Consider the following 57,671-nt stretch of genomic DNA (forward strand, 5'->3'; position numbering starts at 1 on the left):
TGGACGGCACACGGTGGACGGCACACGGTGGACGGCACACGGTGGACGGCACACGGTGGACGGCACACGGTGGACGGCACACGGTGGACGGTGGACGGGTGTGGCACGCATCCGACCGAGCCGGCCAGCCGCCCGCGCGGTGACCTACCCTGAGTGTCGACGGCGCGGACGAACGCGGGAGGCGGGCTGCAGGCGGATGTTGACCACTCCACGCTTCCTGCAGGGGATCGTCCCGTTCGAGGGGCGTGGGCTGGGCGCGCCGTTCTCGCTGGGCGCGAGCTTCGCCTACGTGGTGCCGGAAGGGATCACGGCGCAGCCGCTGTACTTCCGCGGCGGCAACTCCACCAACGAACTCATCTGCGCGATCCTGCACCGGGACGGCCAGCCGATGCGCTACTTCCCGATCGGCGCCCGCGCCTCGGTGCACGTCCCCCTGCGCGTCATCGAGGATCTGGCCCCGGCCACCCGGGTCGAGCTGCTACTCGCCGCGCCGGAGGGCCTCCGCGGCACCCTGGTCGCCGACGTCGGCATCGTCGAACTCTGAGGCTGCGAACTCTGCCGCCGCAGATGGGCGACCCATCCACTGGACCGCTACTTTCGGCGATGGGCGACGGAGCAAGATCCCGCTTCACAGGTCGCCGTGGGGGACAAATCAGACACGAATACCCCCACAACGACCTGTTTGAATCTTGAGGCTTTCTGGCCCGGGAATTTTCGCCACGGAATGTGACAGGGCCGTCCGGTGAGAGCGTGCCAGCCCGACCAGGTCAGCAGGGCCGGGCGGACAGAGGGCCGGGCGGTCAGGAGGGCCGGGCGGTCAGTCGTGGGGTGGGACCACGCGGCGGTCCCGTTTGGTGGCGGAGCGCTGCTTCTTCGCCTGCAGTCGCCGCTCGACGGCGCCCCGGGACGGCTTGGTGGAGCGACGCGCGCGGGGTGGCGGTGCCGTCGCCGTCCGCAGGACGTCCACCAGACGGTCGAGCGCGGCCTCGCGGTTGCGCAGCTGTGAACGGTGTTCGCTCGCCACGAGGGTGAGGACGCCGTCGTGCAGCCGGCCGGCGAGGCGGGCCAGGGCACGCGCGCGAACCGCCGGGCGCAGACTCGGCGAGGTGGCCACGTCGAAGGAGAGCTCGACCCGCGAGTCGGAGGTGTTCACCGACTGCCCGCCGGGGCCGGAGGAGCGGGAGTACCGCCAGCGCAACTCGTCTGCGGGCAGTGCGAAACCCGGGCGAACCTGAACCTCCCGGGGCAGCATGCCCTCCATGGTGCCCGACCCCGGGCCATCCGTCAGCCGCGTTTACCCGACGGGCGTGGCGGGAGCGCCGGTCGTCGCGGTGGCCTCGCGCCACAGGTCGATGTCCTCACCGCTGCGGGCTCGCCGCCGCACGGCGGTGAGCGCGGCCCCGGCGCCCGCCAGCAACGCCAGCACCGTCACCTTGCGCGCCATGTCGACTCCTCTCGTCCGGCCCGGCCCGGCGCCGTCGGCGTCTGGCGACGGTCGCGCAAGCGTCGCTGTTCGCGACCCGACCTCCACGGTATCCCGGTGACCGACACCACGACCGCGTCAGTCCGAGAGGCCGATCCCGACAGGTGCGGCATCGCGCTCCCGAGGCCACGGCGCACTGATCAATGGCCACGGCCTACCGATCCGAGGCCACGGCACACCGAATGGCCACGGCACACCGATCCATGGCCGCGGCACCAACCCGAGCCCACCCAACCGCACAGGTCGTCAACCACACGGCAGCGACCAGCACGGGTCAGCGGCGCAGCAGGCCGCGTAGGCGGGAGCGGGCCGGCCAGGACCGGGGGGGCGCACTCACCTCGTAGGCGGGGAACGCCCGCTCGGCGACGTCCACCAGCATCGCGACGTCGATCGGCCGCAGGACCACCCCGGCGGAGAGCACATAGTCGGCCACGCCGGACGCGGGCAGCAGCAGCACGCCCTCGACCAGGGCGAGTCCGGCGGGCACCTCGGCCCGGGCGAACGCGACGACCGGCTGGGCCTCGAGCTGCCATCCCGCCGGCAGCTCGCCGAGCAGCTGGGCGGTGGTCTCCTCGCCCATCCAGGCGACCAGGCCGAGCATCGCGCGCAGCGGGACCTTGCCGGCCCAGACGCCGGCCGAGTTCTGCCGGACCGGGCCCTCGTGCGCGTCAGTCTCGATCACCCAGGCGCCGGACGGACCGATGACGAGATGATCGATGTTGCTCGCCGAGTCGGCCAGAGCCCGGTCGTGCAGGACCGTGTAGCCGGCGCGGACCAGGCGGTCGAGCGCCCGGGCGGTGCTGCGCTCGGCCTCGGCGTCCTCGCGCCAGGCCTCGATCTCCGGTGGGGTCCGGAAGAACCGGACCGCGGCGACGACGCCCACGACCAGCGCCGCGACGACGCCGAGCTGGGCCGCGACCCCCGCCGGCAGCCCGGCGAGGACGCAGAGCGCCACCACGGCGAGGACCGCCCCCGCGGCGATGCCGCCCGCGACGGCGAACGAGCGTTGTTTGTGGTCGGCGCGTTCGGCGGAGTAAAGCTCCCTGCGCCGCAGGTATTCGGCCATGGCCGAACGCCCCGCTGACTGCCGGTCGGACACGTCCGTGGTCACCACCTCCCGGCGCCGGCACGACGCCGCTGGGCTAGGCGATTGCCCCCGGTCCGGAACCGGGCCAGGACACGGTCAGTTACTCCGCGTTACCGGCTTGCTGGTCCATACCGGTCACCATTCCATTGAATTCACAACAGCGACAGGGTCAGGGGCGTGGAATATGCAAGCGAGAACCACGTTGAACCCACATCTATACCACCCTTCGGCGAAGTCGCCGAGACGACACCGGGCGGTCTGGTCGGATAGTCGACGCCGAGGCTGGGGAGGAATCTCCCAGGCAGCCGCCGCCGAGCGCGGCGCGATGGTGCCAGTGCCACGAAGGAGCCGCAGGATGCCAGGTCACGCGCCAGCTCGGGCCGCTGGGAACGACGACAACCCGCCGTACCGCAGCCCGCTCGACCGTGACGCCGTACTCGCCTTCGCAGTCGCCTGCGTGACACCTCCCGCCACCCCGACGGCCACCTCGGCCACCTCGGCCACCTCGGCCACCTCGGCCACCTCGGCTCCGACAACAGCCGACGCCCCGAGGGCAGGGGCATCTTCACCGATAGTCGCGGTGCCGTCGGCAATCCACTTGTCACCAGCTGTGACGGTGGGTGTTGAGACCGAATGGTTCGTGGTGGACCGACATGACGTACACCGTCCCGTCACGCCCGCGCGCAGCAGCCGAGCCCTCGCCTGTCTCGCCGACGGCGCCAGCCCGGCCGCCTGGGCGACCGCCATCAGGCCGGCCGGCGACCCGCCCTTGGGGGCAGCCGCCCATGCGGTCGTCGATGGGCCGGCTGACACCGACGCTTCCGGCATGATGCTGCCGGGCGGTAGCCGGATCACCTTCGAGCCCGGCGGACAGCTCGAGCTGTCCGGCCCGCCGGCGACGCTGGCGGCGGCCATCGCGGCGACCGCCGCGGATCTGCGCCTCGTCCGTGCCGCACTGGCCGAGCACGATCTCGCGCTGGTCGGCATGGGCACCGATCCGCTGCGCACCGCGGGACGCCAGACCACGGCGTCCCGCTACGCGGCGATGGAGAAGCACTTCCTGGCCGGCGGTGGCGCCTCCGGGACGTCGATGATGTTCTCGACGGCGTCCGTCCAGGTCAACCTGGACCTCGGGGCAACTCCGGCGGAGGCGGACGAACGGTTCCGGCTCGCCCACACCGTCGGTCCGGTGCTGACCGCCATGTTCGCCGCCTCGCCCGCGCTCGCCGGGCGACGTACCCGCTGGCGCTCCACCCGGCAGGCCATCTGGTCCGGCATCGATGCGAGTCGGACCCGTTCCGTCCTTGACGTCCGCCTCGGACCCGACGCCGGCCCCACCGCCACGCTGATACCCGGAACGCCCGACACACCCGGAACGCCCGCTGTCGGCTCCGGTTGGAAAAACGGAGGCACAGGCAGGGAACTCGGCGTTGGGGCGGGCATCGGCGCCGGTCCGCTTCCCTGCGCCGAGCTTGCCGCCCGCTGGGCCCGCTATCTACTGGACGCTCGCCTGATGATGATCGCTGCCCCCGAGCACGCCGGCACGGACGATTCGGGCGAGCACGACGACCATTTCATCGCCGCCACCGCGGGCCACACCTTCGCCGACTGGCTCGCCGGACGCGGCCCCGTCGCGCGTCCACCGACCATCGACGATCTTCGCTACCACGCGACTACCCTGTTCCCACCGGTCCGCCCCCGAGGGTGGTGGGAGTTGCGTTATCTGGACGCGCAGCCGGGGGATGGCTGGATGGTGGCCGTCGCGGTGACCACGGCGCTGCTCACCGATCCCGTCGCCGCCGCCGGTGCCGGAATCGCCTGCGAGCAGGTGGCCGGGCGCTGGTCGAGCGCGTCCACGCTCGCGATGGCCGACGAGTCGTTGCACCAGGCGGGCCTGGCCTGCCTTGACCTCGCCACGGCCGCGCTGCGTCGTGCGGGCGCCCCGGGTGATCTCGTCCATGCCGTCGAGGAGTTCACCGAGCGCTACCCGGGCCGCGGTCGCTGCCCGGCCGACGAACTGTCCGAGCGGTTCACCCGGATCGGCCCGGCCGGTCTGCTGCGCGAGGAGGCCCGGTCGTGCATCTCGGTCGCCTGACCCCGCAGCCGTCATCGTCCCCCGAGCCGTCCCCCGAACCGTCCCCCGAACCGTCCAGCGGCGACGGCCCGGTGAGCCTGCGCGAGCAGGTGGTGGCCGGGCTCGAGGAGGTCCGGCGACGGTCGCTTCTTTACACCGACATCGACGACGACGAGCTTGTCCGCCAGCACTCCCCGTTGATGTCGCCGCTGGTCTGGGATCTCGCCCATGTCGGCAACTTCGAGGATCTCTGGCTGGTGCGCGCCCTCGGTGCGCAGGATGCGACCCGGTCTGGCCTGGACGACATCTACGACGCCTTCCGGCACGGCCGGGCCAGCAGAGCGGCCCTGGCCCTGCTCGGCCCGGCCGGCGCCCGCGCCTACCTGCGCGAGGTTCGCGGACGCGCACTCGACCTGCTCGACCGGTTCGGCCCGCTGCCCGACGACCCGGCCCATTCCCTGACCATCCCGCACGCACTGCCGGTGGGCATCGGCATCGCCACCGAGCCCGGCGCGGCGCCCCCGGTGCCCGCCGGCACCTCCCCGACGGGCACCGGCACGCCCTCGGGCGCCGCGGCCCGTGCGACCGAGGGCTCCCCCCTGGACGCCGACGCCGACGCCCACGACCGGCTGCTGACCCGCGGATTCGTCTACGGCATGGTCATCCAGCACGAGCACCAGCACGCCGAGACGATGCTGGCCACCCATCAGCTGCGGGCCGGTCCCCCGCTGCTTGATGTCGGCGCCACACCCGCGCCGGGCCGGGTCGTGCCGCGCAGGGAGGTGCTGGTGCCGGCCGGCCCCTTCACCCTCGGTACGAGTCACGACCCGTGGGCGTACGACAACGAGCGCCCCGCGCACCGGGTGGAGCTGCCGGCGTTCTGGATCGACACGCTGCCGGTGAGCAACCGGGCGCAGATGGCCTTCATCGACGCCGGCGGCTATGACGACCCGCGGCTGTGGTCCCCGGCCGGCTGGGAATGGCGGCAGCAGGAAGGGGCCCACGCGCCCGCGTTCTGGTGGCGCGACGGCGGGATCTGGCTACGCCGACGGTTCGGCCGGATCGAGCCGGTGCCGCCGGACGAGCCCGTCCAGCATGTCTGCTGGTACGAGGCCGAGGCACACGCCCGGTGGGCCGGCCGGCGGTTGCCCACCGAGGCGGAATGGGAGAAGGCCGCTACCCACGACCCGGTCACCCGACGTTCACGCCGGTATCCGTGGGGTGACACCGCGCCGACCCCAGACCATGCCAATCTGGGAAATCGCACGAGCGGTCCCGCTCCATTGGGGGCCTACCCCACGGGCGCGAGTCCGTGCGGAGCCGAGCACATGATCGGGGACGTATGGGAATGGACCGCGAGCGGATTCACGCCCTACCCGGGCTTCCGTTCCCATCCCTACCGGGAGTACAGCGAGGTCTTCTTCCCGAAGTCGGGGGAGACGTCGGCCTTCCGCGTCCTGCGCGGCGGGAGCTGGGCGACCGGCGTCCCGGCCATCCGGGCCACGTTCCGCAACTGGGACTACCCGATCCGACGCCAGATCTTCGCGGGCTTCCGGCTGGCTCGCGACGCCGAATGACCACCACGCGCCGCGTGACCACCCCCAAGAGCCATCTGACGGTCTGGGGGCGCTGACCATGTGCCGTCACCTCGCCTGGATAGGCGCTCCCCGCACGCTCGCCGAGCTCACGATGGCACGTCCGTTCGGCCTGCTGCGGCAGTCCTGGGCACCGCGGCGGATGCGGCACGGCACGATCAACGCCGACGGCTACGGCGTCGGCTGGTACGCCCCGCGGCAGCGCGCCGAGCCAGCCCGGTACCGCCGGGCAGTGCCGATGTGGACCGACGCGTCCTATGCCTCGATCGCCGGTGTGATCGCCTCGGGCTGTGTGCTGGCGGCCGTGCGCAACGCGAGCGTCGGCATGCCGGTCGAGGAGTCCGCGACCGCCCCGTTCACCGACGGCATCCGCCTGCTCAGCCACAACGGGCGAGTGGACCCGAGCGCCGTGCGTGCCCTGCTGGCGAAGCACCCCGATGCACCGCCACCCGACTCGGCCTGCGACTCGGCGCTGGTAGCCGCCCTGCTCTGGGAGCACGCCGCACAGCTCCCCCTCGCCGACGCGGTCGCCACGGTCGTCACGGCCCTCGGGGACGCCGACCTCGCCGACTCCGGCCCCGGTGCCCCGCGCCCCTGGGCCGGAGACTGGACGGCTGTCCCCGAACACCCCCCCGTACCGACCCGTCCACCTGTGCCCGACCGGACGTCCGGGTCCAATCGGTTGTCCGGGTCCAATCGGACGTCCATTCCCGACCTGACAGCCGCGTCCGAACAGCAGTTTGGGCCCGATCGGACGTCCGCGTCCGAACAGCGGTCCGGGTTCGAACCGGCGCGGGCATCCGGACGAACGGAGACATCCACCCAGCCGCCGACGCCGGGCCGGGCGCAGGCCGCGCGTCTGAATCTCCTTGTCACTGATGGCACCCAGCTGGTCGCCACCGCCTGGGGCGAGACGCTGGTCTACCGGGTCGAGGCGGACGGTGTCCTGGTCGCGAGCGAGCCCGACGACGACGCACCTGGCTGGATCCATGTTCCGGACCGCCATCTCCTGGTGGCCGACACGCGCAAGGTCACCCTTCGTAGCTTGAAAACCGAGGGTGGCTACTGTGGGTTGCACACCGTCGATGGAGGAAACCACGATGACAGCGAGGACTCCGACGACCTCCCCCACCGGGACGGCTGACCCCGCGGATTCGATCACCGTTGTTCCACGTGAATCCGAGCTGATCTCCGCACCCGACGGTGGGCCCGCTCTGACAGTGCAGCGGCACGTTCGCGAGGCCGATCGGGCGGTCGCCCTGGCGCGCGACGTCCTCACCGGCCTGACAGCGCCGCCGCGGTCACTGCCGCCCAAGTGGTTCTACGACGCCCGGGGCGGAATCCTCTTCGAGGAGATCACCCGGCTGCCCGAGTACTACCCGACTCGACGCGAACGCACCATCCTCGAACTGCACGCCGCTGACATTGCTGCCGTCCACCCGGTCGACACCCTCATTGAGCTTGGCTCCGGTAGCTCCAGCAAGACCCGGCTGCTCCTGGACGCGCTGCGCGACACGGGCTGTCTGCGACGCTTCGCGCCCTTCGATGTGGACGAGACCTCTCTGATCCAGTCGGGGCAGGCCATCCTCGCCGACTACCCGGGCCTGGCGGTGCATGCGGTCGTCGGCGATTTCGAACGGCACCTGTCCTTTCTGCCCACCGGTGGACACCGCATGATCGCCTTCCTGGGCGGCACCATCGGCAACATGCGTCCGGAGTCGCGCCAGAAGTTCCTGACAACGCTTCGCGGTCAGGCTGGGCCCGGCGACACGCTCCTGATCGGTACGGACCTGCTCAAGGATCCGGACCGGCTGGTCGCCGCCTACGACGACGGTGCCGGAGTCACCGCCGCGTTCAACCGCAACATCCTCACCGTCCTCAACCGGGAGCTCGGCGCCAACTTCGACGTCCGCGGCTTCGCGCATATCGCCCAGTGGAACGCGGCCGACTCCTGGATCGAGATGCGGTTGCGCGCCGTGCGCGACCAGCAGGTCACTATCGACGCGCTGGCCCTCAGCCTTGACTTCGTCCGGGGCGAGGACCTGCTCACCGAGATCAGCGCCAAGTTCGTCCCGGAGGGGATCGACGCGGAGCTGGCGCAGGCCGGCTGGGCGTGCGCGGCGCGGTGGACCGACCCCGACGGGGACTTCGCCCTCACCCTTGCCGCCCCCACCACCCCACCACCCCCGTCTGACCCGGCCAGCCGGGCCGGCGAGCGTCCGGACAGCCGGGGCCCGGGATAGTCCGGACAGCCGGGCGGGTGCCCACGTCTACGTCTACCCATCCCGCCCGGCCATGTCAGCCCGTCCCGGCCATGTCAGCCCGTCCCGGCAGTGTCCACCAGGCCGGGACGGGTCCCGCTCAGCCCGGAAGACGACGCTCAGCCGAGCAGCGTGACGTCGCGCGCGGCGCCGGTCGACGCGGAGGTTGCCATCGCCGCGTAGGCGCGCAGCGCCGCCGAGACCGGACGCTGGCGGTCCGTCGGCCGGTAGCCACCAGCCGCTTCCTGTTCGGCTCGCCGCCGGTCAAGCTCCTCGTCCGGCACGACCAGTTCCAGGCGCCGGGCCGGGATGTCGATCTCGATGATGTCCCCGTCGCGGACCAGGGCGATCGTGCCTCCGTGCGCCGCCTCGGGCGAGACGTGCCCGATCGACAGGCCCGAGCTGCCGCCGGAGAACCGTCCATCGGTGATCAGCGCGCACTTGGGGCCGAGGCCACGCCCCTTGAGAAAAGCCGTCGGGTAGAGCATCTCCTGCATGCCCGGACCGCCACGGGGCCCCTCGTACCGGACGATGATGACGTCGCCGGCCTGGACCCGCTTGTTCAGGATGGCGTCGACCGCCTCCTCCTGGCTCTCGACGACCAGCGCCGGGCCGCGGAACGTCCACTGGCTCTCGTCCACCCCGGCCGTCTTCACGACCGCGCCATCGGCGGCGAGGTTGCCGAACAGCACCGCAAGGCCGCCTTCGACCGAGTAGGCGTGCTCGACCGAGCGGATGCAGCCGTTCTCGGCGTCGGTGTCCAGGGACTCCCAGCGGTTCGTCGAGCTGAACGGCTCGATCGTGCGCACCCCGCCCGGCGCGGCATGGAACAGCTCGACCGCGTCCGGCGACGGGTTCGTGCCACGCACGTCCCACCGCTCGAGAAATTCGCGCAGGCTGGCCGCGTGCACCGAGTGCGTGGTCGCATCGAGCAGGCCAGCCCGGTCGAGCTCGCCGAGGATCGCCGGGATGCCGCCGGCGCGGTGCACGTCCTCCATGTGGTAGCGGGTGGAGCTGGGCGCCACCTTGCACAGGCACGGCACGGTGCGGGAGATCTCGTCGATGTCGGCGAGGGTGACCTCGACACCGCCCTCGACCGCGGCGGCCAGCAGGTGCAGGACGGTGTTCGTCGAGCCGCCCATCGCCACGTCCACGGCGAACGCGTTGCGGAACGCGGCGACGGACGCGATCGACCGGGGCAGGACGGCGTCGTCGTCCTTCTCGTAGTAACGCCGGGCCAGATCGACGATGACCCGCCCGGCCTCGACGAACAGTTCGCGGCGCGCGGCTGAGGTGGCGAGAGTCGACCCGTTGCCCGGCAGCGAGAGCCCGATCGCCTCGGTCAGGCAGTTCATCGAGTTCGCGGTGAACATGCCCGAGCATGACCCGCAGGTCGGGCAGGCCGAGCGTTCGATCGAGGACAGATCGTCGTCGGAGACATCCGGGTTCACCGCCGCCGACATCGCCGTGATCAGATCGAGCTTCGACCGCGCCGTTCCGCCGGAGATCACCGCGTTGCCGGACTCCATCGCCCCGCCGGAGACGAACACCGTCGGGATGTTCAGCCGCAGCGCCGCGAGCAGCATCCCCGGCGTGATCTTGTCGCAGTTGGAGATGCAGACCAGCGCGTCCGCGCAGTGCGCGTTGACCATGTACTCGACGCTGTCGGCGATGAGCTCCCGGGACGGCAACGAGTACAGCATCCCGCCGTGCCCCATCGCGATCCCGTCGTCGACGGCGATCGTGTTGAACTCGCGCGCCACCCCGCCGGATTCGGCCACGGCACCGGCCACCAGTTCGCCGAGGTGGCGCAGATGCACATGTCCCGGAACGAACTCGGTGAAGCTGTTCGCGACGGCGATGATCGGCTTACCGAAGTCGTCGTCAGTCATGCCGGTGGCCCGCCACAGGGCGCGGGCACCGGCCATGTTCCGGCCGTGCGTGGTCGTTCGGGAACGCAGTGCGGGCATCTCGACCTCGGGGCTCACATCGGCAACGGGCGTCACCCTGGCGCCGCCTACCACGGTTGGCGGCCGCGTTCGGCGAACCACAGTCGAGCCACCGAGGGCGGCCGCTGGCGGCGGTCATGGGTGCTGAGACGACGGTACGCCACATGGCGGACGCGACACCGCAGCCCGATACCGTACGCCAGCGTGCCAGCCGAACAGCGTGACAGCCGAGCAGCGTCGTAAGCCGGGTCAGGTTTCCGGGCTGCCCGGGTCCTGGGAGGGTGGGTCGCCGGCGGCGTCCGGCGGGGGTGCGGCGAAGGGATAGCCCGCGATCCGCCGCCCGGCGCCCCTGCCACCGGCCGGCGGCTCAGGCCATGCGCCGGAATCGTCCTGACCGGGCCGAGCGCCCTCGTCGTTCGGCTCGCTGCCGGCCCACGATCCGGGAGTGGCGTCTGCTCCACGGCCAGCTACCGGTCGGGCTCCGGGGCCGGGCCGGGGCCCGGACCTGCCGCCGGACGCACCGCCGTGCTGCCCGGGACGTTCTCCGGGCCCGGCCGTGCCCCTCCGATCCGGGTCGGGTGGGGCGGGCAACGAGTCGAAGTCCGGCAGGAAGTCCGGGATGTAGGGGACCTCGTCCAGCGGTGGGAGGTCCGCAGCCAGGTCCTCGCCCGCCGGCTGGCGGCCCGCGGGCGACGTCGGCCCGCCACCGAGGGCCGGCGGATCCCAAGCCTGGTCCGGCGACGGCCCAGACTGGGACGGCTGCGCGGGTGCTGGGGATTGGCCGGACTCGGCCAGCCAATCCGTCCCATCGGGCTGCTGGCCGGGGATACCTGAGGGGCCGGGCCGGCCGGAATGCCCAGCAGATCCCGGCCAGCCAGACTGGCCGGCATAACCGGGTGCCCCGCCCTGGCCCAGATAGCCACCGTGACCCGACTGGCCGAATCGCCCCGGCTGACCGGGCTGACCGAACCGGCCGGGCTGGCCGAACTGCCCCGGGTAGCCCGGCTGGCCCGAAAAGCCGGGGGCGCCCGGCTGGCCGGGGCCTGGATAGCCGGACTGCCCCGCCGAACCTGGCCCGGCCGGGTAACCCGGAGCACCCGGATAACCCTGCGCCCCGGGGGGAAACGCCTGGCCTGGCGTTTGACCGGGCTGCTGCGGGCCGGCGGGCTGTCTCCTGGACGGTGGACGGCGGCGGCGCCACTGGTCGCGGATCACCCAGACCAGGCCGAGCGAGGCGACGGTCCCGGCGAATGGCGCGACCGAGTGCTCGGAGAAGATCAGAGAGATGGTCAGGACGAGCGTGAAGAGGTAGCCGGAGACGAAGAAGACGAACGGCCGGATCCGGAACTCGCTGATCCGGTTCCGCAGCACGATCGCCGGGAGAAGCCAGATCAGGAAGCCGAAGAAGGCCGCCGCCAGCGGGGCGACAAACAGGAAGCCGAAGAAGTTCGCCATGGTCAGGAGTCCAGCCGGCCGGCAGGTTCAGACCAACGCAGGCCCGATGTCGGCGCTGTGCGCGACATCGGGCGGCGCGGCGAAGTACGGCCCCAGCGCCGCGCGCCAGTGGACGAACCGCTCGGACTCGCGGAAGTCCACGAGGTGACGCTCGAGCGCATCCCATTCGACGAGCAGCACGTAGCTGGATGGCGACTCGACACCGCGGGTCATCCGTGCGAATCGGCACCCGGGTGTGCCGACCAGTTCGGGGCGCACCTGGTGGTAAGCGTCCTCGAAGGCCCGCTCGGTTCCGGGCCGGACCTCGAACCGGGCGATCTCGAGCACGGCCGTCACGGCGGCGCCATCGACCGCTGCGCCCGGCCGCGGGGTGTCCACCGCGGCGGTGCCACTCGTGTCGTCACTCACCTGGCGTCTCCTCGCGTCCTGCGCTCGGGCCGCGACCTCGACGGCCGCCCGGAGTCATGGTGCGTCCAGTGTGTCACCGCTGGGGCAGCCGATGGGCGGAGCATCCCACTTCGGACCGTATCCGGCACCGAGGACAAGGACCCGGGCCGGGCGCGCAGCGCCGGAACATCAGTTGGCCATGTCGACGAAGCGGGAGTAGTGGCCCTGGAAGGCGACGGTGACGGTGCCGGTCGGACCGTTGCGGTGCTTGGCGATGATGAGATCCGCCTCGCCGGCGCGAGCGGACTCCTTTTCCACCGCATCCTCCCGGTAGAGCAGGATGACCGCGTCCGCGTCCTGTTCGAGGCTGCCGGACTCGCGCAGGTCGGAGACCTGGGGGCGCTTGTCGGCACGCTGCTCGGAGGCGCGGTTGAGCTGGGAGATGGCAACCACCGGCACCTCGAGCTCCTTGGCCAGCAGCTTCAGGGACCGAGAGATCTCGCTGACCTCCTGCTGGCGGCTCTCGACCTTCTTCGGCGAGGACATGAGCTGCAGGTAGTCGAGGATGACCAGGCGCAGCTCGTTGCGCTGCTTGAGCCGCCGTGCCTTGGCCCGGATCTCCATCATGGTCAGGTGCGGGCTGTCGTCGATGAACAGCGGCGCCTCGGCCACCTCCCCCATCCGGCGGGCCAGGCGCCCCCAGTCCTCCTCGGTGAGCCGACCGGTGCGGATGTTCTGCAGCGACACGCGCGCCTCGGCGGACAGCAGCCGCATGGTGATCTCCATGCGGCTCATCTCCAACGAGAAGATGACCGACGTCATCCCGTTCTTGATCGACGCCGCACGTGCGAAGTCCAGCCCCAGAGTCGAGTTGTGCGTCGGAATGCAGGCTTCGCCTGCCAGGTAGAGATGATCCGAGTTGTCGACCTCGACGCATCGGACCGGCACAGGCTGGATCGGCCGGACAGCTGTGATGTAGCGCAGCCCTACCCCCGGATAGCCGGTCGGCCGCAGCCGCTGCGCCTTGCCAGTAAGCCGGAACACCTGATCCTGCGGAGCGAAATCGATCGTGAAACGGGTAGAGGCCGCCTCCGACCTCCCCCGCACCCGCTTCGTCGTGACGGTCGCCCGGTATCCCAGCGAAAGGACAAGCTCGCGAACGTCACGGACAAGTCGCGCGTCGGTGGACGTGAACTCCACGGTCGACCCGTTGCTCGCCACAGTGCCGCCGGTGTCGAACAAACCCGCCAACAAGTCACGTCGTTGCTGCTCGGCAGCCCGCAGGTAGGAGGCGGGGATGTGCTTGATCTCGGGATCCGTGGACGTCAGGCTGGCCGTGGCCGAAGTGCCATCTCCGAGGCACGCGCCAAGCAGATAGGGGTCGAGAGGAAGGTCGACGACCGGCAGCTGGAAGGGCCGGGCGACGTGCACCGCGTGGTTGGCTCGGTTGTCCCCCGTCGGGCAACGTAGGGTGCGCGCGATCTCCTCCGTTGTGACTGGCCTGGTGAGCACCCCGACACGGGCCTCAGACCGATCCGTGGCAGCACGGCGATCCGCTCTCGTCTCGGTGACCCACTGATGCTGGGCATCGGCGACGATCACGGATCCGTCTGAGAACTCGACCTCGTAACACGGCCGCCCGTGCATCACTTCGGTGGCGGCGACCACTCGCGTCGGGCGCCCATCGGCGCCGATCAGCTCATCGCCAACGGCCACGCGCCCCATCGTCGTCCAGCCACCCGGTGTGGGAAGCGGCGTATCGAGCGCGAGGGCCTTTCCGACGGCCGGCCGGGCGGCGATGATCCAGAGCTGGCCGCCGTGCAGGCCGTTGGTGAGCTCGTCGAGATCGGTGAAACCGGTCGGCACGCCGGTGAGCGAGCCCTCGTGACCCGCGATCGACTCGATCTCCTCCAACGCGGGATTGAGAAGCTCACCCAGCGGAAGATAGTCGTCGTTGGTGCGCCGCTCGGTGACCTCGTAGACGGCGGCCTGGGCCCGGTCGACCACGTCGCTGACGTCGGGCGCGGCGCCGAAGGCGAGCTGCACGATGCGGGTACCGGCCTCAGCCAGGCGGCGCAGGGTGGCCTTCTCGCCGACGATCCGGGCGTAGTAGCCGGCGTTCGCCGCGGTGGGCACGCTCGAGATCAGCGTGTGCAGATAGCCGGGGCCACCGACGCGCTCGAGCATGTCGCGCCGGCCGAGCTCGGCGGCCACGCTGATCACATCGGCCGGCTCCCCGCGGCCGTAGAGATCACCGATGACCTCGTAGACGGTGCCGTGGGCCGGGCGGTAGAAGTCCGTCATCCGCAGGACCTCGACGACGTCGGCGATGGCGTCCTTCGACAGCAGCATGCCGCCAAGCACGCTCTGCTCGGCCGGGAGGTCGTGTGGCGGCGTCCGGTCGAACTCCGGCGAACCGCCGGCACCACGCGAGATCTCGGTGACGCTCACGAGGCCCCCTCCCGACTCGGCCGGCCCGTCTCGACCCAGTCCCGGCCGGCCCGCCTCGGCCGACCCGCTTCGGCCGGACCCGGCGGCGCCAGTCTGACCGCAGCCATCTTTCGAACATATGTTCGCATCGACTCGGGTGGAGGTCAACCAGGCGCGCCGTGGCCCGAGCCAGGGCCGTGCCGCGTCGCCGACGCTCCGGCGTCCTCCCGGATCCCAGCCGGATGCCGGATACGCATCCCGCGCAGATCCTGAAAATCCCTGCACATCTGAAAATCCCTGTGCAGACCCTGGGCCTGCTTCTCCCTGGCAGGCCCCCGTCCCGGGCCCCGAAGTGCATCCCGACGTGCATCCAGACAGGTGTCCGGCGGACCGGAGGCTCCAGCCTGACCGGCCCGACCCTACGGACCGGCAGGCCCTGTCGCCAAGAAGTTATCCACAGGCATCTGTGGATAGAGTGTGGATAACTGGCCGGATCCTGGGGAGAAGCTCGGGACAGTCGGCGCCCATCTGTGGACAACAGATGACCCCAGGGCCGAGGAAATCCAGGTGCGCCGCACACCCTCAGCCGGCCCCCTGTGGAAAACGAACAGGCGAAAAAACTTTCCGGCTGGGACTCATCCCCGTGGAGTCCCCCGAACGCGGAACTCCCCCGAAACCGCCACCTGTGTAGTGGGGCGATACCGGGGGAGTTCTTTCCCAACGGGACGGATGCGGGATCGGAGAAACCCGCACCCGATCCCGCCGGGGCGTTTCCGGACCAGGCCTCGTGGCCGGGCGCCTGGAGACTATGCCTTGCGGACCTGGACCTTCAGCGAGGCGGTCACCTCGGGGTGCAGGTGCACCGCGACGGTGTGCGCGCCAAGCGTCTTGATCGGCGTGGTCAGTTCCACCCGCCGACGGTCCAGGTCGGGGCCGCCTGCGGCCGTTACGGCCGCGACGACGTCCGCCGCCGTCACAGATCCGAACAGCCGACCCTCCGTGCCTGCCCGGCTGATCAGGTCGACCTTGAGCCCGCCGAGCTGGCCGGCGATCTCGTTGGCGTGGTCGAGGTCGCGGACCGCCCGGGCAGCCCGGGCCCGCTTGATCTGCTCGACCTGGCGCTCGGCCCCCCGGGTCGCGAGAATCGCGTACTTGCGCGGCACCAGGTAGTTGCGTCCGTAGCCGTTCGCGACGTCGACGATGTCACCCGGGCTACCGAGCCCGGGGACCTCCTGAGTCAGGATGAGCTTCATCGCGTGACCCCCTACCGCGCCGAGGCGGTGTAGGGCAGCAGCGCCATCTCGCGGCTGTTCTTCACCGCGGTGGCGACGTCCCGCTGGTGCTGACTGCAGTTGCCGCTCACCCGACGGGCGCGGATCTTGCCCCGGTCAGAGATGTACTTGCGCAGCAGGGACGTGTCCTTGAAGTCGATGTACTCGACTTTGTCCTTGCAGAAGATGCAAACCTTCTTCTTGGGTTTGCGCACGGCCGCCTTGGCCATGGACGTGCTCCTACCTCGTTGTGCCGTCCTCGATGACGACGACCGGCCGCTCAAAACGGAGGCTCGTCTGAGAAGCCACCGGCCGGCTGCTGCGACCAGGGGTCATCGTTCGGGGCACCGCCGCCGTAGCCACCGCCGGACCCGCCCGCCGGCGCGCCACTGGCGGGTGCGCCACCGGCGGGTGCGCCGTAGCTGCCGCCACCGCCGTAACCGCCACTTCCGCTGGGCCCGCCGCCGTAGCCACCGCCACCGCCACCGCCACCCGCGCCACCACCACGGGCGGCGCGGACGACCTTGGCAGTCGCGTAGCGCAGGCTCGGGCCGACCTCGTCGACCTCAAGCTCGATCACAGTGCGTTTCTCACCCTCACGCGTCTCGAACGAACGCTGCTTGAGCCGGCCGGACACGATCACCCGGGCGCCCTTCTGCAGCGACTCGGCGACGTTCTCCGCGGCCTGCCGCCACACGGAGCAGCGCAGGAACAGCGCCTCGCCGTCTTTCCACTCGTTTGTCTGGCGGTCCAGCGTGCGCGGAGTGGATGCCACGGTGAAGCTGGCAACCGCGGCGCCGTTCGGCGTGAACCGCAACTCAGGGTCGTTGGTCAGGTTGCCAACGACGGTGATGACAGTCTCACCGGCCATGGGCGCCCTCCCGGATGTCGGTGGCCCACGCCGGCGCATGCCCCGCCGTCGCCGCGGACCGGGTCATGCCGCCGCCACGCGACGGCTCTGGCGAGGCCGCTTCGGCTCGGGGAGCCGGATGACCTTCGTGCGGAGGATCGACTCGTTCAGGACGAGCTGACGGTCGAGCTCGGCGACCACGGCCGGCTCGGCGTGCAGGTCGATGACCGCGTAGATACCCTCATGCTTCTTGATGATCTCGTAGGCGAGCCGGCGACGACCCCAGATGTCGACCTTCTCAACCACACCGCCGCCCTGCCGGACGACACCGAGGTACTGGTCGAGGGAGGGCGCAACGGTGCGCTCCTCAAGATCCGGATCGAGGATGACCATCAATTCATAGTGGCGTGCCAAGGGTGAACCCACCTCCTGTGGACTCGGCGGCCACGGATGTTCCGTGGCAGGAGGAGCCGCGCCCCGGATCCGTGTCGCCACAGACGCCCCTGGCGTCGACGATCACAGGAACCGCTCGCCCGGGACGACCGGACGATGATCCGTGCACGCGGCCCGGATGCGGTGGCCGGACCGATCAAGCTGATCGGTCAGCGCCTGACCAGCAGACGGACGCGTACACCGACGCGCGGCATGTCTCCCTGAGTGTACCGGCTCCGCGCACCCTGACGTGGCCCATGGTCGCGCGGCGGGCAGACGTCCGGTGTCGCGTCTGGCCGGCGGCTATCGGCCCGGCCTGGCACCCGCCCTTGCGCCCAGGGCCCGAACGACGCGCAGCCATGCGGTGACCACTCCGACCAGGAGAACGAGATCAACAGTGATGAGCAGTCCACGCACATGTCGGGACGGCGACGGATCGGCAAGCGCGAGGCCGAGCGCCGCGAGGGCGACGAGCAGGGCTGCGCTCACGAGGACACCGGCGATGGCCCGCGCTGGCGTCCCGCCCGTCGGCGTCGCGTGACCAGCGCCCTGCCCTGCGTCGTTCATGGCTGCGTCGCGCATCCCTTCCGCTGTCGTGGCCGCCCGACGCGTGTCGGCGGCACGCGTTCAGACGCCAGTCGTGGATCTCGCCACCCGTCGAGCCGTGGTCACTCACCGCCACCAGACGTTAGTCGACCCACTGGCCCTGCGTGAAGGCGATCACGAGCACGGCCATCACCGGCGCGCAGATCATGAGATACACCGGCGCCACCCAGGTCCGGCGGGAGGCAGCTCGGGCGAGCAGGAGATACAGCGGGAAGGCAACGAGGATGCCACGGATCCCGGAGGCGTAGTAGCTCGTAGAGGCCATGATCGCGGTCATCACGCCGACGAAGGTCGCCTCGCCCCACCGACGGCCGGCCAGCAGGACGATCGTCAACCCCACGCCGACGACGACCGCGAGCAGCTCTCCCCGCCAGAACCACGCGAATGTCGACGCGCCGTCGCCGTCCGTCGCGGTGGACCAGGTGGCCGCCCATCCGGACCAGGGCCAGTCGGTCCCGCGGTGCCAGCCGGCCCGCATCGCGTCGGAGTACGACGTCCAGACGCCGGTACGCGCCCGCATGTAGGACTGGAAGGCGACTATCGCGAGAAACGGCAGAGCCAGGGCCGCCGCCGGCCGAGCGAACACCGGCTTCTTCTCGCCTCGGCGGGTGACGATGTACTGCACCACCAGAGCCACGCCGAACGCGATGCCGCTGACCCGCGCGGACGCCGCCCCGGCGCCGAGCAGGCCCGCAAGCCACCAGCGCTCTCGCCGGGCGGCGAGCCAGGCGGCGGTCGCGCAGGCCAGGAACAGCCCCTCCGAATAGGCGGCGAACAGGAACACCGCGTATGGGAAGCAGATGAGGCTCAGCACCGCGAACCGTGCGTCCGGCTCCCCCACCTCGTCCGCGGCGAGCCGCCAGAGCGCCGCGGCGGTCACCACCCCGGCCAACAGCGAGACCACCAGTCCGGCGGCGATCCAGTCCCGCACGAACAGGTGCGCGAACCGGATCGCGAGCGGCAGGCCGGGAAAGTCGACCTCGGTACGATCGCTGTAGGCCGGGGACCGGTATCCGTAGCGGGCGACCTTGGTGAACAGGCCGACATCCCACCGGTCCCACAGCGTGCGCAGGCCCGGCGCGCTGCGGGCAGGACTCGTGCTCAGGGCGCGCGCCGCGCCCAGTGACAGCAGCGCGACGGCGACTCGGCTGGCCAGCCACAGCGGCAGGGTCGCCCGCACCGCCCCCGGCACGCGGTCCCACCCGGATCGCGGCCCGGATGCCCGCACGCCGCTGCGAGGCGTCTGTTCGCCCTGTTCGCCCTGTTCGCCCCGGCCCGCGCCCAGCAGCGCCCCGTCCACCGGACCGCTATCCATCGTTCGGCCCGTCAGCGTCCGAGCCCGGGGCGGTGTCGGTGTCCGGGCGACGACGAGGACGGAACAGGGCTCCCGGCTCGATCTGGGTAGACGTCGCCGGCTCTGCCGACGAGGAGGCGGCCGGCGAGGAGACGGCCGGCGAGGGCCCGACGGATGTGGGCATGGTGACGGCGGCGACCATGCTGGCCAGGCCGCTCGCCGGGTCGGTGCTGGCCGGATGGGTCGGGCGACCCCGCCAGCCGCCGCGGACGTCGGGGGCGTGGTCCAGCACGCCGCCGGCCGGATCGTCGAGCGCGTCGGGGTCGAGGCCGGCGTCCGGGCGATCAGCATCGGAGCGCTCGGACGGGCTGCGCCCGCTGCCCGCCCGGACCACGTCGGTGCGCGGGTGCAGGATCTCCCGCACGACGAAGCCGGCCATCACCAGCAGGACGAAGTCCCGCAGGGCGACCGCGCCGACGAACCAGCCCCGGTCGATGCCGTGCCGGCCCTGGGTGTCGTTGTAGATGAAGTGCATGAAGCGGGTGAACATCACCCAGAACTCGCAGGCCTGCCACACCAGGAACAGCCGCCAGCGCGGCCGGGCGAGCGCGACCAGCGGCAGCAGCCAGAGCGTGTACTGCGGTGAGAAGACCTTGTTGCTCAGCAGAAACGCGACCACCAGCAGGAACAGCACCTGGGGCAGCCGCGGACGGCGCGGCGCGAACCAGGTGAGCAACCCGATCGCGAGGACCGCCACCGCCAGAGTCGCCGCTGTGACGATGTTGAGCGTGCTGACCGGCAGGCCGTGCTCGCGGATGCCCCGCAGGACGAGCGGCACGGCGATGACGATGGTGGCGAACGCCGCCACCGCCGAGGCGATGACCAGGTGCCGGGTATCCGGTCGGTAGACGATGAGGGCACTCGCCGCGGCGATCAGCAGGACCGCGGTCACCAGGCAGATCACCAGGTGCATCGGCCCGAACCAGGATGGGTCGTGCCGGTCGGCGAGCCAGGTGGCGCCGAAGGCGACCGAGTCCCAGTCGGCCCCCCGCTCGGAGTTGAGGTCGAAGAACCGGGCCAGCGCGTTGCGTGCCCCGTCCGGGCCTCCCCCCAGCAGACTGGTCCAGTCCCCGCCGTGCCAGAACGTTCCGAGGATGCTGTCGCCCACCCGGTCCGCCTGATCGTCGAAGTAGCCGGCCGTCAGCCACAGCGGGACCAGCACCACGACTACCGTGACCAGGGCTGACCCGAACGCCTTGCCCCACTCGCGGACCTTGCCCGCGCGCAGGCACAGGAACAGCAGGCCGAGCAGGAACAGCGCCGGGTAGAGCTTCGTGAGGATGCCGAGCCCCAGCAGCACCCCGGCGAGCCGGGGGGCCCGTCTGGACCAGGCGAGCATGCCACCGGTCGCGAAGGCGACGGCGACGATGTCCCAGTTCGTCAGCAGGTGCAGCACCAGGGCGGGCGCGAGCGCGAACAGTGCCGCGTCCCAGACTCGTCTGGATCCCGCGGTCCGGGCCGTGCAGAACACCGCCACGCAGGCCGCGACCAGGAACAGCAGGGCGGTGAGGTCGTAGAAGACGGCGGATCGCCGATCCATCGTGTAGTGGTCGACGACCCGCTGGCCGCTGGCGTCCGTCCGGTAGACCGGTTTCGGCCCCGAGGCGAGGCCGGCTGGCCAGGCGACGAGTGCCATCGCCGCGCCGATCAGCGGCGGGTACTCCGTCGGATAGTCCAGATAGGGGAGCTTCCCGTCGATGAGGCCCTCCTGGCTGTAGAGGGCGACCACGTCGGAGTAGCACAGCGCGCTGTACTGGTATTCGTGCGTCCAGTTCCGGGTGTCCCGGCAGCTCGCCTTCTGCGCGTAGCCGAGCACGGACGTGAGGATGACCAGTGCCATCAGAACTCGCAGCGGCGTGAGCCAGGAGCGCCGGCTGGGAACGACGGCATGCGCGCCGGGCGGCCCGCCGATCAGCTGACTCGCACCCCGGGCGACCGGGTCCTCCCGAGCCGGGCTGACGCGGGCGGGTGACGCCTGTGTCGTGGCCATGCGCGCCATTCTCACCCACCGTCGCAACGGATCATCCCAGGACCAGCGACGCACCGCCCGCACGGGCGGTCGGTGCGACCTCGCGTCTCGCGCTGCCAGCGGGGCACGGGGCAGCGCGACACCGCCGGACTCACCGCCACGGTGGCCCCGCGCGGCGCTGCTCCAGGCCGGACGGGGTTCCTAGTCGGAGGGGGTCGGGTCCGAGGAGCCGGTGAGGGTCGCGGCGGGTTCGGGACCTCGGGTACGCGAGGCAACCGACCTCAGGCCCGGCGAGCCCGTCGCCGCGGTCGGACCGTCGCTCACCCGTTGTTCCCGAAAGGGTCGACGAAGATCCCCGTCTGGCGTGGCCGAGACCCCCCGTTCTGGCCGCCCTGCTGACCACCACTCGTCTCCCCTCCGTTGCCGCCACCGAAGAGGTCGCCCAGGCCGGAGAGGGGATTCCCGCTCTGGTCGGCGTCCGGTGCCGCGGTCATGGTCGGGGTCGGGGCCGGGGGTTCGTTGTCCTGCACCATGCCGCCGAAGGCCGGCGGGTCGAACGTGGACTTGGGCACGCCCTGCAGAGCGGCGTCCATGAACGCCTTCCAGACCTCAGCGGGATACGTTCCTCCGTACACTCCCCGCTGCGCGCCGGGGATTCCGGTGAGCAGTTCCTTGTCGGTGCCGTTCCCGCGGAACATGTCGACGCAGGATGCCAGTTCCTTGGTGTAGCCGCAGAACCAGGCGGACCGGAACGACGTCGACGTACCGGTCTTGCCGGCGGCCTCGCGGCCACCGGCAAGCGCTGCCCTGGTGCCAGTCCCGCCCGGCTCAGTGATCACGCTCTGCAGGGCGTAGGTGGCGTCGCGGGCGACCGAGGACGGGATGACCTGCTTGGCCTGTGAGTCTCCGGAGTAGATCACCTGCCCGCTGCCGTCGACGACCTTGTCCACGATATGGGGCTTGGCACGGACTCCGTTGCTGGCGAGGGTCGCGTAGACCGACGTCATGTCGATCGCGTGGACCGGGTCCTTACCCAGGGTGATACCCGCCTCGACCGGGAACGTGGTGCTGTCCGGAATACCGAGCAGGTGCGCCGTGTCGATGACGTTCTGCACGCCGATGTTCTGGGCCAGCGGAACGTACACGGTGTTGATCGAGCCAGCCGTCGCATCGATGAGGTTCTTATAACCGAGGTCGCCGGCCTCACCTTCGTCGTTGTTCACCACGTAGTTGCCCGGCAGCGTGATCTTTGCCGGCGCGGCGAAGGTCGATTTCAGGTTGATGTTCTTCTGGAGCGCCGCGACCAGTGTGATCGTCTTGAAGGTGGAGGCGGACTGCACCTCGGCGCCGGACACGTTGTCCACGTACTGGCTCCGGCCCTGGGAGTCCTGGCCATAGAGCGTCCCGCCGTACCAGGCAAGTATCCGCCCGGTCCCGGGTTCGACCGCGGACAGGCCGGTCCTCAGATCCGGCACCGCCTGGTAGGCCGGGCCGATCACCTTCGTGACCGCCTCGTAGGCGGCCATCTGCCGGCCCTTGTCGATCGTCGTGGTGATGCGCAGACCACCATTGTCGATCTGGTTCTCGGAGATGCCGGCCGCGGTCAGTTCGTGTTTGACCTCGTTCTGGATATAGGCGACCTGCGCGGAGCTGGCCGCGGCGCTCTCCTCTGCCTTGGGCAGCACCGCCGGTGGCTGTTCCCTGACCAGGGACGCGGGTGCCCAGCCCTCGTCGACCATGGTCGCGACCACCTCGTGCCATCGGGTGGCGGCCGGGGCGGGGTTCTTCGCCGGGTCCAGATAGTTCGGCGACCGGATCAGACCGGCCAGGACCGCGCTCTGCCCGGGTGTGAGGTCTGCCGCCGTGGTGTTGAAGTAGGCCTTGGCGGCCGCCTCGATCCCGTAGGCCTGACGGCCGAAGTAAATCGTGTTCAGATAGAACTCAAGGATCTTCTCCTTGGAGTACTTGCGGTCCAGTTTCACCGCCAGCACGATCTCCCGCATCTTGCGGGTGAACGTACGTTCCTGGCTCAGGTATGCGTTCTTCGCATACTGCTGAGTGATGGTCGATCCGCCCTGCATGTCACCGCCGGTGAGGTTGACATACAGCGCCCGCGCGATGCCCTTCGGCGAGATTCCGGGCTCGCTGTAGAACCGTTTGTCCTCGGCCGCGAGCGCCGCGTTCTGCATGGCCTTGGAGACCTTCGACAGGGGGACTTCCTCGCGGTTCACCGAACCGATCCGGGAGAGCTCGTCGCCCGTCTCCTGGTGCGCCCCGGACGGCGGGCCATAGTAAATGATCGACGTCTGGGCAGTCCGGACCTCGTCGGGCAGCGGAACCCGGGTGGCCGCGTAGATCACGGCGATGCCGGCGACGAACAGCAGGATCGAGGAGAACAGACCGGCCAGCACGAGCCGGCGCAGCCAGCGCGGCCGGCGACGCCACCACTTCGGGCCACGGGTGCCCTCACCCGGTCGGCCCGGACGACGACCACCGCCGCCGCGCCGGCCGCCGCGCTCGGGGACGTCCCCCCCGACCGGCGCACCGACCGCTGCCCGGGACATCCGCGAGGTCGCCGCCGGCCCCGGCCCCGTTCGCCCGTCACGCCCCGGGGTCGGTCGACGGGTGCCGGTCCGGCCGCCGGCGGTGAGACGCGCCGGCGTCGCCCCGCGCGCGCCGCCGCTGTCGCCGGCCTCGCCAACCCGCACGGCCATCCGCTCGGTCAGCTGGGTGGGCCGCTCCCGTCGCCCTCGCCCCGCAATCCGCCGGGTGCCTGGGCCGGCCATCAGCGCGGTCGCGTCGTCCTCGGCCTGATCCCGGCCGCCGCGCCCTCGACCATCCTGCCCTCGGCTGCTCTGGCTGGCGCCATTCCCAGGCTGGCTCACCTTTCCGTAGACGGTCGAATCGGCGGTGCGTTCCCGCACATCGACGCGGCGCAGTGCGGCCTGGTCGACGGTGTCGTACATCGCGTCCGCGGCGACGCTCGCGGCGGTGCCCCGGGTGGTGCCCTCGCCACGTCGGCCGCGCCGCCCACCAGTCCGAGGAATGAGATCGGTTCCGGTCCCGCGATCGGCGCTGGCCTGACGGGCGTCGGCGATCCCCCGGCGCACCCCGGACGGACCATTCTGACCCGGCCCATCAGAGCCCGACCCATCCCGACCAGGCCCACTCACACCGGGTCCGTTCAGGCCGGACCTGTCCGGACCAGACCCATCGCGATGGGGAACACCCGCTCCCAGGGCGTCGCGACCAACAACATCGCGACCAACGACATCGCGACCAATGACACCATGTCCCGCCACATCACGATGTCCCGCCACATCACGACCGGGAGCATCACGGAATGGAACGTCACGAACGGGGACATCGCGGCGGACGTCCGCGTACGGCTCAGCCCGGGGCGCTGCCGGCGCGGGGGAGACCGCCCTGGTCGCGGCAGGATCGGGGCGAACAGGATCGGGGCGAACCGCCGGAGCGCGCCCCGCGGCCGGCGTCGCTACGCCACGACCGCCACCTGCGGCTCCCAGCACCTCACGGCCGGGCACCCAGCCGCCACGAGCCGGTGCCGGTGCCGGAGTCGGTGCCGGAGTCGGGGTCACACGAGGCACGGGCCTGCCGACCGGGGACGGCACGAGCGCGGTACGGGCATCCCCGCCCTCGGCAGCCCGGACGGCCGGGGGCACCAACGCCACCCGATCCGCCGGTGGACGCGCCGCGCGGCCGGACCCGCCAGCCCGGCCGCCGTCGCGGTCGGTCGGACGGCCGATGCGACGATCGCGGGGAGGCACTCCCTCCTCGGGATAGGCCTGATCCGCGGGGAGCGGCCGATCCGCGTCGGGCCGGTAGGCACTCGGGTCGTGGGGAGAGCTCACCAGCCGCTCCATCCGTTGCTACGGGTCTGTCCGACAGGCGATGCGCCGCAGGAGACGGGCCCGCATCCTTGCGGGCCACCGGCACTGGCCCAGGCACCGGCAGGCTCGGGCTCGGCAGGCGCGCGCGGACCAGACAGCAGCCACGTCGGCGAGAGCGGCCCGCGCCCGGAAACCGGCCGGATGACCGGAACCCTTACCCGCGCCGGACACCTACCGAAGAGACCACGGCAGAAGACCACGCGCAGCTCGCGCCGATCCTGGACACGCCGTGATCTCCACATGGCCTACCAGGATCTCACGTCAGATTCCGCCCTCTCCCGCCGGGCGCCCCGTCCGGTATAACCCGTTCGGGCTACCGCGGCCCCCCATCCGTGAGGCCAGACGCAGAGCACGGACGCCACGGTGCGGGCGGCCCGGGGCCAGCCGGGAGCCAGCCAGGGTCAGAACCAGGAATCAGGTGTCGGCCGCGCGCCGACGAGCCGAGCGCTTCGCCGTGGGTTCGCCCGTGCCGATCACATAGGACAGGGTGAGGTGATTCCACCCGCATGGGCGGCACACCTCGACCACGTACACCCGCAGCTCGCTGTACCTGGTGGCGAGCCCGGGCAGATCCCGCGTAGCCCGCGCCCGGCCAGAGCTCTCCCCGAGTTCGTCGCCGTAGGTGTACGTCACGTGGATCAGCGGCTCGCCGGACCGGCACACCGGGCAACGCTTCGTCGTCGGCTCGCCGTGGTACTTGGCCGCACGCAGCAGATAGGGATGCGCGTCGCAGACGTCGAGCGACGACAACCTGCCCGCACTGAGGTCCGCGAGCGTCGCCCGGCGGGCGAGCGCGTAGTCGATGACCGACCGCGGACGCATGGTCCAACGGTACGCCGGGGGCGTCCCGCGGGCAGATGCTCCAAGCAGATCCACACCGATGGGGACCATCTCCCCGGCTGCCACTGCGGCCGGCGTCGTCCGTCCGTCTGCCACCAGCCCGCCCGCGGCCACCAGCCCTGCCGGGCACTCTGCGCACCGGCGGGCGTCTTCCACGCTGTCGGACGGCCCACTACCCCGGCATCGGCGCCGCGTCACGCCGCCGGGCCGGGGGTGTTGTGACCGGGATTACTCGCCTCATGGCCACCTCCACGTCGCCGATTGGTCATTTGTGGTTGCGGTTCTCGTCCGGAGACGTCTATCCTCGATGTATCGCATCGATATGTCGGAGCGACACCATGTGGCTGCAACACCATGTGGCTGCGACACCAGGTCGCTGCGAACACGGCGCGAACCAGGCCAAGGAGGTGGGGCATGCTCGAACTGGCGGTCCTGGCCCTCCTGTCCGAGAGCTCGATGCACGGCTATGAGCTGCGCAAACGGCTCGCCGCCCTGCTGGGCGCGTTCCACCGGTTCAGCTACGGCTCGCTCTACCCCTGCCTGCGCCGCCTCGCCGACGCCGGGTATGTGACCGCCGACGACGTCGTCGCGTCGACCCGGCTGGGCGGGCGCAGCCGGGTCGTCTACACGCTCACGGGTGAGGGCAAGGAGAAGCTCGCCGAGCTGCTCGGTGAGGGCGGGCCGTCCTCCTGGGAGGACGAGATGTTCGGCGTGCGGTTCGCCTTCTTCGCGAAGACGGACGCCGACGTCCGCCTTCGCATCTTGGAGGGCCGCCGCGGTCGTCTCGAGGAGCGCCGAGAGAAGGTCCGCTCGGCGCTGAGCCGGACCGTCGAACGTTTCGACAGCTACACCCTCGAGCTGCAGCGCCACGGCCTGGAATCCGTGGAGCGCGAGGTTCGGTGGCTCAACGAGCTGATCGAGACGGAGCGGGCCGCAGCCCCGGTAGCCACGGCAGGCCCACAGTTGTCCACAGCATTCACCGAGTTGTCCACAGCTTCGTCCACAGGTCCGGCGTCGGTGGCTGACGACCCGGCCGAAAGGCCGCGGTCAGGATCCACCAGCCGGGCGGGCGCCTCCTCGTCCACCCGGCAGCCGCCGGCCGCGGGGTCCGCGCCACGGCGGCGGCGGCGGGCAGCACCCCACGCCGAGGTCGCCGCGCAGGCCGGCCCCGGCCCGCGAGCCGATGCCGATGCGCACCCGCCCTCTGTGGCTGGCAGTGGCGGCATCGGTGCCGAACCGTCCGTTGCGGAGCTGACCGCTACGGATCTGACCCGCCCCAGCCCGGACGACGAGGTTCCGGCCGGATAGTCCGCATCACCCCGCGGTGGGCACCGGGGCCGGTTCGGTCCACCGGATCCGGGCGACACCGTGGCGGACAGTCATGCCCAGATTTTCCCACATCCACAGAAATCATGCTAAAGGAGCAGACCGTCATGGGTTCGGTACGTGTCGCCATCGTCGGCGTGGGTAACTGCGCAGCCTCGCTGGTCCAGGGGGTCGAGTACTACCGCGGCGCCGACCCGTCGACGCGGGTCCCCGGGCTGATGCACGTCCAGCTGGGCGATTACCACGTCTCCGACCTGAGCTTCGTCGCCGCGTTCGACGTGGACGCGAAGAAGGTCGGCCGCGACCTGTCCGAGGCCATCGTCGCCAGCGAGAACAACACCATCAAGATCGCTGATGTGCCCCCGCTCGGCATCACCGTCTCCCGCGGCCACACCCTGGACGGCCTGGGCCGCTACTACCGCGAGACGATCGAGGAGTCCGACGAGGCCCCGGTCGACGTCATCGCGACCCTGCGTGAGACCCGCGCCGACGTGCTGGTCTGCTACCTGCCGGTCGGCTCCGAGGACGCCGCGAAGTTCTACGCACAGTGCGCCATCGAGGCCGGCGTCGGCTTCGTGAACTGCCTGCCGGTGTTCATCGCCGGGGTGCCCGAGTGGGCGGAGAAGTTCCGCGCGGCCGGCGTGCCGATCGTCGGTGACGACATCAAGTCGCAGGTCGGCGCGACCATCACCCACCGGGTGCTGGCCAAGCTGTTCGAGGACCGCGGCGTCGTCCTGGACCGCACCATGCAGCTCAACGTCGGTGGCAACATGGACTTCAAGAACATGCTCGAGCGCGAGCGGCTGGAGTCCAAGAAGATCTCCAAGACCCAGGCCGTCACCTCGCAGGTCTCCCACGACCTCGGCAAGGACAACGTTCACATCGGCCCGTCCGACTACGTTGCCTGGCTCGACGACCGCAAGTGGGCCTACGTCCGCCTCGAGGGCCGGGCGTTCGGCGACGTGCCGCTGAACCTGGAGTACAAGCTCGAGGTCTGGGACTCCCCCAACAGTGCCGGTGTGGTCATCGACGCGGTGCGCTGCGCCAAGATCGCACTCGACCGGGGTGTCGGCGGCCCGATTCTGTCGGCCTCGTCGTACTTCATGAAGTCGCCGCCGGAGCAGTACCGCGACAGCGAGGCCCACGACAAGGTCGAGGCCTTCATCCGCGGCGAGGCCTGACCGGGCAGGCACGGCACTGCGGGCACCACCCTGGCCGAGGCCCCGGGTGGATTCCACCAGCACGGACGGCGTTCGCGCGGTCAGGCCACGGCCGGCCGTCGCCCCAACGGGTGACGGCCGGCCGTCCGCGAGCGCGGGTCGTCCACGGTTCGCGTCGTCCCCTCCGGTGCCACGCTGTCGATCGAAGGGCCCTAGGCTGGCAGGCGTGGGAAGATCGGCGAACCTCCGAGCGCTGCTGGGTGGCCGTGGGTTCCGCATGCTGTACGCGGCCCGGCTCACCTCCCAGGCCGCCGACGGAGTCTTCCAGGCAAGTCTGGTCAGCTATGTACTGTTCTCCCCCGAGCGGGCGACGTCCGCGGGGGCGCTGGCGGCATCACTCGCGGTCGTCGTCCTGCCGTTCAGCGTGGTCGGGCCGTTCGCCGGCATCGTGCTGGATCGGGTCTCCCGCCAGCGGGTGCTGGTGGTCTGTTCGGTCGCCCGGATGCTGCTCATGGGCGTCCTCGTCGTCCTCATCGCCCTGGGCCGCACGGGTGTCGACTTCTACGCGGTGGCGCTGGCCTCGGTGAGCGTGAACCGTTTCGTCCTGTCCGCCCTGTCCGCGGGGCTTCCCGTCGTCGTCGACGTCAGGCGGCTGGTGGGGGCGAACGCGCTCTCCGTCACCTCCGGTACTGTCGCCACGCTCGTCGGCGCCGGAATCGGCAGCGGCCTGCGGGGCCTGGCTGGCGGCGACGACCCCGCGGTCGCACTGGTGGCAGCCCTCGCCGCCCTCGCCTACCTGCTGGCCGCCGTCACGGCGAGCCGCTCGTCGCGCACGGCGTTCGGCCCACTGGTCACCGTGCCCTGGCAGGGCGCGTGGGAGCAGGCCACCGAGGTTCTCGCCGACCTGTCGGACGGCGCGCGTCACCTCGCCGGCCACGGCCCGGCCCGCCGCGCGCTCGGTGCCCTGACCGCGTCCCGGGCGGCCTACGGACTGGTCCTGGTGATGACGGTGCTGCTCTACCGCAACTACTTCACTGGCAGCACCAGCGGGCTCAGCGGGCTCGCCGCGGTCGTCGCGGCCAGCGGGGTCGGCACCATCACCGCCGCCGTGGTCACCCCGAGGGCCACAGCGCGGATGCCGAAGTCGAGCTGGCTCGCGCTCACCCTGCTCTTCGGTGGGATCGTCGAGGTCGTGCTCGGGCTGTCGTTCTCCTCCGTGCTGCTCATCGTCGCCGGTGCGCTGATCGGCTTCTCCGCCCAGGCCAGCAAGATCTGCGTCGACACGATCGTCCAGGAGCAGACCGCCGACGCCTACCGCGGCCGGGCGTTCTCGCTCTACGACCTGTTGTTCAACGTCGCGTTCGTGGCCGCGGCGGCGGTCGCCGCCGTGCTGCTGCCGGACAGCGGGCATTCGCCGGCCGTGGTCATCATCGCGGGACTGGGTTACGCGCTGGCCGGCGTGGTCTACTACCGCGCGGCCCTTCGCCACCCCGAGGACCGCGTCATCCATGCCATCGGCGCCCCACCCCCCGTTCCCGCGGGCCTCGCACCGGCCGAGTTCCCGACCGACGATCGCCCGGCCACGCCCGTGCCACCAGCCTGACCGCCGACCGCCGACCGCGCCGAGTTCGTGACCATCCCTCAGGCTCTGGGCGCGGGCGCGATCACTCGCCGGAGCCGGGGATCGGCACCTCGTGCTCGCGGGCCCAGCGCAGCAGCTCCGCCTCGGCGGCCTCCCGTCCGACCAGCCCGCGCTCGAACCGGAACTCCAGCATGTGCGCCCGTGCCTGCCCGACCAGCCGCGACGGCGAAAGCCCGAGCAGGGTCATGATGTCGTCCCCGGACAGCTCCGGACGGATCGCCGCGATCTCCTCGCGCGCGGCGAGCTCCGCGATCCGCTCCTCGAGCGAATCGTAGGTACGGGCGAGCACCGCCGCCTTGCGCCGGTTGCGGGTTGTGCAGTCCGAGCGCACCAGCTTGTGCAGCTGGGAGAGCAGGGGGCCGGCATCGTGCACGTAACGGCGTACCGCCGCGTCCGTCCAGTCGCCACTGCCGTAGCCGTGGAACCGAAGGTGAAGGTAGACCAGGTGGCAGATCGCGTCGGTGACGTCCTTGGGGAAACGCAGTGCGGCCAGCCGGCGGCGTGCCATGTCGCGTCCGACGACCTCGTGGTGGTGGAACGACACCCGTCCGCCGGGGATGTGCCGGCGGGTGCGCGGCTTGCCGATGTCGTGCAGCAGCGCCGCCCAGCGCAGCACCTCGTCCGGCCGGCCGGGCTCCTCGAGCGCCATCGCCTGGCGCAGCACGGTCATGGTGTGTGCGTAGACGTCCTTGTGCTGGTGGTGCTCGTCGATCTCCATCCGCATCGCCGCCACCTCAGGCAGGACGATCTCGGCGATGCCGACGTCGATGAGCCGCTCGAGGCCGGCCACCGGGTCGGGGGCGAGGATGAGCTTGCGCAGCTCGTCGCGGATCCGCTCAGGCGAGACGATCGCGAGGCGCTGCGTCCGCGAGCGCATCGCCTCGACCAGCTCCGGCACCGGAGTCAGCCCCAGGGACGCCTCGAACCGCGCCGCCCGCAGGATGCGCAGCGGGTCGTCGTCGAAGGACGCCTCGGGGCTCGCTGGGGTGCGCAGCACGCCACGAGCGAGATCGGCCATCCCGCCGAACAGGTCGACGAAGTCGTGTTCGGGTACCGAGACCGCCATCGCGTTGACGGTGAAGTCCCGTCGGGACAGGTCCACCTCAAGACTGTCACCATAGGTGACGGCCGGATTACGTGAGCTGCGGTCGTAGGCTTCGCTGCGGTAGGTGGTGATCTCGAAGCGCAGGCCGCGCCTGGCCAGCCCCACCGTGCCGAAGGCGATCCCGGCGTTCCAGGTGGCCTCCGCCCATCCCCGGGTGATCTCCAGGACCCGCTCCGGCCGCGCATCGGTCGCGAAGTCGAGGTCCGCCGGTGTCTGGGGACGGGCCTGGGTCGGCAGCAGCGGCGACGATGCCTGGCTGATCGGCGTCCCGGCTGACGGCGCCCGGTCACCGTCACCACCGGCGGAGCCGGAACCTGTACCTGTACCGATGCTCGGCCGGCCCAGCAGGGCGTCACGCACTGAGCCGCCGACCAGATGCAGCCGGTACCCGTGGTCGGCGAACACCCGCCCGAGCTCGTCGGCGGCCGCCGGCACCCTCAGCAGCTCACTCACCACCCGTTCGGCCGAGTCCCGCGGGTTGTCCAGACTGATCACTGACACACCAACAGGTTACGGGTTCGGCCGCGGTGATCCCGGCCATGGACGGTGCCGGACCGAGGCGCCGGGGGACGAAGGGTGCCCGTCAGCCCCGCCCACCCTCCCGCGCCGCCGCGGCACTGCTCCCGCCGCGTCCGCAGCCTCTTTTTCCACGACTTGTGCCACCAGGATTCCGCCGCCGTTCCACGCCTCGCCAGCGCCCGAAGCCGGGCGTTCCGGGCACACAGCCCGGCTCGACGGCGGCAGCCTCGTACGATCAAACGCATGCCGCCTCCGAGCTCCGCCACCGGCCATGCCCGGCTGCGCAGGGTAGAGGAGACCTCCGCGGGCGGCCTCATCCTCGACCAGCGTTCCACGGATGCCTACGCGGCGCTGATCGGCCGGCGCGACCGGTCCGGTCGGATGCTCTGGTCGCTGCCGAAGGGGCACATCGAGCCCGGTGAGACGGTCGAGCAGGCCGCGGTCCGCGAGGTAAGCGAGGAGACGGGGCTGACCGGCCGGGTGCTGGGCCCACTGGGCACGATCGACTTCTGGTTCGTCGCCGGAGGGACGCGCATCCACAAGACGGTGCACCACTTCCTCCTGCTGCGCCTGGTCGGCACGCTCTCGGACGAGGATGTCGAGGTCGATGCCGTCGCCTGGGTACCCCTGATCGAGGTCGCCGACCGGCTGGCCTATGCCGACGAGCGACGTCTACTCAACGAGGTCCCGGTCGTACTGGCCGCGACGGCATGACGGTCCGCACGGCGAACTCCGGCCCGGAGCCCTTCGCCAGCGTACGGTCCTTCGCCGGGCTGCTCGCCGTGACGCTGTTCGTCATCACCGTGCTTGTCCAGCTGTTCCCGGTGGCACCGGCACTGCGCCGGGTACCTGGTTTCGGCGCTGCCGGCGGCGCCGAAACCGCGGCGGCGCCGAGCACGGCGGGCACGGGCCAGAGCGCCACGCCGGGCTATTCATCCACAGGAATCTCCGGGGCATCCCCAGCTTCATCCACAGGACAATCAGGTGGTTCTGTCTCTTCCCAGCCGATAGCGGCAAGGTCTTCTTCCTCGGACCCGGCAAACCCGATCACGATCACGATCACCCAGGTGACCGAGCCGGCCGCGGGCACCTCCACCGTCTCGGTGTCGGGCACACTCGCCACCTCGTCCACCGAGCCGATCAGCGACCTGTGGATGAGCATCTCGCTCGGCACGGCACCCGTGGTGTCTCGCGGGCAGCTGGCCGTCCTCGCCGACCAGCCCGGTGCCGCGTCCCAGCGCGTCTACCGCAAGTTGACGCTGCCCAGCGGGGACTCCGTCCAGCGGCTGACCGATCTACCCATCGGCGGCGCGAGCCCGGTTCCGTTCGAGATCACCGGGAATCTGGGCAACACCGCGGCGACGAACGTCGCGGTGTATCCCGTGCGGATCCAGATCAGCGGCACCATCGCGGCCCGGGCGGTGTCCGCCGCCGCCTACTCCTTCGTCGTACGCTCTCCGGTCTCGGTAACCCGCACTCCGGTCGCCGTCGTCGTGCCCATCGCCGATCGCCCTCGGCTGCGCTCGGACGGACTGCTCACGGACAACGAGCTCGCCAGCGAGGTGGCCCCGCAGGGAAGGCTGTCCCGGCTGCTGGACGCGGCGGCCCGCCCGCCGGTCACCCTCGCAGTCGACCCGACACTGCTCCAGGAACTCATGATCATGAGTAGTCGGACAGGGTACAGCTTCGCCAGCCCCGGGACCACGGCCGGCGTGGCAGCCCCGAGGAGCACCGACGCGATCAGCTTCCTGTCCAGGCTGGTGGTCTACGCCGCGAACGGTGGCAACGTGATCGCTCTGCCGTACGGCGACGCGGATCTGACCAGCCTGGTCCACGCCCAGAAACTGGACATGGTGAAGTACGCCGTCAACACTGGCCAGGTTGTGTTGGCGGCGCAGTTGAAGCAGCCGGTCCGCGAGTCGGGATACGTTGTCTATCCGGTGGACGGCCGCGCCGACGCCACGACCGTGGACGTGCTGCGCCAGCTGGAGGCGGGGACCGTGGTGCTCAACGACCAGGTGCTCCCCGCACCCCGCAGCCTGAAGTACACACCAGCCGCGGCTGTCACCCTTTCCACCAGCGCCGGCACGATTCGGGCGCTGCGCGCCGACAGCACACTCAGCGCGCTCGCCACCGCCTATACTGGCCGGTCGGGTGATCCGAGCGCCGGTGCGCTGCTGGCCCGGTTCCAGGCGGAACTCGCGATGATCACCTCCGAGAACCCCACGGTGCGCCCCCAGGTCCTGGCGCTGCCCCGGGACTGGAACCCTTCGGGCTCCTGGGCGGAGCAGGTCCTCGGCGCGGTCAGCGGGACCGCGACCACGCCGAGCGCCCTCGACGACCCCGCGTTCACCGCCACCGCCCAGACCGCCACCCCGTCCGCCCAGCTCGTCTACTCCACCGACGCACAGTCCGACACACAGTCCACCGACCTGCCCGCCGACTACCTGGACGCCGTCAGCGGCGTGCGTAGCGAGGCGCAGGCGCTCGGCCCCGTGCTCTGCCCGCCACCCCGCGCGGCCCGCACCTGCGAGGGGGAGAAGGTCGACCCGATGAGCAACGCGCTCGTCACGGCGACCTCCGTCTGGTGGCGCGGAGCCGGCATGGGCGACGGCGTGTCCCTGAGCAATCAGGTGGACGGCGACGTCAGCGCGCTGCGCAACGGCATCAGGGTCGTCGCGTCCCGCAGCGTCAACCTGACCAGCCGGCATGGCCTGGTCCCCCTGACGCTGGAGAACAACACCCGCTACGAGGTGACCGTGGTGCTGAAGTTCTCCGCGACCAACCAGGGACGGCTGCGCTCACCCGCCCGACAGGTCCGCACGCTTCCATCCGGGCAGAAGGCCCAGATCGAGTTCGAGGTCGACGCCGAGGGGGCGGGTACGTTCCCGCTGGAGATCGACCGGCTCAACCTCGCCGGCCAGCGGCTGTCCTCGGATCCGCCGGTCCGGGTGCTCGTGCGCTCGACCGTCTACGGCGTGATCGCCACCGGCATCACCATCTTCGCCGTGAGCCTGCTGGGGCTGGCCGTCGTGCTGCGCCTCGTCCACCGGCTGCGTCCCGGCGCCCGCCGCCGCCCGGACGACCGGCCGCCGGACGCGGACCCCGGCCACCCCTCACCCCACGGGCACGATCCGGCTCCCACAAGTGAGCGGGATCATGGATACCTCGCGCGGGCGGGGTACGACCCAAGCCATGGGTACAGCACCGCCGCGGTGGACGATGCGGCACCCGTCCACGTTGCTGGGGACGGGCCGTTCGGAGCCGGGCAGGTCCGAGACGGTCGTCCCGAAGACAGGCCGTTCGGAGCCGGACGTCCCCTGGATGGTCCCGTCGAGGGGGCATCCGAGGCAGCCCGGACGGACCGGCCTCGTCGTGAGGTCGGGGTGGTCCACCACGGAGGCCCGGCTCACGTGATCCGCGCCGAGTCGCCGTTCGACGCGTCCGACCCTCCCCCGCCCCGTCACCGGCGGAGCGGCCCGTGAGCGCCGCCGAGGACAGCGCACGCCCGGACGAACGCCAGGACGATCGCCGCGGTGCCCGCTCGGGGCCGCGGCACCGTTCGGGCCGCGTCGCGCCGGGTGCGTCCGGCGACCCCACCGCGTACGGCGATCCGGGCGGATACGCCGATCCTGACCCATATGACGATCCCCGCGCATACGACGATCCCGGCCCATACGGCGATCCGGGCCCGTACGGCGATCCGGGCCCGTACCGTGGTGCCGGCCGCCCGATGCCGCAGTCCGCCGCGCCCTCCCCTGACGAGGGGCCGGCCGACCACTGGAACAGTGGGCCACCCGCCCACCTGCCCACTGACCGATACGGCCAACCGGACCGCCACGACCCACCGGGCCAGTACGGCCGGCGGGAGCGGTACGACCGACCGGGCGCCTCCTATGACCGCGATCCCGAGTACCCGGGCGATGCGCCGTACGGCGGCGACCCCGGATACGGCGGCCGACCCGGGTACGGCGGCGACCCCGGGAACGACTTCGATCGCGGACGCGACGACCTTGGACGCGGCGGCTCTGGACCCGACGGTCCGGCACCCGATCGGTGGCCGCGACCGGAAGGCGACGCGGGGCGCGCTGGCTCCGGGGCCTGGTTCGACACGACCCGCAGGCTGCCGACTCCGGCCCGCACACCGCCGCCGAACGTGCCGCCCCCGTCGGAGGGCGGTCCCGCCGTCCCGAGGTACGAAGCCGGACTCACCGCACGCCTGCCCGGCGCGGCACCACCGAGTACGCCCCCGCCTGGCTCGGCCCTGCCCGGCGTCACACCTCCCGGCACGACACCGTCCGGCGACCGAGCGGATCGCAGTGGACGCGGGCGCCGCCCGCCCGCCGAGCGACGACGTCCCTCGCTCGGCGAGTCACGACCGACGGTGGCCCTGCCCCGCAGCAACGTCCGACGCATCCCGCCGACGGTCGACACATACCGCGACCACCTCGCGCCACTCGACCACCCAGACCACCCCGATCTGCCCGATCCCCTCGAGCCGTTGGAGCCGGCGGATCAGCCCGAGCAGCGAGGCCGGACCGGACAGACGGACCGGACCGGGGCGGCCGGGGCAGCCGGGGCGGATCGGGCGCGCCGGCGGGGGCGCAGTTCGTACGACCGCTACGACGACTCCGCCGACCGGGCAGGCGGTGCGACGGCGACTCCAGCCGAAGGGCAACGCCGCGACCAGCGCCCCCCGCCGTCCACCGGCTGGCGGGAGACCCAAGACGACCATCGCGAACCCGGGCGGCCGGCACCCGGCCCCCGTCCACGCGCCGCCAGGGGGGCCGGCGCCGCCGACTCTGGCACAGAACGCGTCCGGATGCCCACTCCCCGAGATCGGGGACGGGAGGGAAAACGCCCCTCGTCCCGGCCGGGCCGGGCCGACCCGCGGGATCGCCGCGGACAGCGGCCCGGACGCGATCCGGACGCGGCCTCGACGGCGCTGATCGGCCGCTCCGATCCCCGCGGCGCGGCACCGGTCGAGGCCACCATGAAGACCCGCCACGGCCGACCGGCCGACGCGGACCCGGGCGCCCCGCAGACCTCCCGAATCCCCGGGACATCCGCGCGGTCCGGCAAGCCCGCGGGTTCGGGCCGGGCCGGCAATGCAGGCAATGCGGGCAGAGCGGGCAGAGCGGGACCAAGTCTCGGCCAGGCCAGCGGGATCATGGCGATCGGCACGATCGCTTCCCGGGCGTCCGGATTCCTGCGCACTGTCGCGATCGCCGCGGCGATCGGCACCGGAACGGTCGGCGACGCGTACAACGTTGCCAACACGACCCCGAACATCCTCTATGACCTGCTCCTCGGCGGCATCCTGACCAGCGTCGTCGTCCCGGTCATGGTGCGCGCCGCGAAGGAGGACCCGGACGGGGGGGACAAGTTCGCCTCGTCCCTGCTCACCCTGATGATTCTCGGGCTCGGGGCGGCGACCCTGGTCGGCATGGTGGCGGCACCATGGATCACCGACGCCTACCTGGACGCGAACCCGGCCGAGCAGGCGCTGGCCACCGATCTGCTGCGCTGGTTCCTCCCCCAGATCGTGTTCTACGGCATCGGGGCGACGATCGGGGCGATCCTCAACGTCCGGCGTTCGTTCGCGGCGCCGATGTTCGCGCCGATCCTGAACAACGTGCTGGTCATCGCGACCTGCGTGGCGTTCATCTACTTCGTGTCGGGTCCGCGGCCGCCGAACGTGAACGGGCCGAAGCAGATCACCGACACCCAGATCACGGTGCTCGCCGGCGGCACGACGCTGGGCGTCGTCGCCATGACGCTCGCTCTGCTCCCGGCGCTGCGCAAGGTCGGTTTCCGCTATCGGCCCCGGCTGGACCTGCGCCATCCCGAGCTGCGCTCGGCGGCCCGGCTGGCCAGCTGGACGCTGCTGTTCGTCGTCGTCAGCCAGGCCGGCTACCTGGTGATCGTCAACCTGTCGACGGCCTCGACGGCATACACGATCTACACCTACGGCTACCAGATCTTCCAGCTGCCGTATGCGATCATCGGTGTCTCGGTGATCACGGCGTTGTTGCCGCGGATGAGCGGGCATGCCGCGCAGGACCGCAAGGACCTCGTCCGGGCCGACATCTCGACCGCGACCCGGGTCGCGGCCACGGCCATCGTTCCGGCGGCGTTGTTCCTGCTGGCCCTGGGACGGCCGATCGCCGTGACCGTGTTCCACCACGGCGCCGTCAGCTACGACGACGCGATCTCCATCGGCGATACCCTGAGTGCCTTCGCCCTGGCCCTCGTGCCGTTCTCCCTGTTCCAGATCCAGCTACGGGCGTTCTACGCCTACCAGGACAGCCGGACACCGGCGCTGGTCAACATGAGTGTGGTCGCGGTGAACGTGCTCGGCGCCGTGATCCTCACGGTGCTGGTGCCCGAGCGGCACCGCGCGCCGGCGCTCGCCCTCGCCTTCGCGGCTGCCTACCTGGTCGGCCTGGCCGCGGCGACGACCCTGCTGCGCCGACGCCTCGGTGGCGTCGACGGCAACCGCACCGCCCGGGTGATCACCCAGGTGGCGATCGCCGCCGGCCTCGGCGCGGTGCTCGCGTCGCTGGTCGCCCGCGCGATCCGCGGTGTGATCGGTAACGGCTGGCTGACCTCGGGAGTCGCCGTGGTGATCGCCTCGGCGATCGGCGGAGCGCTCTTCGTCGCCGCGGCCGTCCGGATGAACGTCCACGAGGTCAACGCCCTGCTCCAAGTCGTCCGCTCCCGCCTGGGCCGCGGCCGGCCAGCACGCGGCCAGGCGGCACGCGGCGAGCAGGGTCGGACCTCCCGCAGCCAGACCGGGCAGGGTCGGACCTCCCGGAATCAGACCGGGCAGGGTCGGACCTCCCGGAGTCAGACCCGTGGTTCCGGACCGTCGCGCGGGTCGCAGCCGCCCCCGCCCGGTCGCGGGCGTCGCGACTGAATCAGCGGTGCGTACCCGTTACCGGCACCATCGGGCCGGACCGGCGCGGCCGGGCGGTCGGACCGGATCGGCCCCACCCGTCACAGCCGGTGCACAAGGGCGAGTTGTCCCAAGACATGCGCGAGATCCTCGGGCCGCCCTCGTACACTGGACACGCTGTGCGCGGGCCCCGTCCAACGTCGCCGGTGAACCAGGCGCAGCGTCCCACCGGTAGCGTCGGTGGCGCCGCGACGAGTGCCGTGACGAGGAAATGTGGGGCCTGCGCCTGCGGCACGCTGGGCGGAACCCTGCCCGGGTGAGGTAGGGAAGCCCGACACCGGATCGTCCTCGTCGGGCCCGTGGACGACGGAGGCGCTGTGGTCGACGGAAACAACCGACCGCAGGCTGGGGACGTCGAAGATCTGACGACGGGCGTTCCCGGCCCACCGGGTTCCGGCGCGCCCGCCGGTACCGCGGTGCTCGCCGAGACGGTCCTCGACCGCCGCTACCGCCTCAGGTCCGCGCTGACGACCCGCGGCCCGGTGACACTGTGGCGCGGGGACGACAACGTGCTCACCCGGCCAGTCGCGGTCCGCATCGTGGAACACGACCTGCTCGGCCCGAGTGACGCGTCCGCCCATGCCGGTCATGAGCAGGTCGACCATGAGCAGGCGGCCCGCCGGCTGCTCGCCGCGGCCATCAACTCCGGTCGGTTGGTGCATCCAGGCGCCGCGTCCACCTACGACGCCACCACGACCACCACCGGTTCCCGCCGCATCTCCTACGTCGTGTCCGAATGGGTGGACGGCCGGACCCTACGCCAGCTCACCGCACAGGGCCCGCTGCGCCCGGAGCAGGCCGGCGCGGTGGTGCTCGCCGCCGCCCGGGTGATCGCCGCCGCGCACGAGCGCGGCATCCACCACGGCGACCTCAACCCCGGCGACGTCATCGTCTCCAGCCACGGCACAGTAAAGATCATCGATCTGGAGATCGGCAGGGTGCTCGCCGAGCTGGAGCGGGCCGGCGGGCCGGGGCCGTCCAGCGCGCAGCCGGCGGACGGCCAGGCGGACCAGCGGACCGACCCCGAGGCCACCAGAGTGACGGCCTCCAGTGGTAGCAGTGCGGACTCCGACGAGGATGCCGCCGCATCGGACCTGCGTGCCCTCGGCGGTCTGCTCTACGCCGGCCTCACCGGGCACTGGCCGCTCGATGGTGACCCGGTACTGCCAACCGCGCCGCGCTCTGGTGGCCTGCTACGCACCCCGCGTCAGGTCACCCACACCGTGCCGCGCGACCTCGACGCCATCACGATGGCGGCCCTCGGTGACGATCGAGCCGGCGAGCCGATCGCCACCGCGGCCGAACTCGTCGACGAGCTTGAGTCGATCAGCCCTGTCGACGCCGTGCTCGACACCGGCCTGATGAGCCTCGGCGACACCCCCGCCAGCACCGAGGCGATGGACGTCGACCAGTTCGACTCCGCCTACCAGGTGGCATCGGACTATCCGGCGCATGGCCGTTACACCGACACCACTGGTTATCCCGGGCCGGGGCAGCCGGCTCGGGACAGCCGTTACGACACCCGGGGCGGGTACCCGAGCGGCCCGCGCGGCGGTTACGACCCGCGCGGGGGCTACGACCGGGCTGACCGCGGGTACCCCCCCGGCCGGGGCGGCTACCCACCTGGCGAGCGCGGCCCAGCCCGTCATGACGGGCGTGGCGGCGGCGGCCGCTCGGGGTCGTCCCTGGGCCGGGCGCTACCCTGGATCACCCTCGTCGTGATCGTGATCGTCGTCGCGGTGGTGGCGGTGGTCGCGCTGCACGGCGACGACAAGAAGCACAATGGAACCCCACCCGGCGCCACGGCTCCAGGCCAGGTTGTCCCGACCGGCGCTGTGCTGAAGCCGCAGGGCATCAAGTCGTTCGATCCACCTGCCGACCGCGGAGACGGCTCCGAGCGACCGAACGAGGTCAACAACGCCATCGACGGCAACTCGGCGACGGTGTGGCACACCGAGGGCTACACGACCGCGGACTTCGGAAGCCTCAAGCCGGGTGTGGGCTTGGCCCTGGACTTCGGCCGAGCCGTCAGTCCCACGTCGGTGACCGTCCAGGTCTCCGGCGGCCCGGTGTCGTTCGAGGTGCGCAGCGCCTCCACCGAGCCCGACTCGATCGAGGGCTATTCCAAACCCATCGTGTCCAGGGCCGACACCGGGACGGTGACCCTGCCCATGCCTTCAGACCTCACACCGGCCCAGCACTGGGTGCTGTGGATAACCTCCCTACCACTGGTCTCGCCTGCGCCTGCCGATGGCAAGCCGTACCGCGGCGCCATCGCGGAGATCACTTTCCGATCCTGACTGTGCCCCCCACAGTTCGGGCACTATGACGCTCTGTCCCGGGGTGATGACCGAGGCCCCAGTCGGCCGAAGGCGTGTGCCGGGCCGGCCGGAGGCGGTTCGTGGCTGCCGGCCGCGCATCGTGCCCGTGACCGTGCCCGTGACCGTGACCGTCGGCGTCCGTCCAGGCCGGAGGTGGCCCACCCGTTCGGACCATCCGCCGACGGCACCCCAGGGGCTGTGATGCCGGCCCGATCGAGCAGTGGATGGTGCCCCCACTTGGTGAAAGGCGGCCGGAAATCGGAGACCTGACCAGCATCTACACGGCGTAGAACAAGCGCCGGTCGGGTCTTCCGGGGAACCCGGGAGCGTCTCCCACCGTCTGGAAGGAGGGAGTAGCACGGCACAGCGGGATCGACGGGCCCCCGCCCGGTCCCCGCGGCGCCAAGAACCGCGACGACCCGGATGCCCGCGACGACCCGCTGGCGCACCGACCTGCCGGAGGAGGTGACCGATGGGGGCGACCGATCCGCATGACGACCAGCCCCGCGCGACGCAGGGCCGTCCTGCCTTCTCCCTCGGCAGCCGTTCCCTCAGCCGGCGAGGTCGCGGCCCGCTGCGCCACCCGGACGTGGAGATGCTCGACGCGGCCGCTGGCGGCGAGCCGGTCGCCCGCTCGACCCGCGAGCACATCGAGGCCTGTCCGGTCTGCCGGGAATCAGTGGCGGCGCTGCGCCGGGTCCGCTCGGAGCTGTCCCGCCTCGCGACCATGACGATGCCCGGCGATGTCGCCGAGCGGATTCAGGCCGCGCTCGCCACCCGCGTGACGGCCGCATCCGACGCCGCGCGGCCTCCCTCTGAGGCCTCGGAGTCGATACCGCCCGCTTCGACCGCGCCCCGCTCCGCCCAGGCGCCACGCCCGTCCGCGGAACCGGGGCCAGCCCCTTCATCAGGGTCCGCGCCGGAGCACGCATCGACGGCCGAAGCGGCCACAACGTCTCCCCCCGCTTCTCCATCCGCGCCACCCTCGCAGCCCACCGTGGCCCCGGCACCGGCATCCGCCGAGGCGTCCACGGTGCCGCGCTCCTCGACAGCGCCAAGCCCCGCGTCGGCATCAGGCCCCACTGCGCCATCAGGCGTCGACCTGCCGAGGCCAACTCCGCCATCGGACGGGTTGCGCCACCCCGCCCGCGAGCAGCGACCAGGTCCGGCGCGGCGGACCAAGTCGGCCTCCCGCCCGGTGTTCGGCAGATCCGGTTCGCGCAGGCGGGCGTCTCTCGCCCGGCCACGGCCGGGCAGTCGTCGTCCGGACCGGGGGGCAGTGAGCGAGGGTGATCCGGGCTCGGGAGGGCGCGACTGGGTCTCCATCGCCGCCGTCTGCGTCGCCTTCCTCACCTTCGGGGCTGCCCTGTTCGCCCTACACGACCTGCGGAGCGGAGTCGCCACCTCGACGATCCCCAAGGGCCAGGCCGCGCGCGCCGCCCAGGTCGGGCGGTCGGCGGCTTCGTCGATGACGATGATGGCCGACAGTCGGGCGGCCCTCGCGCCGGCGAACATCGTGCGCCACGGGGACGCACTGCTCGACGGCGGTATCACCGGTTCGATGGCGCTGTCGCTGGGTCTTGCCGGCACGCCCGTGGTCGGCGCCGCCGCACCGGTATCCACCGCCGCAGGCCGCCAGTCTGTTGCCGCCGACCGTGCCCAGCCCACCGCGCGGGGATCCGCAGCGGCTGAAGTAGCGGCGTCGGCCGGGGTTGCGGAGCCGGCCAGAGTGGCCACCGAGGTGCGGGCGTTCACGCGGGCCGCCGCTGCCGGCCGGTTGAGGGCGCTGCTGGACACACCTGATCTGCGCACCTGCTACCAGAGCCTGCTGGCCCAGACCGGCGGCTCGATCCTCGGAGTCGACCTGGTCAACTACGACAGCCAGCCCGCCGTGCTGATCGTGCTTTCCGTGCCGAGCCAGCCCTCCTCCGCCCGCCTGCTCGTGGTGGACTCCGCATGTGGGATGACCAGTTCGTCGACCGCACCGCTCTACAACGTGATCGCCCAGCGCGGGTAGCGCGGCCACGATCACGACACTGCGCAGTTCGTGCACCACCGGCGGGGACACGATGGAATCAGATGCCGTCGAAGTCCGTTGTCGCTGTCGGACCCGGTCTCGCGGATGAGGCCACCGTCCGTTCCAGGCCAGCGACCAAGGCAAGCGGGCCTGAAGCGAACCGGCAGGTGCATCCGAGGGTCCACCGGGATCACGCATTGTGAAAGGAGCGGGTGTGACAGCCCAGCAGCAGGTCCAGAGCGCAGGTAGCCACGGTGAGGGAGCGCCCGTCGGCGACGTGCGCGACGTCATCATCGTCGGCTCAGGGCCGGCGGGGTACACGGCCGCGATCTACACGGCTCGGGCCAACCTGCGGCCGCTCGTCCTCGAAGGCGCGATCTCCGCCGGTGGCGCGCTGATGAACACCACCGAGGTGGAAAACTTCCCGGGATTCCCGGAAGGCATCCAGGGCCCCGAGCTGATGGAAAATCTGCGCAAACAGGCGGAACGGTTCGGCGCGGAGCTCGTACCCGACGACGTCACCGAGGTTGACCTCACCGCGACGCCGAAGATCGTCAAGGTGGAGGACCAGACCTTCCGGGCGCGTACGGTCATCATCGCCACCGGCTCGGCCTATCGCAAGCTGGGCGTGCCGGACGAGGACCGGTTGCTCGGCCGCGGCGTGTCAGCCTGTGCGACCTGCGACGGTTTCTTCTTCCGCGACCACGACATCGCGGTCGTCGGCGGTGGCGACTCGGCGATCGAGGAGGCCACCTTCCTGACTCGTTTCGCCCGGTCCGTCACGCTGATCCACCGCCGTGACAAGCTCCGCGCCAGCGCGATCATGCAGGAGCGGGCGTTCGCCAACGAGAAGATCCGTTTCCGGTGGAACACGGAGGTCACCGAGCTGCTCGGCGAGGACAAGCTCGCGGGCGTCCGGCTGCGGGACACCGTCACCGGGCAGACCGATGAGCTCTCGGTGACCGGTCTTTTCGTGGCCATTGGCCATGAACCGCGCGTTGAGCTTGTCCGTCATCAGCTCGACCTCGACGACGCCGGTTACGTCCGGGTCGCTCACCCCACCACCCGGACCAACATCGACGGCGTGTTTGCCTGCGGCGATGTGGTCGACCACGTCTACCGGCAGGCGATTACGGCGGCGGGAACCGGATGTGCCGCCGCGCTCGACGCGGAACGATTCGTCGCGGCCGCCGAAGGCCCGGCTACGGCCGTATCGGGCGAGGCGGCCAAAGTGGCTCCGCGTGCCCCGCAGTCCCAGCCGGCCTGACCATCACCCTCCGTCACACTCTTGACACCCCTTCGGTCTCGAGGTCCACCATGACCTCGATCCCCTCCATTCCGACGTCCCATCCATCCCCGTGATTCACGAGATTCAGCAGGGAGATCAGCCATGGCAGGAAACACTGTTCCCGTCACCGACAGCACTTTCGCCACCGAGGTGCTCGAGAGCGAGCTACCGGTTCTGGTGGACTTCTGGGCCGAGTGGTGCGGTCCGTGCAAGATGGTCGCGCCGGTGCTGGAGGAGATCGCCAAGGAGTACGGTGACAAGCTGCGGATCGTCAAGCTCAACATCGACGAGAACCCGCTGACCGCGCGGAACTACCAGATCATGTCGATCCCGACCATGGCCGTCTTCGTGAAGGGCGAGGTCGACAAGAGCATCGTCGGCGCCAAGCCGAAGGCCGCACTGCTGCGCGACCTCTCCCAGTACATCTGACGGCCCAGTACAACCGGAATCTCAGCACAGGTCGACGCCGCGCCTCGACGGCCACGGCATCCCGACGACGACCTGCGCGCCGGGGAACCCTCGCTCCTCGACGGCCCAGGGCACTCCGAGAACCGGTAGCCCCGCGTCCCACCTGCGCCTGTTCGGGCTCTCCGCACCCCGCGCCACCCAACGGCCCGCCGCCCTGTTCTCGGTGTCGGCGGGCCGTTGGCGTCCGGCGGGACGGTCTTTCAGTAGGGCTGTCCTTCGGTGAGGGGGTCTTCAGCCGCCGACACGAACAGAACCTTCACGTCGTCCCACGCGGCAGCGCCTCGAACGGGCAGTCCCGGAGGTTTCCGTTCCTGGCCGGTCGGGACCACACCTGCATGCCCTAGGCTTGAGATCTAGCAGATCCAGCAATCCTCGGTCGAGGAGCAGTTCTTCGACGCGGTGTGCTCCGAGCCACGGAGGCACCGAGAGCACTGTGGGGGCGGCCAAGCTGAAAGGTTCAACGTCGTGAAGCTGCTGCGACTGGGAGACCAGGAACCCGCCGTCGCCGAAGTCCGGGCGACCCTGACCTATCTCGGTTTTCTCCCCGCGACTCCTCGGCAGATCAGCGGGAGTGCGGAGCGGGCCGGCGCCGATCCAGCAGCCCCGCCCGACGGATCCGCCTCGGGCCCGGGCTCGGGCTCCACGACGGGTATCTCACCCGATTCCCCGACCAGCCCCACGAAGCCGGACACCGCCGCGTACCAGAGCTCAGGCGTCTCCCCGGGCACAGCCACAACCCGTGATGTGGCCACATCCCTGGACGCGGCCACATCTCAGGGCACAGCCGCTTCCAAGGGTCTGGCCACGACTTCGGACCAGGCCGCATCCACGGACCCGGGCATTCCCCGGGATCCGGGCGCGGGCTCAGCCACTACCCAGAGCCCAGGCTCGAAGCTGGGGCTGGCTCGAGACGCACCGGTGGCAACGCCTGCCCCATCCACCGTTCCTGCCGCGCCAGTTGTTCCTGCTGACCGATTCGACCTCTCGCTCGACCGCGCCCTACGCGCGTTCCAGCAGAGCCGAGGCCTGTCCGTCGATGGAATCCTCGGGCCTGACAGCGCGCGCTCTCTTGAGGAGGCCCGGCGCAATCTGGGCGACCGTCTGCTTTACCACAGCCCCGCGCACCCGTTTGCCGGGGACGATGTCGCCGCGTTGCAGGAGCGGCTGTCCAACATGGGCTTCGATGTCGGACGCACAGACGGCATCTTCGGTCCGCGGACCGAGGGCGCTGTGCGGGAGTTCCAGCGCAACCGCGGCCTGGCATCCGACGGTCGGTGCGGACCGCACACTCTGCGTGAACTCAAGCGCCTTCGGCGGACAGTGACCGGCGGTCGTCCGGATGTGCTGCGCGAATCGGTCCGTCTCCTCGCCCGTGGCTCCTCTCTGCTCGGCGTCGTCATCGCGCTGGATCCCGGTCACGGCGGCGGTGACACCGGAGTCGCCTGCAACGGGCTGTGCGAGCGCGACCTCATGGCCGATCTGGCCGACCGCCTGTCGACCAGGCTGATCGACTCGGGACTGGAGTCGGTTCTCATCCATGCCCCGGACGAGTCGCTGACCGAACAGGAACGCGCCGCACGCGCCAACTCCCTTGAGGCCGATCTGCTGATCTCGCTGCATACCGATGGCAGCGACTCGCGGCATGCCCAGGGAGTCTCGGCCTACTACTACGGCACGACCCGCGGGTCGTCGGCGGTAGGCGAGCGCTTCGCCCAGCTGGTCCAGCGTGAGATCGTCTCGCGTACCAGCATGCAGGACTGCCGGACCCACCCCAAAGCCTGGGACCTGCTGCGCCGAACTCGAATGCCGGCTGTTCGCCTGGACCTCGGTTATCTCACCAACGAGCAGGACGCACGCGCTCTCGGCACCACACAGTTCCTGTCTGCGGTGGCCGAGGCTGTCCTGGCTGCAACCCAGCGACTGTTCCTGCCCCCCGAGATGGATGCACCCACGGGCCAGCTTCACGTTCCTCGCGTCGCGGGGCGGAGCTGAATCCACGGCTCACCGGCCACCGCAACGCAGTCACTGCCACCCGACTCATCCCTGCTCGATGGATTCTGCTCGATGGATTCCGACCTGCTCGATGGGTTGCGAATCGAGCGCTGCGCGGGTCCGCCTCCCCCGGGATACCACCGAGCCATCGCTACACCAGCGTGGTCCGTCGGCCCATCGACCCGACCGCGTTCCGGGCGCCTCCGTCGCCCGAGGCAAGGCCCGCGCCCAGGTGGGCGGACTGGATCGCCTCGCGCCGATGCGGAGCGAGGGAGAGTGGTTTCACGTGAAACTTGCCCATCAGTCTGCCCGTGATCCTGGCTGACGAGCTTAGGCTGAGTCCGTATGCCGCCGCCTGTCCAACGATCGAGGCGACGGTCCGGTGGCCGACCGCTGGAGAGCCCTTTCGATGAGCCGTCGCATCGCGAACATCACCCTGGACAACATCGACGATCTGCCACTTCCCTGCCGTCGATGCGTGTTCTGGGAACTTGATCCGGTTGCCCGAAGCAGGGCCGAAGAGGCGGGCGCCTCGGACATCGAGAAGGAGGCGTGGGTCTCCTCTGCGCTCCTCGAGTGGGGCAGCATCGGAAAGATCGTCTATATGGATGATCTACCCGCTGGTTTCGTGATGTTCGCACCGCCAGCGTACGTACCCCGGTCCGCCGCGTTTCCGACCAGTCCCGTCTCAGCCGACGCCGTGCTTCTCATGACCGCACTCATCGTCGAGGAGTTCCAAGGGCAGGGTCTCGGTCGCATCCTCACGCAGGCGGTTGCCAAGGAGATCCATCGTCGCGGATTCAAGGCGATCGAGGCATTCGGCGATCTACAGAACTCGGACACCCGGTGCGTGGTCCCGGCCGAGTATCTGTTGTCGGTCGGGTTCAAAACCGTACGACCACACCACCGCTGGCCGCGGCTGCGTCTCGAGGTGAAGAACGTCATCAGCTGGCGCGAGGATGTCGAAGTCGCCCTGGAACGTCTACTCGGATCGATGACGCCAGAGGGGGTACTTCGCAAGGTGGGCCAAGCCAGCAACCCAGCGTGATGCCTGTCCACCTCGCCGGCCCGGTCGCCTACCGGGCCGGCGAGGTGGACATCGATACCCACGGCCCGAAGGGCAACCCTGGCTTCTGGTCACCCTCCTCGCGTCCCGCACGCATCGGAACTCAGTGGGCAGCGACGCCGCCACCGGCGGCATGCCGGGCCTGCTAGTCGCTTCGGTCCCACCTTGCTAGCGGCAGACCGTACTTCGCCCTCCATCTGACGCCGGCCACATGTCTCCGGCGCTACGAGAGGGGAAGGTTCTCCGTCGCGCTCCCTGAAGACATCACTGCCACGATGCGCTCCAGATCCTCGATCGAGGCGAATTCGACGGTGATTTTTCCCTTGCTGCGGCCCATGTCGACCTTCACTCGGGTCTCGAACCGGTCAGAGAGTTGCTCGGCAAACCGAGACAGCGCGGGGGATGGCGCTCGGGGCCCGCGCGGCGCCCTCTTGCGTGCTGTGTCCTCGCCCAGGGCGACGATTTCCTCCACCGACCGAACCGACAGGCCCTCCTCCACGATCCGGGTGGCCAGCCGATCCTGGGCATCGGAATCCTGCAGAGACAGCAGCGCCCGCGCGTGTCCCGCAGACAACACTCCGGCCGCCACCCGCCGTTGCACCGCCGGCGACAGCCCCAGCAGGCGGATGGTGTTCGAGACATGCGAGCGGGAGCGGCCTAGACGCCCGGCGAGCTCCTCGTGGGTTGCCCCGAAGTCCGCAAGCAGCTGCTCGTAGGCCGCCGCCTCCTCCAGCGGGTTGAGCTGCTGGCGGTGCAGATTCTCCAGCAGGGCATCGCGGAGCATCGCATCGTCCGAGGTCTCCCGCACGATCGCCGGGATAACGGTCAATCCGGCGAGCTGGGACGCTCGCAGACGCCGCTCACCCATGACAAGTTCGAAGCGGCCCTCCGCGGCTGGGCGCACCACGACCGGCTGAAGGAGCCCGACCTCCCGCAGGCTCGCGGCCAGCTCCTCCAAGGACTGCTCGTCGAAGTTAGTACGGGGCTGACGGGAGTTGGGGTCGATGACGCCGACTGGAAGCTCGCGAAACGTGGCGCCGTGCACTGGCAGGGGACCGACCTCGTCGTCCAACCCGTCGGCCCGGCCACCATGTGCCCCGTAGCCGCCGCGGCCGCGGCCGGAGTAGTCGGCGTAGACGTCGCCGTCAGAGCGACCGATCTCGCGGCCTTCCTCGGGCGGGGGCCCGACGGGTATCAGAGCGCCGAGCCCACGCCCAAGCCCTCCACGGCGAGCGCTCACCGTGGCATCCCGTTCGGCGCGGCGCCACGCTCGGCCAGCTCTCGTGCTGCGGCGAGATACGACAGGGAACCGCGCGATGTCGGGTCGTAGGTCAGAACCGACTGGCCATAGCTCGGGGCCTCGGCAAGCCGGACGTTACGCGGGATGGTGGTCCCCAGAACCCGCTCGCCAAAGTGCTCCTTGACCTCCTGGACGACCTGGTCCGCCAGTCTCGTGCGCGAGTCGTACATCGTGAGCAGGATCGTCGACAGGCGCAGGTCCTGGTTCAGATGTGCCTGTACGAGCTCCACATTGCGCAGCAGCATGCCAAGGCCTTCCAGCGCGTAGTACTCGCACTGAATCGGGATGAGCAGTTCCCGCGCGGCGACCAGCGCGTTGACGGTCAGGAGGCCGAGAGAGGGCGGGCAGTCAATAAAGACATAGTCGACCTCCCGCTGAATGCTCGCGATAGCCCGACGCAACCGGTTCTCCCGGGCGACCAGGGACACCAGTTCGATCTCCGCCCCAGCGAGGTCGATGGTCGCCGGAGCGCAGTACAGGGACGGCGCCTCCCCGGACGCCACGACCACCTCGTCGAGCGGGCGGTCGCCCAGCAGCACCTCGTAGATCGAGGGAACACCCGTGTGGTGGTCGATCCCGAGTGCCGTCGACGCGTTGCCCTGGGGATCAAGATCGATTACCAGAACCCGCACGCCATTCGAAGCCAGAGCCGCAGCCAGATTGACCGTGGTCGTCGTCTTGCCCACCCCGCCCTTCTGGTTGGCGACCGAGATGATGCGCCGCTGGGTGGGTCGGGGGAATGGTTGTCGTCGTTCTGCCGCCAAGGCTTCCACTGCTGCTGCCGCCGCCGCTCCGATCGGGGTCGACCGGTCCGGTGGATCCAGCGGGGACCGCGCGGACCCATAGTTCCGTGCGGCCCCACCCGTCGATCCGTCCCGACCGATCAACACTGTTTCACGTGGAACGAGACTGCCCACGTGTCGGCCGGTCACGGCCGGCCTCTCGTGACTGCCGTGAGTCTCGCGCCGTTCGTCTGGCCTGTCTGCCATCGTGTCGCTCACCGTCGCCGCGCCCTTTCTTACTCTCGGCCCGGGTGAGCTGGGATGCCCGCACGGCGCGCAGGACTCGGCTGGGTTCGTCCACCCGGCCCTCCCCGCACACCACGACATCCACTGGATGCCAACCCTGGGTTCCGAGACTGCCGCGCGCGTCCTGCAGCTCTGCCAGGATCCTCGAACCGCGCATCGCCAGCATGACACCACCCGGCTGCAACATCGGCAGGAGGATTGCACCCAACCGCTCGAGCGGGGCAACCGCGCGAGCGACGACCACCCCGAATCTACGACTGTCCGGGCCGATTCCGGCATCCGGCGCGCGGCCGCGCCGCACCGAAACCTGACTTTCCAGACCGAGCGCGGTCACCACTTCGAGCAGAAACTGGCACCGTCGCTGCATGGGTTCGAGCAACTCGACCTGCACATCCGGGCGTGCAAGCGCAAGCGGAATTCCGGGCAGCCCAGCCCCGCTACCCACATCGACGAGGTCGGCACCGTCCGGCACGACCTCCGCGAGCACCGCACAGTTCAGCACGTGGCGGGCCCAGAGCCGGTCGGTCTCCCGGGGGCCGATCAGCCCGCGTTCCACCCCAACGGTGGCCAGCAGTTCGGTATACCGCACCGCTTGCGCAATCCTGGCGCCAAAAATCTCGGCGGCGATCGGCGGAACCGCGCACTCGGGCTGGCCCGATGGGGGGAGCGGAGCTTCGTCGGACGGCGACGTCGAGGGGAAGGTAGGAGCCGGGGGGGTCGGCTGATCCGAGGAATCCAGGCGGGCGGTTGCTATCGGTGCCCGAGGAGGGTCGGACCTGCGGCCCACGTCACTCATCGCACACCTGACCGGGTTGGCCTGACCGGGTAGCCGGCACCGACGGATGGACTAGCACCAGGTCGCGTCGGCCTGCTCGCAACGACCGGCGGTCGGCAGCACTGAGGAAGGCCCGCGGCGAGAACCGCGGCGGGCACCGAGAACGAAGACGATGAACCGCACACCCGACCAGCATCCTCGACTCGTCCGGCCATCTGGCGACCGCCATACTCGAGGGCGCCGACAGCCGCCCAGGACGCCCATACCCGCGAGCTCGGCACCTATCAGCATGTCGGTCGGGTAGCAGATGACGATGGCCGAGCCTGACTGCCCGGCTCCGCAACAGGCAGCCGCTGGAGCGGCTGGTCGTTCAAGAGACCGGTCGGATAGCACGGCCAGAGAGCTCACCGCTGGCGCGCTGGTCAGGCGTCAAGCCTCAAGCGTCAAGCGTCAAGCGTCAAGCGAGCCTCACCGACGTCCGGATGCTGTGCCCCCGGCCGCGCACCGGTCGTACCGGGTCAGGACTCCGGTCAGGCGGAACGTCCAGCTTCGGGCCGGACACCAGCCGGCCCGGGGCAACGCGGCCACTTCACCGGCCAGCTCGCGACTCTCGATATCGATGACGAACACGAGCAGCCCGCGCGGCGCAACGCGTCGCGCGTTGAGCTGAGTCGCCAAGGGGCTTACGGATCCGCCGAAGAAGATCGTGTCGGTCCGGGCAATCCGGGACGGTCCGTCCGTGAACCCGGATCGGCTCAGGCTGACGGGCGCGCCGGCGCGATGCGCGGACTGCACCGGCGGCAGATCAGCCGGGTCACGAGCTCCGTCGTCGCTGGCCTCCATCGCGTACAACCAGCCAGGACGGGCAAGGCGCCCGCCGACGGCCACGACATCGCCCGACCGTGCGGCCCGCCGGGTGGCAATCGCGGCGTCCACCATCAGGTCCAGGCCGCGCGTACGGTCGCGATGATCCCAGACCAGCCGGGCACCGGCAGTGGAGTTCGCCGCGAGCAGTGCGCCGGAACCGAGGAGCGCGAGCAGGGCAGCAGCCGCCAGGGCGAGGCCGGGCAGCGCGACGTGGGGCCGGCCGGCACGGGGCGGCGACGCGCCCCCGGGCAGCGTCGCACCGAGTCGGCTGATCGTCGGCGGGGGACTACTCGGGAAGGCACGCGCGGTCTCGGCCGGAAGAGGAACCGCGGAAGACCCAGACCGGGAGATAGGCACTGAATGTGACGGTTCGACTTCGAGTGTGGGTTTACTCGGGGTAGGGATGACGACGGTGGGGCCGTCAGCAACCGCCTCAGGCCCCTTGCCGGGGAATTCTCGGTTCACGACCAGCACAAGCCGTCGAATCACCCGCCCGAAGCCCACCATGACCACAACGACGATCATCGGAGCGATGAAGAGGTTCGTCCGGGTCGGGCCGAAGGGCCAGTACCGCCCGGCGCTCGCCCCGAGCATCATCAGTTCCGCACCGCCGAGCGCCGCCAGGAGCTGCCGCCCGTCCGGCCGACGGGCAAGAGTCCGCGTCCCGACCGCGGCGCCGCCGAGGATCACGAGCGCGAGCAACACAGTCAGCAGCGGGCCGGACGCTCCGAGGGGGACGGAGCCATGCACAAGACTCGGGTCGAAACGGTCGATGCCCGGCGGGGAGCCGGTGAGAGTGAAGCGGATCTGCTCGGCGATGAACCGCAGCGCGGCGAAGGGGCCTCGGCCGGCCAGGAACTGCTGATCCCAGTAGACGCCGTTGCGTTGGCTGGACTGGTGGGCAACGAAGACCACCGTGTGCACGCCGACGAGTGCCAGGGCGGGTAGGCACTCGAGTAGACGCGCACGGCGGCGTGGACCTCGCCACAGATCCAGCGCCGACAGCGGCGCGATCACGAAGATCCCGGGAACGGAGAACAAGGCGACAAGGCCGGCCGCCGTCCGCCGGACCAGGCGTGCCGCCTTCACACCTTCGGCGTCCCGTCCCGCTGGCACTCGTGCCTGGGGACCCCGGTCCGCCCCTTCCCGTGGCGGCGGGCCCGGCTGGTCGGTCCGCGGGGCGGTGGGCGCGGCGGTCAGAGAGGCCGGCGCGGCGGTCGGAAGGTGGTCTCCCGCCCACAGGATGAGGATGACGGCGGACGCCAACGTCTCGAGCGCGTAGGGCTTGAGCTGGGTCGCCAGGTCAAGAAAAGTCGAGTTCAGACAGATCCAGCCGGCGGCGAGGACAGCTGTGACCGCCCCGGCATAGCGACTGGCCACAAGCACGATGGCCACGCCGAGCAGGGGTACCGCAAGGAAACCAGGTAGCCGCAGCGACCAGCTGTGCCAGCCGAACGCGTCCCCGAACAGCCGGGTCACGCCGAGCCAGCCGAGCGCGGACGGGGTGTTCGCCACCCCGAGCTCGGCCCACAACGACCTGGCGGGTTCGCTGACCACATGGGCCCGCCAGATCTCGTCATACCAGAAGGGCCGGATCAGGTAGTCCCGCAGCAGGCACAGCACGCCGACGAGGACCGCGGCGACGGCACCGGCGGCGAGCGCTGCCGCGCGCCGGGAACAACGGTCCCGCACGGCGGCCGTCAGTCGAGCAGGATGACGACCCGCCTGCTGGGCTCCTCACCCTCGGACTCGCTGTGGACACCGTCGATCTCGGCGACGACGTCATGGACGACTTTGCGTTCGAACGGGGTCATCGGCGCAAGCGTCTCGGATTTGCCCTGTTCGAGGGCCTGTTGTGCTGCCTTCGTGGCGATGTGGCGGAGCTCGACACGCCGCCGGGCCCGATGGCCACCGACGTCCAGCATCAGCCGGCTACGGCCGCCGGTCTTCTGCAGGACGGCGAGCCGGGTGAGTTCCTGCAGTGCCTCGAGCGTCTCGCCGCCGTTCCCGATCAGCTTGTCCAGCCCGTCGCCGACCACGGCCACCACCGCCCGGCCGCTCTCGACGTCCAGATCGAGGTCACCATCCATGTCGATGATGTCCAGCAGGCCCTCGATGTAGTCGGCGGCGACCTCGCCCTCCTGCTCGAGATCGGCGATGCGTCGTTCCTGCGTGCTGAACTCACCCTCGGATGAGGCGTGCTCGTCGGTGACTCCGGCTCCATCCACAGCCAGGTCGGGTGCCGAACCGGTCATCAGTGCTTCTCCAGGGGAACGGGGGGCGGCGGAGCCGAGATTACGGGATGCCCCCGCCCGATAACGTAATCGGGGTGTCGGGCGAGAGTCTCCCCGGGGCCAAGCCGACCTCGCCCGGGCGCGGGTCCGGCCACCGGCCCGGTCAACGGCGCCCGCCGGGCCGCTTGCCCTTGCCGCGTTTCTTGGCTGGTCGAGAGCCGCCGACCTGGCGGCGCACACCTGCCGGCACCGGTGCGGGCCGCCCGGTGCTCTCCGCGGACGCACCGGGCGCCGACGGATCGCTTCCATTGTCGGCCGTGTGTGCCGCCGCCGCTCGCCCAGACTGCTTCGACCGGCCCCCGCCCGATCTCGCCGAGGGATTCGCCGAGCGGCCAGTCGTGCCGGCCGTCGGAGCCTCCCCGCTGGTCGTGGCAGCGGACGCCGCCGGCGCCTGCGGGTCCGTCGAACTCGTCGCGCCATCAGCCGCGGCCGCGGAGCCCGCGGCTCCCTTCGCCGTGCGCGCGGAGCCGCTACGGGAACGGGTGCCGGGAGGAGCCGTCGAGGACACCTGTCCGGACTTCGCCGCCGCACCGGAGGACGCCGCGGCGCTACCGGTTGCCTTGGTAAGACTGGTTGCACCGGCACCGGCACCGGCACCGGACGCCTTGGGACGGTTCTTCGACTTGGCACCCGCCCGCACGCCGGGTGCCGGTCGAGCCGGGGTCGCTGCCTCGGCGTCGCCGGACGCACGCGCACCCGCAAGGCGACCGCCAGCCGTCAGCGGCTTGACCGGAGGCATCTTCTTGATCACGAAGAACTGCTGCCCCATGCTCCACAGGTTCGTGGTCAACCAGTAGAGCAGCACCGCGATCGGGAACCGGAAGCCGAACACGGCGAGCATGATCGGCGAACCATAGAGCAGGATCTTCTGGACCAGTGCCTGCTGCGGATCCACCGGGCCGTTGCGGCTCATGATCTGCCGCTGGGTCAGGTAGGTCGTGCAGCTCATCAACACAATCAGGATGACCGCGAGGATCCTGACATGAGTGGTGTTGATGTTGAGCAGCTCGACCAGCTTGGAGTCCGAGTTGAAGGAGCTCGCCAAAGAGATGCCGGCCACCTTGGCCGAGGCAATCTGCTCGACCTGGGTGGCGGAGAGCCCGACCCGGGGTTTCCACTGCCCGTTGATCGGCGCCAGGTGGGTGAAGACGTGGAACAGCGAGATGAACAACGGGATCTGCAGCACGATGGGCAGGCAGCCGAGCAGCGGATTGCCGTGCTCCTTCTGCAGCGCCATGATCTCCTGCTGCATACGGGGCTTGTCATGCCCGTACTTCTCCCGGATCTCCTTGATCCGGGGCTGCATCATCTGCATCGTGCGCTGTGACTTCACCTGCTTGACGAACAGCGGGAAGATCAGCAGGCGCACGCAGACGACGAGCAGGACAACCGAGAAGGCCCAGCCGAAGAAGCTGTCCTCACCGAAGATCGGCCCGAAGCCCTTGTGGAAGAAGACGATCGCGTTCGCGGCAAGATGATAAAGGGGATCCAGCAACGTTCCTACTCCTCACGCCCACGGTCCGCGACCGGAACTGACGATCTCGGCCCGCGTCCCCTCACTCGGCGGACGGCCGCGCCCGCGGGGCGACGCTTCGGTACCGGGCGCATCGACGTGCGCCACCCTTCTGGGCTCGCGAACGACCCGCAACCCGGCGATGGTTCCCACCGCGTGGTCGCAGCTGGTCCCACCATCGGCGGGAGATCATCTGACTCGCTGTCGGCTCCCGGGTCATACCGGCCACCCCGCCCCGGAGCCGGGCCCCCGGGTACCGGGTCATACCCACCGGCCGACAGCGGCTGGCAGCGCAGCAGACGAACGAGCGCGAGCGCTGCGCCGCGCACCGCTCCGTGGCGGCACACGGCCTCCAACGCGTAGGCGCTACAGGACGGCTCGAATCGGCACATGCCCGCGTTGCGGCCGGACAGCGCCATCCGGTACAGCCGAACCAGGCAAGCGCACGCCCAGGCCAGCGGCCCTCGCACTGCTCCGGTGGAGGTACGGGCCAGCTGGGGCAGCCGGCAACCGACCGGCCGGCTGGCCAGAAGCAGGTCGACGGCCGCGGCCACGAGCAGGGCCACGGCGGCACCAGACCATCCCGTCACGGGGTACCACCACCCACGGAGGGCACGGCCCGCGCCAACGCGTCGTCCAGGGCCCGGCCAAGCCGGTCGGAGCTGGCGGTGGCGGCGTCCGGCAGTGCACGCACCACAAGCATGGTCCCCGGCGGGAGCTGAGCCAACCGGACCCGCATCTGCTCACGGAGCCTGCGTCGCACCTGGTTGCGCACAACAGCCTTACCCACCCGGCGACCGACGACAAAACCAGCCCGCGGCTGATCTCCACTGGTTGTCCACAGGCTGTGGACAACCAGTGGGCCGGAACGCGTCCGTCGGCCCGCGGAGCCCACACGGGAATGCTCAACCCTCGTCCGGACACGGGAACCCGCGGGAAGCATGATCAACCAAGGGGCGGCAGGAACCCGCCGTCAGGCGGAGAGTTCGCTGCGGCCCTTGCGTCGGCGGGCGGAGACGATGGCACGACCGGCACGGGTCCGCATCCGCAGCCGGAACCCGTGCGTGCGGGCCCGCCGACGGTTGTTCGGCTGGAAGGTGCGCTTGCTCACGTGAGAACTCCGTCTGCAGGGTGGACGCGGGCGGTGATCTTCGCAGCCGCGGGGACGGACCTCCACACGGCCCGCATTGGCACATCCCACGACAAACGAAGCGGTCTAACACCGCGGTTCGACCTAGCGTACACATGCCGACGCCCACGCTGGCCCGCCGGCCGGATCCGCGCGGGCGAGCTCAACCACCCGCGCCCCACGCAGCCGGTCGAATCAGTAACTGCTGGCAAGCAAATGCCACGGCATCCGTCGAGGCCCGTGGGCCGAGTCGCTGGCCGACCGTACCGATGAGCAGCGGTCGCCATACCGACGGCGCCGGCACGGCGGGTGCGCCGACACCTTACGATCCAGAGGGCAACATGACGCATACGCGGGCGCCGGACCATGCGAGATCGGCCCGGACGCGTGCTCCCTAGCTTCACACCTAGCCCCTGACCTGTGGAAAACGCCTGCGGAGAAGGCGATCGTCGCGGCTGCGCGGCGGCCGGCGACCAGGGCCGGGAGCGACGGTCCTCTCGCGAGGTCGGCGTCCGGTACGCCGCACCGGAGGCCCTACGACGGCCATGCACAGGTTGTGGACGACCATGTGGAGAACCATCGGGACGACGTCTCTCCGCCGCCGCCGGACCGGGACTACAGGAGTTTCCGCGGCCTACCCGCCCACAGGTGGGACAGCACGACTCGCAAACCGTACCGAACTGCCCGAGGAGCCCCCGTGTCCAACTCCAGCGCCGACTCCGTCGCCGGTCTGCCATTCGGGGACGAACCGGCGGGTGATCCGGATCTGGCCGCGGTCTGGCGCCAGGCAGTCTCCGGGGTCGCGGACGGCGCGCTGTCCGCCCAGCAGCGGGCCTGGCTGCGGCTGACCCGCCCGCTTGGCCTTGTGCAGGACACGGCGCTGCTCGCCGCGCCCAACGAGTTCACCAAGGAACTCCTTGACTCGCGGCTTCGCCCATTCTTGTCCACA

Annotated in this window: 46 protein-coding genes (1 of these 46 running past the window's edge); 18 read left to right on the forward strand and 28 right to left on the reverse strand. The window is 70.7% G+C overall.

Features of this window, described 5'->3' with window-relative positions:
- The first annotated feature begins 196 nt into the window (after window positions 1–196).
- Window positions 197–544, forward strand: coding sequence for a molybdopterin oxidoreductase (locus MXD95_RS15780; RefSeq protein WP_250641390.1), 348 nt, complete (start codon window positions 197–199; stop codon window positions 542–544).
- Between the two features lie 273 nt (window positions 545–817).
- On the opposite strand, the gene arfB is transcribed toward MXD95_RS15780, so the two are convergent.
- The 4 genes from arfB to MXD95_RS28970 form a co-directional block, all read right to left on the reverse strand.
- Window positions 818–1,252: an alternative ribosome rescue aminoacyl-tRNA hydrolase ArfB gene (arfB, locus tag MXD95_RS15785; RefSeq protein ID WP_250641489.1), complete on the reverse strand. Its 435-nt coding sequence runs from the start codon at window positions 1,250–1,252 to the stop codon at window positions 818–820.
- A 42-nt stretch (window positions 1,253–1,294) separates the two neighbouring features.
- Complete coding sequence (locus tag MXD95_RS15790) at window positions 1,295–1,444, reverse strand: DLW-39 family protein (RefSeq protein WP_250641391.1); 150 nt, start codon at window positions 1,442–1,444, stop codon at window positions 1,295–1,297.
- Window positions 1,445–1,757: 313 nt separating this feature from the next.
- The gene (locus MXD95_RS15795) at window positions 1,758–2,549 is read right to left on the reverse strand and encodes a nuclease-related domain-containing protein (RefSeq protein WP_250641490.1); all 792 of its coding nucleotides are present in this window, start codon (window positions 2,547–2,549) and stop codon (window positions 1,758–1,760) included.
- Window positions 2,550–2,933: 384 nt separating this feature from the next.
- The gene (locus MXD95_RS28970) at window positions 2,934–3,083 is read right to left on the reverse strand and encodes a hypothetical protein (RefSeq protein ID WP_250641392.1); all 150 of its coding nucleotides are present in this window, start codon (window positions 3,081–3,083) and stop codon (window positions 2,934–2,936) included.
- A gap of 103 nt (window positions 3,084–3,186) precedes the next feature.
- Here MXD95_RS28970 and egtA point away from each other — a divergent pair, with 103 nt between their 5' ends.
- The 4 genes from egtA (at window position 3,187) to egtD (ending at window position 8,482) form a co-directional block, all read left to right on the forward strand.
- The gene (gene egtA, locus MXD95_RS15805) at window positions 3,187–4,665 is read left to right on the forward strand and encodes an ergothioneine biosynthesis glutamate--cysteine ligase EgtA (RefSeq protein ID WP_308301501.1); all 1,479 of its coding nucleotides are present in this window, start codon (window positions 3,187–3,189) and stop codon (window positions 4,663–4,665) included.
- 71 nt (window positions 4,666–4,736) lie between these two features.
- Window positions 4,737–6,221, forward strand: a complete 1,485-nt coding sequence (gene egtB / locus MXD95_RS15810; RefSeq protein ID WP_250641492.1) for an ergothioneine biosynthesis protein EgtB — start codon at window positions 4,737–4,739, stop codon at window positions 6,219–6,221.
- 112 nt (window positions 6,222–6,333) lie between these two features.
- Window positions 6,334–7,383 carry a class II glutamine amidotransferase domain-containing protein gene (locus tag MXD95_RS15815; RefSeq protein WP_250641393.1) on the forward strand — a complete coding sequence of 350 codons (1,050 nt, stop codon included), beginning with the start codon at window positions 6,334–6,336 and terminating at the stop codon, window positions 7,381–7,383.
- Window positions 7,340–8,482 (forward strand): L-histidine N(alpha)-methyltransferase, encoded by a 1,143-nt coding sequence (gene egtD, locus MXD95_RS15820; RefSeq protein ID WP_250641394.1) that lies wholly within the window; start codon window positions 7,340–7,342, stop codon window positions 8,480–8,482. The genes MXD95_RS15815 and egtD overlap by 44 nt, the downstream gene beginning before the upstream one ends.
- Window positions 8,483–8,619: 137 nt before the next feature.
- Here egtD and ilvD read toward each other — a convergent pair whose 3' ends face one another.
- The 14 genes from ilvD to MXD95_RS15890 form a co-directional block, all read right to left on the reverse strand.
- Complete coding sequence (gene ilvD / locus MXD95_RS15825; protein WP_250641493.1) at window positions 8,620–10,470, reverse strand: dihydroxy-acid dehydratase; 1,851 nt, start codon at window positions 10,468–10,470, stop codon at window positions 8,620–8,622.
- A gap of 228 nt (window positions 10,471–10,698) precedes the next feature.
- Window positions 10,699–11,904, reverse strand: coding sequence for a hypothetical protein (locus MXD95_RS15830; protein ID WP_250641395.1), 1,206 nt, complete (start codon window positions 11,902–11,904; stop codon window positions 10,699–10,701).
- A gap of 27 nt (window positions 11,905–11,931) precedes the next feature.
- Window positions 11,932–12,282: an antibiotic biosynthesis monooxygenase family protein gene (locus tag MXD95_RS15835; RefSeq protein WP_250641494.1), complete on the reverse strand. Its 351-nt coding sequence runs from the start codon at window positions 12,280–12,282 to the stop codon at window positions 11,932–11,934.
- A 198-nt stretch (window positions 12,283–12,480) separates the two neighbouring features.
- Complete coding sequence (gene dnaB / locus MXD95_RS15840; RefSeq protein WP_374122044.1) at window positions 12,481–14,742, reverse strand: replicative DNA helicase; 2,262 nt, start codon at window positions 14,740–14,742, stop codon at window positions 12,481–12,483.
- Window positions 14,743–15,527: 785 nt separating this feature from the next.
- Window positions 15,528–15,974 (reverse strand): 50S ribosomal protein L9, encoded by a 447-nt coding sequence (rplI, locus tag MXD95_RS15845; RefSeq protein ID WP_250641396.1) that lies wholly within the window; start codon window positions 15,972–15,974, stop codon window positions 15,528–15,530.
- Window positions 15,975–15,985: 11 nt separating this feature from the next.
- Window positions 15,986–16,222, reverse strand: coding sequence for a 30S ribosomal protein S18 (gene rpsR / locus MXD95_RS15850; protein WP_250641397.1), 237 nt, complete (start codon window positions 16,220–16,222; stop codon window positions 15,986–15,988).
- Window positions 16,223–16,272: 50 nt separating this feature from the next.
- On the reverse strand, window positions 16,273–16,863 hold the full coding sequence (locus tag MXD95_RS15855) for a single-stranded DNA-binding protein (RefSeq protein ID WP_250641398.1): 591 nt from the start codon (window positions 16,861–16,863) through the stop codon (window positions 16,273–16,275).
- Window positions 16,864–16,926: 63 nt separating this feature from the next.
- Window positions 16,927–17,256, reverse strand: a complete 330-nt coding sequence (gene rpsF, locus MXD95_RS15860) for a 30S ribosomal protein S6 (protein WP_285223654.1) — start codon at window positions 17,254–17,256, stop codon at window positions 16,927–16,929.
- Window positions 17,257–17,577: 321 nt separating this feature from the next.
- A complete protein-coding gene (locus MXD95_RS15865) occupies window positions 17,578–17,841 on the reverse strand; it encodes a hypothetical protein (RefSeq protein ID WP_250641399.1) in 264 nt (87 codons plus the stop codon).
- A 121-nt stretch (window positions 17,842–17,962) separates the two neighbouring features.
- The gene (locus MXD95_RS15870; protein ID WP_250641400.1) at window positions 17,963–19,195 is read right to left on the reverse strand and encodes a glycosyltransferase family 39 protein; all 1,233 of its coding nucleotides are present in this window, start codon (window positions 19,193–19,195) and stop codon (window positions 17,963–17,965) included.
- Window positions 19,188–21,233, reverse strand: a complete 2,046-nt coding sequence (locus tag MXD95_RS15875; RefSeq protein WP_250641401.1) for a glycosyltransferase family 87 protein — start codon at window positions 21,231–21,233, stop codon at window positions 19,188–19,190. Before MXD95_RS15875 ends, MXD95_RS15870 begins: the two co-directional genes overlap by 8 nt.
- A gap of 290 nt (window positions 21,234–21,523) precedes the next feature.
- Window positions 21,524–24,313 (reverse strand): transglycosylase domain-containing protein, encoded by a 2,790-nt coding sequence (locus MXD95_RS15880; protein WP_250641402.1) that lies wholly within the window; start codon window positions 24,311–24,313, stop codon window positions 21,524–21,526.
- Between the two features lie 74 nt (window positions 24,314–24,387).
- Entirely contained in the window at window positions 24,388–24,570 is a 183-nt protein-coding gene (locus MXD95_RS15885) for a hypothetical protein (protein WP_250641403.1), read from the reverse strand.
- 958 nt (window positions 24,571–25,528) lie between these two features.
- Window positions 25,529–25,936, reverse strand: a complete 408-nt coding sequence (locus MXD95_RS15890; RefSeq protein ID WP_250641404.1) for a DUF5318 family protein — start codon at window positions 25,934–25,936, stop codon at window positions 25,529–25,531.
- A gap of 432 nt (window positions 25,937–26,368) precedes the next feature.
- Between MXD95_RS15890 and MXD95_RS15895 the strand changes: the two genes are divergently transcribed.
- The 3 genes from MXD95_RS15895 (at window position 26,369) to MXD95_RS15905 (ending at window position 30,043) form a co-directional block, all read left to right on the forward strand.
- Complete coding sequence (locus MXD95_RS15895; protein WP_480024081.1) at window positions 26,369–27,262, forward strand: PadR family transcriptional regulator; 894 nt, start codon at window positions 26,369–26,371, stop codon at window positions 27,260–27,262.
- A 125-nt stretch (window positions 27,263–27,387) separates the two neighbouring features.
- Window positions 27,388–28,461 (forward strand): inositol-3-phosphate synthase, encoded by a 1,074-nt coding sequence (locus MXD95_RS15900; protein ID WP_250641405.1) that lies wholly within the window; start codon window positions 27,388–27,390, stop codon window positions 28,459–28,461.
- A gap of 205 nt (window positions 28,462–28,666) precedes the next feature.
- On the forward strand, window positions 28,667–30,043 hold the full coding sequence (locus MXD95_RS15905) for an MFS transporter (protein ID WP_250641406.1): 1,377 nt from the start codon (window positions 28,667–28,669) through the stop codon (window positions 30,041–30,043).
- Window positions 30,044–30,104: 61 nt separating this feature from the next.
- Here MXD95_RS15905 and MXD95_RS15910 read toward each other — a convergent pair whose 3' ends face one another.
- On the reverse strand, window positions 30,105–31,682 hold the full coding sequence (locus MXD95_RS15910) for a CCA tRNA nucleotidyltransferase (protein WP_250641407.1): 1,578 nt from the start codon (window positions 31,680–31,682) through the stop codon (window positions 30,105–30,107).
- Between the two features lie 267 nt (window positions 31,683–31,949).
- Here MXD95_RS15910 and MXD95_RS15915 point away from each other — a divergent pair, with 267 nt between their 5' ends.
- The 9 genes from MXD95_RS15915 to MXD95_RS15955 all read left to right on the forward strand — a co-directional run bounded on the left by MXD95_RS15915 (window position 31,950) and on the right by MXD95_RS15955 (window position 47,798).
- Complete coding sequence (locus MXD95_RS15915; RefSeq protein ID WP_250641408.1) at window positions 31,950–32,420, forward strand: NUDIX hydrolase; 471 nt, start codon at window positions 31,950–31,952, stop codon at window positions 32,418–32,420.
- Window positions 32,417–35,191, forward strand: a complete 2,775-nt coding sequence (locus tag MXD95_RS15920; protein WP_250641409.1) for a DUF6049 family protein — start codon at window positions 32,417–32,419, stop codon at window positions 35,189–35,191. The genes MXD95_RS15915 and MXD95_RS15920 overlap by 4 nt, the downstream gene beginning before the upstream one ends.
- Window positions 35,188–38,625: a murein biosynthesis integral membrane protein MurJ gene (gene murJ / locus MXD95_RS15925; RefSeq protein ID WP_250641410.1), complete on the forward strand. Its 3,438-nt coding sequence runs from the start codon at window positions 35,188–35,190 to the stop codon at window positions 38,623–38,625. The genes MXD95_RS15920 and murJ overlap by 4 nt, the downstream gene beginning before the upstream one ends.
- Before the next feature lie 356 nt (window positions 38,626–38,981).
- Window positions 38,982–40,964 (forward strand): protein kinase family protein, encoded by a 1,983-nt coding sequence (locus MXD95_RS15930; RefSeq protein WP_250641411.1) that lies wholly within the window; start codon window positions 38,982–38,984, stop codon window positions 40,962–40,964.
- Window positions 40,965–41,457: 493 nt separating this feature from the next.
- Window positions 41,458–43,002 carry an RsmA family anti-sigma factor gene (locus MXD95_RS15935; RefSeq protein WP_250641412.1) on the forward strand — a complete coding sequence of 515 codons (1,545 nt, stop codon included), beginning with the start codon at window positions 41,458–41,460 and terminating at the stop codon, window positions 43,000–43,002.
- Between the two features lie 214 nt (window positions 43,003–43,216).
- Window positions 43,217–44,269: a thioredoxin-disulfide reductase gene (gene trxB / locus MXD95_RS15940; RefSeq protein ID WP_374122045.1), complete on the forward strand. Its 1,053-nt coding sequence runs from the start codon at window positions 43,217–43,219 to the stop codon at window positions 44,267–44,269.
- Window positions 44,270–44,392: 123 nt separating this feature from the next.
- Window positions 44,393–44,719 (forward strand): thioredoxin, encoded by a 327-nt coding sequence (gene trxA / locus MXD95_RS15945; protein ID WP_250641413.1) that lies wholly within the window; start codon window positions 44,393–44,395, stop codon window positions 44,717–44,719.
- Between the two features lie 504 nt (window positions 44,720–45,223).
- On the forward strand, window positions 45,224–46,750 hold the full coding sequence (locus MXD95_RS15950; protein ID WP_374122046.1) for an N-acetylmuramoyl-L-alanine amidase: 1,527 nt from the start codon (window positions 45,224–45,226) through the stop codon (window positions 46,748–46,750).
- Between the two features lie 409 nt (window positions 46,751–47,159).
- A complete protein-coding gene (locus tag MXD95_RS15955; RefSeq protein WP_250641499.1) occupies window positions 47,160–47,798 on the forward strand; it encodes a GNAT family N-acetyltransferase in 639 nt (212 codons plus the stop codon).
- Window positions 47,799–48,039: 241 nt separating this feature from the next.
- Here MXD95_RS15955 and MXD95_RS15960 read toward each other — a convergent pair whose 3' ends face one another.
- The 9 genes from MXD95_RS15960 to rpmH all read right to left on the reverse strand — a co-directional run bounded on the left by MXD95_RS15960 (window position 48,040) and on the right by rpmH (window position 56,704).
- Window positions 48,040–49,056, reverse strand: coding sequence for a ParB/RepB/Spo0J family partition protein (locus MXD95_RS15960; protein WP_250641414.1), 1,017 nt, complete (start codon window positions 49,054–49,056; stop codon window positions 48,040–48,042).
- Window positions 49,053–49,802 carry a ParA family protein gene (locus tag MXD95_RS15965; RefSeq protein ID WP_480024080.1) on the reverse strand — a complete coding sequence of 250 codons (750 nt, stop codon included), beginning with the start codon at window positions 49,800–49,802 and terminating at the stop codon, window positions 49,053–49,055. Before MXD95_RS15965 ends, MXD95_RS15960 begins: the two co-directional genes overlap by 4 nt.
- Before the next feature lie 208 nt (window positions 49,803–50,010).
- Window positions 50,011–50,940, reverse strand: coding sequence for a 16S rRNA (guanine(527)-N(7))-methyltransferase RsmG (gene rsmG / locus MXD95_RS15970; protein WP_374122048.1), 930 nt, complete (start codon window positions 50,938–50,940; stop codon window positions 50,011–50,013).
- Between the two features lie 447 nt (window positions 50,941–51,387).
- Entirely contained in the window at window positions 51,388–53,478 is a 2,091-nt protein-coding gene (locus MXD95_RS15975; RefSeq protein WP_250641416.1) for a hypothetical protein, read from the reverse strand.
- 8 nt (window positions 53,479–53,486) lie between these two features.
- A complete protein-coding gene (locus MXD95_RS15980; protein WP_250641417.1) occupies window positions 53,487–54,041 on the reverse strand; it encodes a Jag family protein in 555 nt (184 codons plus the stop codon).
- A 142-nt stretch (window positions 54,042–54,183) separates the two neighbouring features.
- Window positions 54,184–55,575, reverse strand: a complete 1,392-nt coding sequence (yidC, locus tag MXD95_RS15985; RefSeq protein WP_250641418.1) for a membrane protein insertase YidC — start codon at window positions 55,573–55,575, stop codon at window positions 54,184–54,186.
- Window positions 55,576–55,580: 5 nt separating this feature from the next.
- On the reverse strand, window positions 55,581–56,012 hold the full coding sequence (gene yidD, locus MXD95_RS15990; RefSeq protein ID WP_308301507.1) for a membrane protein insertion efficiency factor YidD: 432 nt from the start codon (window positions 56,010–56,012) through the stop codon (window positions 55,581–55,583).
- A 167-nt stretch (window positions 56,013–56,179) separates the two neighbouring features.
- Entirely contained in the window at window positions 56,180–56,536 is a 357-nt protein-coding gene (gene rnpA / locus MXD95_RS15995) for a ribonuclease P protein component (protein WP_250641419.1), read from the reverse strand.
- A gap of 30 nt (window positions 56,537–56,566) precedes the next feature.
- Window positions 56,567–56,704, reverse strand: coding sequence for a 50S ribosomal protein L34 (rpmH, locus tag MXD95_RS16000; RefSeq protein ID WP_250641420.1), 138 nt, complete (start codon window positions 56,702–56,704; stop codon window positions 56,567–56,569).
- 715 nt (window positions 56,705–57,419) lie between these two features.
- On the opposite strand from rpmH, the gene dnaA reads away from it, so the two are divergent.
- Window positions 57,420–57,671: the start of a chromosomal replication initiator protein DnaA gene (dnaA, locus tag MXD95_RS16005; RefSeq protein ID WP_250641421.1), read on the forward strand. 1,464 nt of this gene lie beyond the right edge of the window; only the first 252 of its 1,716 coding nucleotides appear in the window; it begins with the start codon at window positions 57,420–57,422; the stop codon falls past the right edge of the window.

Source organism: Frankia sp. AiPa1 (genome assembly GCF_023243075.1).
Taxonomy (GTDB): Bacteria; Actinomycetota; Actinomycetes; order Frankiales; family Frankiaceae; genus Frankia.

Bases quoted from the DNA above. Each gene is read 5' to 3' on its own strand.
- MXD95_RS15955 (WP_250641499.1), top strand. From the start codon at position 47,160: ATGAGCCGTCGCATCGCGAACATCACCCTGGACAACATCGACGATCTG.
- MXD95_RS15875 (WP_250641401.1), bottom strand. From the start codon at position 21,233: ATGGCGCGCATGGCCACGACACAGGCGTCACCCGCCCGCGTCAGCCCG.
- MXD95_RS15780 (WP_250641390.1), top strand. From the start codon at position 197: ATGTTGACCACTCCACGCTTCCTGCAGGGGATCGTCCCGTTCGAGGGG.
- trxA (WP_250641413.1), top strand. From the start codon at position 44,393: ATGGCAGGAAACACTGTTCCCGTCACCGACAGCACTTTCGCCACCGAG.
- MXD95_RS15890 (WP_250641404.1), bottom strand. From the start codon at position 25,936: ATGCGTCCGCGGTCGGTCATCGACTACGCGCTCGCCCGCCGGGCGACG.
- MXD95_RS15885 (WP_250641403.1), bottom strand. From the start codon at position 24,570: ATGTCCCCGTTCGTGACGTTCCATTCCGTGATGCTCCCGGTCGTGATG.
- rnpA (WP_250641419.1), bottom strand. From the start codon at position 56,536: ATGCTTCCCGCGGGTTCCCGTGTCCGGACGAGGGTTGAGCATTCCCGT.
- ilvD (WP_250641493.1), bottom strand. From the start codon at position 10,470: ATGCCCGCACTGCGTTCCCGAACGACCACGCACGGCCGGAACATGGCC.
- MXD95_RS15830 (WP_250641395.1), bottom strand. From the start codon at position 11,904: ATGGCGAACTTCTTCGGCTTCCTGTTTGTCGCCCCGCTGGCGGCGGCC.
- MXD95_RS15900 (WP_250641405.1), top strand. From the start codon at position 27,388: ATGGGTTCGGTACGTGTCGCCATCGTCGGCGTGGGTAACTGCGCAGCC.
- MXD95_RS15855 (WP_250641398.1), bottom strand. From the start codon at position 16,863: ATGGCCGGTGAGACTGTCATCACCGTCGTTGGCAACCTGACCAACGAC.
- MXD95_RS15935 (WP_250641412.1), top strand. From the start codon at position 41,458: ATGGGGGCGACCGATCCGCATGACGACCAGCCCCGCGCGACGCAGGGC.
- MXD95_RS15980 (WP_250641417.1), bottom strand. From the start codon at position 54,041: ATGACCGGTTCGGCACCCGACCTGGCTGTGGATGGAGCCGGAGTCACC.
- MXD95_RS15815 (WP_250641393.1), top strand. From the start codon at position 6,334: ATGGCACGTCCGTTCGGCCTGCTGCGGCAGTCCTGGGCACCGCGGCGG.
- MXD95_RS15865 (WP_250641399.1), bottom strand. From the start codon at position 17,841: ATGAACGACGCAGGGCAGGGCGCTGGTCACGCGACGCCGACGGGCGGG.
- MXD95_RS15795 (WP_250641490.1), bottom strand. From the start codon at position 2,549: ATGGCCGAATACCTGCGGCGCAGGGAGCTTTACTCCGCCGAACGCGCC.
- yidD (WP_308301507.1), bottom strand. From the start codon at position 56,012: ATGGCGCTGTCCGGCCGCAACGCGGGCATGTGCCGATTCGAGCCGTCC.
- MXD95_RS15895 (WP_480024081.1), top strand. From the start codon at position 26,369: ATGCTCGAACTGGCGGTCCTGGCCCTCCTGTCCGAGAGCTCGATGCAC.
- egtD (WP_250641394.1), top strand. From the start codon at position 7,340: ATGACAGCGAGGACTCCGACGACCTCCCCCACCGGGACGGCTGACCCC.
- rplI (WP_250641396.1), bottom strand. From the start codon at position 15,974: ATGAAGCTCATCCTGACTCAGGAGGTCCCCGGGCTCGGTAGCCCGGGT.
- rpsR (WP_250641397.1), bottom strand. From the start codon at position 16,222: ATGGCCAAGGCGGCCGTGCGCAAACCCAAGAAGAAGGTTTGCATCTTC.
- MXD95_RS15870 (WP_250641400.1), bottom strand. From the start codon at position 19,195: ATGGATAGCGGTCCGGTGGACGGGGCGCTGCTGGGCGCGGGCCGGGGC.
- MXD95_RS15915 (WP_250641408.1), top strand. From the start codon at position 31,950: ATGCCGCCTCCGAGCTCCGCCACCGGCCATGCCCGGCTGCGCAGGGTA.
- MXD95_RS15920 (WP_250641409.1), top strand. From the start codon at position 32,417: ATGACGGTCCGCACGGCGAACTCCGGCCCGGAGCCCTTCGCCAGCGTA.
- rsmG (WP_374122048.1), bottom strand. From the start codon at position 50,940: ATGAGTGACGTGGGCCGCAGGTCCGACCCTCCTCGGGCACCGATAGCA.
- arfB (WP_250641489.1), bottom strand. From the start codon at position 1,252: ATGCTGCCCCGGGAGGTTCAGGTTCGCCCGGGTTTCGCACTGCCCGCA.
- MXD95_RS15790 (WP_250641391.1), bottom strand. From the start codon at position 1,444: ATGGCGCGCAAGGTGACGGTGCTGGCGTTGCTGGCGGGCGCCGGGGCC.